At 73.2% G+C, this 56677-nt stretch carries 51 protein-coding genes (2 of these 51 cut by a window edge); 24 read left to right on the top strand and 27 right to left on the bottom strand.

Features of this window, described 5'->3' with window-relative positions:
- The 6 genes from ACX9I7_RS04450 to pssA all read left to right on the top strand — a co-directional run.
- A protein-coding gene (locus tag ACX9I7_RS04450) for a protein meaA (RefSeq protein ID WP_459386541.1) crosses the window boundary here: on the top strand, positions 1 to 849 show its final stretch. 1164 nt of this gene lie to the left of the window's left edge; only the last 849 of its 2013 coding nucleotides appear in the window; the start codon falls outside the window, past its left edge; its stop codon occupies positions 847 to 849.
- Positions 846 to 1823: an HpcH/HpaI aldolase/citrate lyase family protein gene (locus ACX9I7_RS04445; protein WP_387567348.1), complete on the top strand. Its 978-nt coding sequence runs from the start codon at positions 846 to 848 to the stop codon at positions 1821 to 1823. The genes ACX9I7_RS04450 and ACX9I7_RS04445 overlap by 4 nt, the downstream gene beginning before the upstream one ends.
- A 3-nt stretch (positions 1824 to 1826) precedes the next feature.
- Positions 1827 to 2339, top strand: a complete 513-nt coding sequence (locus ACX9I7_RS04440; protein ID WP_387567346.1) for a MaoC family dehydratase — start codon at positions 1827 to 1829, stop codon at positions 2337 to 2339.
- 1 nt (position 2340) lies between these two features.
- Positions 2341 to 3546, top strand: coding sequence for an acyl-CoA dehydrogenase family protein (locus ACX9I7_RS04435; RefSeq protein ID WP_387567344.1), 1206 nt, complete (start codon positions 2341 to 2343; stop codon positions 3544 to 3546).
- A gap of 201 nt (positions 3547 to 3747) precedes the next feature.
- Positions 3748 to 4404 carry a phosphatidylserine decarboxylase gene (locus ACX9I7_RS04430; RefSeq protein ID WP_126916711.1) on the top strand — a complete coding sequence of 219 codons (657 nt, stop codon included), beginning with the start codon at positions 3748 to 3750 and terminating at the stop codon, positions 4402 to 4404.
- Positions 4391 to 5248, top strand: a complete 858-nt coding sequence (gene pssA, locus ACX9I7_RS04425) for a CDP-diacylglycerol--serine O-phosphatidyltransferase (protein ID WP_387567342.1) — start codon at positions 4391 to 4393, stop codon at positions 5246 to 5248. Before ACX9I7_RS04430 ends, pssA begins: the two co-directional genes overlap by 14 nt.
- A gap of 190 nt (positions 5249 to 5438) precedes the next feature.
- Here pssA and ACX9I7_RS04420 read toward each other — a convergent pair whose 3' ends face one another.
- From ACX9I7_RS04420 to uppS, 4 genes are all read right to left on the bottom strand, one after another.
- The gene (locus ACX9I7_RS04420) at positions 5439 to 6560 is read right to left on the bottom strand and encodes a glycerate kinase (protein WP_459386540.1); all 1122 of its coding nucleotides are present in this window, start codon (positions 6558 to 6560) and stop codon (positions 5439 to 5441) included.
- Positions 6561 to 6627: 67 nt separating this feature from the next.
- Positions 6628 to 7623: a Rieske 2Fe-2S domain-containing protein gene (locus ACX9I7_RS04415; protein ID WP_459386637.1), complete on the bottom strand. Its 996-nt coding sequence runs from the start codon at positions 7621 to 7623 to the stop codon at positions 6628 to 6630.
- 81 nt (positions 7624 to 7704) lie between these two features.
- Entirely contained in the window at positions 7705 to 8745 is a 1041-nt protein-coding gene (locus ACX9I7_RS04410) for a terpene synthase family protein (RefSeq protein ID WP_459386539.1), read from the bottom strand.
- 208 nt (positions 8746 to 8953) lie between these two features.
- Positions 8954 to 9688 (bottom strand): polyprenyl diphosphate synthase, encoded by a 735-nt coding sequence (uppS, locus tag ACX9I7_RS04405; RefSeq protein WP_387571253.1) that lies wholly within the window; start codon positions 9686 to 9688, stop codon positions 8954 to 8956.
- 255 nt (positions 9689 to 9943) lie between these two features.
- Between uppS and ACX9I7_RS04400 the strand changes: the two genes are divergently transcribed.
- Positions 9944 to 11626 (top strand): BCCT family transporter, encoded by a 1683-nt coding sequence (locus ACX9I7_RS04400; protein WP_459386538.1) that lies wholly within the window; start codon positions 9944 to 9946, stop codon positions 11624 to 11626.
- 119 nt (positions 11627 to 11745) lie between these two features.
- Positions 11746 to 12486, top strand: a complete 741-nt coding sequence (locus ACX9I7_RS04395) for an SIR2 family NAD-dependent protein deacylase (protein WP_387571257.1) — start codon at positions 11746 to 11748, stop codon at positions 12484 to 12486.
- 113 nt (positions 12487 to 12599) lie between these two features.
- On the opposite strand, the gene ACX9I7_RS04390 is transcribed toward ACX9I7_RS04395, so the two are convergent.
- Both ACX9I7_RS04390 and ACX9I7_RS04385 read right to left on the bottom strand, forming a co-directional pair.
- A complete protein-coding gene (locus tag ACX9I7_RS04390; RefSeq protein ID WP_387571260.1) occupies positions 12600 to 13112 on the bottom strand; it encodes a methylated-DNA--[protein]-cysteine S-methyltransferase in 513 nt (170 codons plus the stop codon).
- Between the two features lie 11 nt (positions 13113 to 13123).
- Entirely contained in the window at positions 13124 to 14707 is a 1584-nt protein-coding gene (locus ACX9I7_RS04385; protein WP_459386537.1) for a DNA-3-methyladenine glycosylase 2 family protein, read from the bottom strand.
- Between the two features lie 125 nt (positions 14708 to 14832).
- Between ACX9I7_RS04385 and ACX9I7_RS04380 the strand changes: the two genes are divergently transcribed.
- From ACX9I7_RS04380 to ACX9I7_RS04360, 5 genes are all read left to right on the top strand, one after another.
- Positions 14833 to 15066, top strand: coding sequence for a hypothetical protein (locus tag ACX9I7_RS04380; RefSeq protein WP_358625693.1), 234 nt, complete (start codon positions 14833 to 14835; stop codon positions 15064 to 15066).
- Between the two features lie 6 nt (positions 15067 to 15072).
- Positions 15073 to 15678, top strand: a complete 606-nt coding sequence (locus tag ACX9I7_RS04375; RefSeq protein WP_459386536.1) for a Clp protease N-terminal domain-containing protein — start codon at positions 15073 to 15075, stop codon at positions 15676 to 15678.
- A gap of 249 nt (positions 15679 to 15927) precedes the next feature.
- Complete coding sequence (locus ACX9I7_RS04370; RefSeq protein ID WP_459386535.1) at positions 15928 to 16353, top strand: hypothetical protein; 426 nt, start codon at positions 15928 to 15930, stop codon at positions 16351 to 16353.
- Between the two features lies 1 nt (position 16354).
- Positions 16355 to 17878, top strand: coding sequence for a class I adenylate-forming enzyme family protein (locus ACX9I7_RS04365; protein WP_459386534.1), 1524 nt, complete (start codon positions 16355 to 16357; stop codon positions 17876 to 17878).
- Positions 17865 to 18686, top strand: a complete 822-nt coding sequence (locus ACX9I7_RS04360) for an SDR family NAD(P)-dependent oxidoreductase (RefSeq protein WP_387571273.1) — start codon at positions 17865 to 17867, stop codon at positions 18684 to 18686. The genes ACX9I7_RS04365 and ACX9I7_RS04360 overlap by 14 nt, the downstream gene beginning before the upstream one ends.
- Positions 18687 to 18733: 47 nt before the next feature.
- Here the strand turns inward: ACX9I7_RS04360 and ACX9I7_RS04355 are convergent, their stop codons facing one another.
- The 3 genes from ACX9I7_RS04355 to ACX9I7_RS04345 form a co-directional block, all read right to left on the bottom strand.
- Positions 18734 to 20140, bottom strand: a complete 1407-nt coding sequence (locus ACX9I7_RS04355; protein ID WP_459386636.1) for a phytoene desaturase family protein — start codon at positions 20138 to 20140, stop codon at positions 18734 to 18736.
- A gap of 34 nt (positions 20141 to 20174) precedes the next feature.
- Entirely contained in the window at positions 20175 to 21023 is an 849-nt protein-coding gene (locus ACX9I7_RS04350) for an inositol monophosphatase family protein (protein ID WP_387571276.1), read from the bottom strand.
- Between the two features lie 77 nt (positions 21024 to 21100).
- Positions 21101 to 22849 carry a gamma-glutamyltransferase family protein gene (locus ACX9I7_RS04345; RefSeq protein WP_459386635.1) on the bottom strand — a complete coding sequence of 583 codons (1749 nt, stop codon included), beginning with the start codon at positions 22847 to 22849 and terminating at the stop codon, positions 21101 to 21103.
- Between the two features lie 159 nt (positions 22850 to 23008).
- On the opposite strand from ACX9I7_RS04345, the gene ACX9I7_RS04340 reads away from it, so the two are divergent.
- On the top strand, positions 23009 to 24064 hold the full coding sequence (locus ACX9I7_RS04340; RefSeq protein WP_459386634.1) for a lipoate--protein ligase family protein: 1056 nt from the start codon (positions 23009 to 23011) through the stop codon (positions 24062 to 24064).
- 42 nt (positions 24065 to 24106) lie between these two features.
- Here the strand turns inward: ACX9I7_RS04340 and ACX9I7_RS04335 are convergent, their stop codons facing one another.
- The 5 genes from ACX9I7_RS04335 to ACX9I7_RS04315 form a co-directional block, all read right to left on the bottom strand.
- Positions 24107 to 25663, bottom strand: a complete 1557-nt coding sequence (locus tag ACX9I7_RS04335) for an RICIN domain-containing protein (protein ID WP_459386533.1) — start codon at positions 25661 to 25663, stop codon at positions 24107 to 24109.
- 175 nt (positions 25664 to 25838) lie between these two features.
- Positions 25839 to 26840 (bottom strand): TIGR03842 family LLM class F420-dependent oxidoreductase, encoded by a 1002-nt coding sequence (locus ACX9I7_RS04330; protein WP_459386532.1) that lies wholly within the window; start codon positions 26838 to 26840, stop codon positions 25839 to 25841.
- 21 nt (positions 26841 to 26861) lie between these two features.
- The gene (gene hydA, locus ACX9I7_RS04325; RefSeq protein ID WP_459386531.1) at positions 26862 to 28262 is read right to left on the bottom strand and encodes a dihydropyrimidinase; all 1401 of its coding nucleotides are present in this window, start codon (positions 28260 to 28262) and stop codon (positions 26862 to 26864) included.
- Positions 28259 to 29575 carry an aspartate aminotransferase family protein gene (locus tag ACX9I7_RS04320; protein WP_459386530.1) on the bottom strand — a complete coding sequence of 439 codons (1317 nt, stop codon included), beginning with the start codon at positions 29573 to 29575 and terminating at the stop codon, positions 28259 to 28261. Before ACX9I7_RS04320 ends, hydA begins: the two co-directional genes overlap by 4 nt.
- Positions 29572 to 30414 (bottom strand): nitrilase-related carbon-nitrogen hydrolase, encoded by an 843-nt coding sequence (locus ACX9I7_RS04315; protein WP_459386529.1) that lies wholly within the window; start codon positions 30412 to 30414, stop codon positions 29572 to 29574. The genes ACX9I7_RS04320 and ACX9I7_RS04315 overlap by 4 nt, the downstream gene beginning before the upstream one ends.
- A 173-nt stretch (positions 30415 to 30587) precedes the next feature.
- Here ACX9I7_RS04315 and ACX9I7_RS04310 point away from each other — a divergent pair, with 173 nt between their 5' ends.
- Entirely contained in the window at positions 30588 to 31151 is a 564-nt protein-coding gene (locus ACX9I7_RS04310) for an isochorismatase family protein (RefSeq protein WP_387571291.1), read from the top strand.
- Positions 31152 to 31172: 21 nt separating this feature from the next.
- Here ACX9I7_RS04310 and ACX9I7_RS04305 read toward each other — a convergent pair whose 3' ends face one another.
- From ACX9I7_RS04305 to ACX9I7_RS04275, 7 genes are all read right to left on the bottom strand, one after another.
- Positions 31173 to 32231: a ligand-gated ion channel gene (locus ACX9I7_RS04305; protein ID WP_459386528.1), complete on the bottom strand. Its 1059-nt coding sequence runs from the start codon at positions 32229 to 32231 to the stop codon at positions 31173 to 31175.
- A gap of 78 nt (positions 32232 to 32309) precedes the next feature.
- Entirely contained in the window at positions 32310 to 34205 is a 1896-nt protein-coding gene (gene ggt, locus ACX9I7_RS04300; RefSeq protein WP_459386527.1) for a gamma-glutamyltransferase, read from the bottom strand.
- Positions 34206 to 34430: 225 nt separating this feature from the next.
- A complete protein-coding gene (locus ACX9I7_RS04295) occupies positions 34431 to 35345 on the bottom strand; it encodes an SGNH/GDSL hydrolase family protein (protein WP_459386526.1) in 915 nt (304 codons plus the stop codon).
- 88 nt (positions 35346 to 35433) lie between these two features.
- Positions 35434 to 36963, bottom strand: coding sequence for an ABC transporter ATP-binding protein (locus ACX9I7_RS04290; protein WP_459386525.1), 1530 nt, complete (start codon positions 36961 to 36963; stop codon positions 35434 to 35436).
- 77 nt (positions 36964 to 37040) lie between these two features.
- On the bottom strand, positions 37041 to 37838 hold the full coding sequence (locus ACX9I7_RS04285; protein ID WP_459386524.1) for an ABC transporter permease subunit: 798 nt from the start codon (positions 37836 to 37838) through the stop codon (positions 37041 to 37043).
- Positions 37835 to 38776, bottom strand: a complete 942-nt coding sequence (locus ACX9I7_RS04280) for an ABC transporter permease (RefSeq protein WP_387571306.1) — start codon at positions 38774 to 38776, stop codon at positions 37835 to 37837. The genes ACX9I7_RS04285 and ACX9I7_RS04280 overlap by 4 nt, the downstream gene beginning before the upstream one ends.
- Complete coding sequence (locus tag ACX9I7_RS04275) at positions 38773 to 40299, bottom strand: ABC transporter substrate-binding protein (RefSeq protein ID WP_387572141.1); 1527 nt, start codon at positions 40297 to 40299, stop codon at positions 38773 to 38775. Before ACX9I7_RS04275 ends, ACX9I7_RS04280 begins: the two co-directional genes overlap by 4 nt.
- A gap of 381 nt (positions 40300 to 40680) precedes the next feature.
- Between ACX9I7_RS04275 and ACX9I7_RS04270 the strand changes: the two genes are divergently transcribed.
- From ACX9I7_RS04270 to ACX9I7_RS04250, 5 genes are read left to right on the top strand one after another with little or no spacing between them, the layout of a single operon-like run.
- Positions 40681 to 41712 (top strand): TauD/TfdA family dioxygenase, encoded by a 1032-nt coding sequence (locus ACX9I7_RS04270; protein WP_387571309.1) that lies wholly within the window; start codon positions 40681 to 40683, stop codon positions 41710 to 41712.
- Between the two features lie 35 nt (positions 41713 to 41747).
- Positions 41748 to 42788 carry an ornithine cyclodeaminase family protein gene (locus tag ACX9I7_RS04265; protein ID WP_459386523.1) on the top strand — a complete coding sequence of 347 codons (1041 nt, stop codon included), beginning with the start codon at positions 41748 to 41750 and terminating at the stop codon, positions 42786 to 42788.
- Between the two features lie 11 nt (positions 42789 to 42799).
- On the top strand, positions 42800 to 44167 hold the full coding sequence (locus tag ACX9I7_RS04260; RefSeq protein WP_459386522.1) for a type III PLP-dependent enzyme domain-containing protein: 1368 nt from the start codon (positions 42800 to 42802) through the stop codon (positions 44165 to 44167).
- Between the two features lie 47 nt (positions 44168 to 44214).
- On the top strand, positions 44215 to 45279 hold the full coding sequence (locus tag ACX9I7_RS04255; protein ID WP_459386521.1) for a cysteine synthase family protein: 1065 nt from the start codon (positions 44215 to 44217) through the stop codon (positions 45277 to 45279).
- A complete protein-coding gene (locus tag ACX9I7_RS04250) occupies positions 45279 to 46706 on the top strand; it encodes an MATE family efflux transporter (protein ID WP_459386520.1) in 1428 nt (475 codons plus the stop codon). Before ACX9I7_RS04255 ends, ACX9I7_RS04250 begins: the two co-directional genes overlap by 1 nt.
- Positions 46707 to 46759: 53 nt before the next feature.
- Here the strand turns inward: ACX9I7_RS04250 and ACX9I7_RS04245 are convergent, their stop codons facing one another.
- The gene (locus ACX9I7_RS04245) at positions 46760 to 47689 is read right to left on the bottom strand and encodes a ScbA/BarX family gamma-butyrolactone biosynthesis protein (protein WP_459386519.1); all 930 of its coding nucleotides are present in this window, start codon (positions 47687 to 47689) and stop codon (positions 46760 to 46762) included.
- Between the two features lie 139 nt (positions 47690 to 47828).
- Between ACX9I7_RS04245 and ACX9I7_RS04240 the strand changes: the two genes are divergently transcribed.
- Both ACX9I7_RS04240 and ACX9I7_RS04235 read left to right on the top strand, forming a co-directional pair.
- Positions 47829 to 48458: a ScbR family autoregulator-binding transcription factor gene (locus tag ACX9I7_RS04240; RefSeq protein WP_387571325.1), complete on the top strand. Its 630-nt coding sequence runs from the start codon at positions 47829 to 47831 to the stop codon at positions 48456 to 48458.
- Complete coding sequence (locus ACX9I7_RS04235; RefSeq protein ID WP_387571328.1) at positions 48455 to 49387, top strand: NAD-dependent epimerase/dehydratase family protein; 933 nt, start codon at positions 48455 to 48457, stop codon at positions 49385 to 49387. Before ACX9I7_RS04240 ends, ACX9I7_RS04235 begins: the two co-directional genes overlap by 4 nt.
- Positions 49388 to 49485: 98 nt before the next feature.
- Here ACX9I7_RS04235 and ACX9I7_RS04230 read toward each other — a convergent pair whose 3' ends face one another.
- The gene (locus tag ACX9I7_RS04230; RefSeq protein WP_387571330.1) at positions 49486 to 50067 is read right to left on the bottom strand and encodes a TetR family transcriptional regulator; all 582 of its coding nucleotides are present in this window, start codon (positions 50065 to 50067) and stop codon (positions 49486 to 49488) included.
- Between the two features lie 240 nt (positions 50068 to 50307).
- Between ACX9I7_RS04230 and ACX9I7_RS04225 the strand changes: the two genes are divergently transcribed.
- A complete protein-coding gene (locus ACX9I7_RS04225) occupies positions 50308 to 51525 on the top strand; it encodes an IS701 family transposase (RefSeq protein WP_387571333.1) in 1218 nt (405 codons plus the stop codon).
- A 121-nt stretch (positions 51526 to 51646) separates the two neighbouring features.
- Here the strand turns inward: ACX9I7_RS04225 and ACX9I7_RS04220 are convergent, their stop codons facing one another.
- The 4 genes from ACX9I7_RS04220 to ACX9I7_RS04205 are packed head-to-tail and all read right to left on the bottom strand — an operon-like array spanning position 51647 to position 55885.
- Positions 51647 to 52879 (bottom strand): NikS protein, encoded by a 1233-nt coding sequence (locus tag ACX9I7_RS04220; RefSeq protein ID WP_387571335.1) that lies wholly within the window; start codon positions 52877 to 52879, stop codon positions 51647 to 51649.
- Between the two features lie 33 nt (positions 52880 to 52912).
- The gene (locus ACX9I7_RS04215; RefSeq protein WP_387571337.1) at positions 52913 to 53881 is read right to left on the bottom strand and encodes a PLP-dependent cysteine synthase family protein; all 969 of its coding nucleotides are present in this window, start codon (positions 53879 to 53881) and stop codon (positions 52913 to 52915) included.
- Positions 53882 to 53930: 49 nt separating this feature from the next.
- Positions 53931 to 54539: a serine O-acetyltransferase EpsC gene (gene epsC / locus ACX9I7_RS04210; protein WP_126916676.1), complete on the bottom strand. Its 609-nt coding sequence runs from the start codon at positions 54537 to 54539 to the stop codon at positions 53931 to 53933.
- 5 nt (positions 54540 to 54544) lie between these two features.
- Positions 54545 to 55885: an MFS transporter gene (locus tag ACX9I7_RS04205; protein ID WP_459386518.1), complete on the bottom strand. Its 1341-nt coding sequence runs from the start codon at positions 55883 to 55885 to the stop codon at positions 54545 to 54547.
- A gap of 452 nt (positions 55886 to 56337) precedes the next feature.
- Here ACX9I7_RS04205 and ACX9I7_RS04200 point away from each other — a divergent pair, with 452 nt between their 5' ends.
- A protein-coding gene (locus ACX9I7_RS04200; protein WP_459386517.1) for a TauD/TfdA dioxygenase family protein crosses the window boundary here: on the top strand, positions 56338 to 56677 show its 5' portion. The gene runs 539 nt beyond the window's last position; only the first 340 of its 879 coding nucleotides appear in the window; it begins with the start codon at positions 56338 to 56340; its stop codon lies off the right edge, out of view.

The raw sequence follows: 56677 nt of genomic DNA, 5'->3' as shown, positions 1-56677 counted from the left end.
GCCCGCATCGAGTCCGGCGAGGAGAAGATCGTCGGGGTCAACTGCTACGAGGCGACCGAGCCCAGCCCGCTGACCGCCGATCTCGACACCGCCATCATGACCGTCGACCCGGCCAACGAGGCCCGCGTGGTCGCCGCCCTCCACGCCTGGCGCGACGACCGCGACGAGGGCCGCGCCCAGGAGGCCCTCTCCGCGCTGAAGAAGGCCGCCGCCGGCACGGAGAACCTGATGACCGCCACCCTGGAGTGCGTCCGGGCCGGCGTCACCACCGGCGAGTGGTCCTGGGCCCTGCGGGACGTCTTCGGCGAGTTCCGCGCCCCCACCGGCGTCGGCGGCGCCCCCCTGGCCGTGGCCGCCGAGGCCGGCAGCCCGCTCGCGGCCGTCCGCGAGAAGGCCCGGCGCACGGCCGAGGACCTGGGCGTCGGCAAGCTGCGGCTGCTGGTCGGCAAGCCCGGCCTCGACGGCCACTCCAACGGCGCCGAACAGATCGCCGTACGGGCCCGCGACGCGGGCTTCGAGGTGGTCTACCAGGGCATCCGGCTCACCCCGGAACAGATCGTCTCGGCGGCCGTCGCCGAGGACGTCCACTGCGTGGGTCTGTCGATCCTCTCCGGCTCGCACACCGAGCTCGTCCCCGACGTGCTGGCCCGGCTGCGCGAGGCGGGGTCGGACGACATACCCGTGATCGTCGGTGGCATCATCCCGTCCGCGGACGCCACCGCCCTCAAGGCGGCCGGTGTCGCGGCCGTCTTCACCCCGAAGGACTTCGGCATCACGGAGATCATCGGCCGTATCGTCGACGAGATCCGCACAGCGAACAGCCTCGACCCCCTGGAGGTCACCGCATGACCGGCACCACCCCCGCCCCCGGCAACCGTCTCCGCCCGCGCCGCTCCTGCCTCGCCGTCCCCGGCAGCAACCCGCGCTTCCTGGAGAAGGCCCAGGGCCTCCCCGTCGACCAGGTCTTCCTGGACCTGGAGGACGCCTGCGCCCCGCTGGCCAAGGAGGGCGCCCGGCACACGGTCGTCGACGCGCTGAACAAGGGCGACTGGACGGGCAAGACCCGGGTCGTGCGGGTCAACGACTGGACCACCCACTGGACGTACCGCGACGTGATCACGGTCGTCGAGGGGGCCGGGCCCAACCTCGACTGCATCATGCTGCCCAAGGTGCAGGACGCCCAGCAGATCGTCGCGCTGGACCTGCTGCTCACCCAGATCGAGAAGACGATGGGCTTCGAGGTGGGGCGCATCGGCATCGAGGCGCAGATCGAGAACGCCAGGGGCCTGGTGAACGTGGACGCGATCGCGGCCGCCTCGCCCCGGCTGGAGACGATCGTCTTCGGGCCGGCGGACTTCATGGCGTCCATCAACATGAAGTCGCTCGTGGTCGGCGAGCAGCCGCCCGGCTACCCGGCGGACGCCTACCACTACATCCTCATGCGCATCCTGATGGCCGCCCGCGCCAACGACCTCCAGGCGATCGACGGCCCCTACCTCCAGATCAAGAACGTGGACGGCTTCCGCGAGGTGGCCGGCCGCGCGGCCGCCCTGGGCTTCGACGGCAAGTGGGTGCTCCACCCCGGCCAGGTGGACGCCGCCAACGAGGTCTTCTCCCCCTCCCAGGAGGACTACGACCACGCCGAGCTGATCCTGGACGCCTACGACTGGTGCACCTCCGAGGCCGGCGGCAAGAAGGGCTCGGCGATGCTCGGCGACGAGATGATCGACGAGGCGAGCCGGAAGATGGCGCTCGTCGTCGCCGGCAAGGGCCGCGCCGCCGGAATGGTCCGCACCTCCGTGTTCGAGATCCCGGAGGCGTGAGCGATGCAGTTCGGCCGCACCTATGAGGAATTCACGGTCGGTGACGTCTACAAGCACTGGCCCGGGAAAACGGTCACGGAATACGACGACCACCTGTTCTGCCTGCTGACCATGAACCACCACCCGCTGCACCTGGACGCCCACTACGCCGGGGGGACCACGGATTTCGGGAAGAACGTGGTGGTGGGGAATTACGTCTACTCCCTGCTGCTGGGCATGTCGGTGCCCGATGTCTCGGGAAAGGCGATCGCCAATCTGGAGATCGAGTCGCTCCGGCACATAGCGCCGACCTTCCACGGCGACACCCTCTACGGCGAGACCAGGGTGCTCGACAAGACCCCGTCGAAGTCGAAGAGCGACCGCGGGATCGTCCACGTCGAGACGATCGGCTACAAGCAGGACGGCACCGTGGTCTGCGTCTTCCGGCGCAAGGTGATGGTGCCCACCGCCGAGTACATCGAGAAGCGCGGCGGGGAGCAGCCCGGCCGCCCCGAGCCGATCATCCGGGAGAAGTGAGATGGGCCGCCTGGCGCGCACCGAAGGGCTGACGGACGTCCAGCGGGAGATTCTCGCCACGGTCCGGGAATTCGTCGACAAAGAGATCATCCCGGTCGCGACCGAGCTGGAGCACCGCGACGAGTACCCCACCCGCATCGTGGAGGGCCTCAAGGAACTCGGGCTCTTCGGGCTGATGATCCCGGAGGAGTACGGGGGCCTGGGTGAGTCCCTTCTCACATACGCCCTGTGCGTCGAGGAGATCGCCCGGGGCTGGATGAGCGTCTCGGGGATCATCAATACGCATTTCATCGTCGCCTACATGATCAAGCAGCACGGCACCCAGGAGCAGAAGGACCACTTCCTGCCGCGCATGGCGACGGGCGAGGTGCGGGGCGCGTTCTCGATGTCGGAGCCCGGACTGGGCTCGGATGTGTCGGCGATCACATCCAAGGGGGTGCGCGACGGCGACGACTACGTCCTGACCGGCCAGAAGATGTGGCTGACCAACGGCGGCTCCTCGACGCTGGTGGCGGTGCTCTGCCGGACGGACGAGGGGCACCCCGAGGGCACGGCCCCGCACCGGTCGATGACCACCTTCCTGATCGAGAAGGAGCCCGGTTTCGGCCAGGTCAAGCCAGGGCTGACCATCCCCGGCAAGATCGAGAAGATGGGCTACAAGGGGGTCGACACCACCGAGCTGATCATGGACGGGCTGCGCGTCCCGGCGGACCGGGTGCTGGGCGGCGCCACCGGCCGCGGCTTCTACCAGATGATGGACGGCGTCGAGGTCGGCCGGGTGAATGTGGCGGCGCGTGGCTGCGGCGTCGCACAGCGCGCCTTCGAGCTGGGCGTTTCCTACGCACAGCAACGTCACACCTTTGGAAAACCCATCGCGCAGCATCAGGCGATTCAGTTCAAGCTTGCCGAAATGGGGACAAAGGTCGAAGCGGCCCATGCGATGATGGTCAATGCCGCCCGGAAGAAGGACTCGGGGCAGCGCAACGATCTCGAGGCCGGCATGGCGAAGTATCTGGCCTCCGAGTACTGCAAGGAGGTCGTCGAGGACGCGTTCCGCATCCACGGCGGTTACGGATTCTCCAAGGAGTACGAGATCGAGCGGCTCTACCGGGAGGCCCCGATGCTCCTGATCGGCGAGGGCACGGCCGAGATCCAGAAAATGATCATCGGCCGCCGGCTGCTGGAGGAGTACCGGATTCAGGGCTGAGACGGGGGTTGACCGGGGATTAAGTCCCATTTACGGTGAGATGGCGGTGATGGTGGAGAGAAGAAGATCACACCCTGTAGTCGCGGTTCGGCCATCGACTGGCCCTGGCGCTTAGCCAGTTGCCGCCCGCAACCGATAGCATCCCCGGAAAGCCGCCGTCCCCCGATCGTTATGCGGCACCCTCCGCTACGAAGGTCACCCATGCCCCACAGCTCTTCCTCTGCACCTCGCGACAGCCTCCGCGGTGTTCGCCTCGCGCGCGGAGCATCGCCGTGGCTCCTGCCGACCGTCGCCACGGCGGCCGTCAGCCTCACCAAGGCCCGCCGCTCCGGACGCTGGGCTGCGCTGGCCGTACCCACCACCGCTCTCGCGGCCGGCATGCTGTGGTTCTTCCGCGACCCCGATCGTGAGATCGGCCAGGGCCGGGTGATCTCCCCGGCCGACGGCGTGGTGCAGAGCATCATGCCCTGGAAGGACGGACGAACCCGCGTCGCGATCTTCATGAGCCCGCTCAACGTCCACGTCAACCGCGCGCCGCTGGCCGGCACGGTGACGTCGGTCGAGCACATCCCGGGTGGATTCGTGCCGGCCTTCAACAAGGAGAGCGAGAACAACGAGCGTGTCGTCTGGCACTTCGACACGGAGCTCGGTGACATCGAGATGGTCCAGATCGCCGGTGCCGTGGCCCGCCGCATCGTCCCCTACGTGGGGGCGGACACCAAGGTGGAGCAGGGCGATCGGATCGGCCTGATCCGCTTCGGTTCGCGCGTCGACGTCTACCTCCCCGAGGGCGTCGAGGTCGCGGTCGAGGTCGGCCAGGCGACCACGGCAGGGGTGACACGTCTTGACCGTGATTGATCCGGACACACAGGCCGCCTGGGTTCCCGAGGCGGAGGCCGAGGACGCGGACCCCATGCCGCTGTCCACCCGGCTGTCGATAGCGGACACCCTCACCCTGGGCAACGCGATCTGCGGCTTCATGGCGGTGTACTTCACCACCACCGGCGTCCTTATCCCCCACCTCACGGGGAACGAGGACGGCGGCATGGCCCGCCACAGCGCGGCCACGGCCGTGATACTGATGCTGCTGGCGTCCGTCTTCGACCTCTTCGACGGGCTCGTGGCACGCAAGCTGCGCAGCTCGGCGATGGGCGCGGAGCTGGACAACCTGTCCGACCTGATCAGCTTCGGCCTGGCGCCCGCGTACTTCGTGGTCGTCTGGGGCATGGTCGCCGACGACGCCCACCAGAAGGTCTCGGCGGTGGCCGCGGTCGTGGTGCTGCTGGCTGTGGTGCTGCGCCTGGCGCGCTTCTCGTGCGTGCCGATGCGGGACGGCATCTTCCAGGGCATGCCGAGCCCCTTCGGGGCGCTCACGGTCGTCTCGATCGTGCTGCTGGAGCTGCCCTTCGTGCCGACGCTGCTCGCGATCATGGGTGTGGCGTGGCTGATGGTCAGCCGGGTCGAGTACCCCAAGCCGCGCGGGCCGCTGGCGGTGGCCATGCTCAGCTGGATCGTGCTCAGCATGGGCCTGCTGGCCGCGTGGGCGTTCGACGCGCCCGGCGGTGAGCTCCTCCTCCAGACGGGCTGCGCGCTCCAGGTGGTCCTGGGTGCGGTGATCCCGCTGTTCGCGACGGCGCGGCGGGTGAACACGTTCCGCGACAACCGGCGCGAGGCGCGCGAGGCGGAGACCGCCGCGCGGTAGCGCGTTTCCTCGTACGACGGCGGTGGGGCCGGGCGATCTGCCCGGCCCCACCGCCGTTTCGGCGTTCCGGGCCCCGCTGCGCGGGGCCATCTCCCACCCGCCCACCCGATTGCCCGGCAATGGCGGGGCGCCCGACCCACCGCCCCCTGGATACCGGGTGCCGGGTGGGCGGGTGGGAAGGGCTCTGGCCTCAGCCGAGGTAGTCGCGGGCGACGCGCTCGGCGAGGCGCTCCAGCAACGGCCCGGCATGGGCCACGCACCGCGCGAGGTCCGGCTCCAGCTCGGTGAGGGCATACGCCCGCTGGATGCCCACGCCAGCGAGCGCGGCGGCATCCAAAGAGAGCCGCCCGCACACGGCCACCACGGCCGTCCCGGCCGCCGCCCGCGCCACCCCCACCGGCGCCTTCCCGTGCAGCGTCTGCTCGTCGAGCGAGCCCTCCCCCGTGATGACGAGGTCCGCTCCCGCCACCGCCGCGCGGAACCCCAGCACGTCGAGCATCACCTCGATGCCGGGCCGGAAGGCCGCCCCCAGCCCGGCCAGGGCGCCGTAGCCGAGCCCGCCGGCCGCCCCGGCGCCCGGCGCGGCCGCGTGGCGGCCGCCGTCCAGCAGCCGCGCGTAACGGGCTAGGGCCGCGTCCAGCGCGGCGACGTCCGCCGCGCTCGCCCCCTTCTGGGGCCCGTACACCGCCGCCGCCCCGCGCGGGCCGGTGAGCGGGTTGTCGACGTCGCTCGCCAGCACGATCCGGGTCGCGGCCAGGCGGGGGTCCAGCCCGGACAGGTCGGCGCGGTCGAGCGCGGCGAGGGCGCCGCCCCCGGGACCGAGGGGGCGCCCGTCCGCGTCGAGGAAGCGCGCCCCGAGCGCGGCGAGCATGCCCGCCCCGCCGTCGGTGGTGGCGCTGCCGCCGACCCCGAGCACGACGGTGCGGGCGCCCGCGTCGAGGGCGGCACGGACGAGCTCGCCCGTGCCGTACGTGGTCGCGGTGAGCGGCGCGAGGCGCCCGGGCGGCAGCAGCCGCAGCCCGGACGCCTCGGCCATCTCGACCACGGCGGTGCCGCCGTCGCCGCTGACGGCGTACGCGGCCGTGACCGGCCGCCCCGAGGGCCCGGTCACCGTCGCCTCACGGCGCCCGTAGCCGGCCGCCAGGGCGGCGGCGACCGTCCCGTCGCCGCCGTCCGCGACCGGCAGCGCCACGGGCACCACCCCCGGCGCCGCCCGCCGCAGCCCGGCGGCCACGTGCCGGGCCACCTCCACGGCGGTCAGCGATCCCTTGAACTTGTCCGCGGCGATCAGTACACGTGTCGGTTCCGCCACCGTGCCGTCCTCGCTTCCCCGGCCCGGAGGCCGTACGGGTCGTCGCGCCGCGGCGACCCTACCGGGGTCAGGAGGTGGCGGGAATCTCCTGGGGGTAGAACTGGCGCGCCCAGTGGCGGAAGTGGCCTATGGGGCCGTCTCCGTCATTGAGCCCGGGATGGCGCACATATTTCTTGTGGTGCCAGATGGGCAGATCGACTTCTATGTCGTGCACGGTCCACCAGTTCATGCCCACGCTCAGAGCCCGCTCGAACGCCCGTTGCAGCGACATGGGGAGGTGGGGGACGCGGTCGGTGGCGACACGCGCCGCTGACCAGAAGCGCATACGCGCCGGGGCGACGGGAGTGGCGAGCACCCAGGCCGTCGCCCGCGTCCTCAGCTGTGCCAGCTCGATGGTGAGGACCGCGGCGCCCACACCCACGAATCGGCACGTGACCTCCTGGTCCATGGGAAAGCGGAGCAGGTCGCGACCGATGCGCAACCCGATGGAGTAGAAGGGACCGTCACCCTTGGGCTCGGACACCACGTCGACGAAACGAAGCCCGTGGAGTTCGCGGAGATGCCCGTAGTCGACGACGTTCTCCAGGACGTCCTGGGGCTGGCCCGCCAAGTCGATCGCCCGGAACGTGGAGGGGGTCGAGGAGGCGGGGAAGTCGGGAAGCCGCCAGGCCGGCGGCGTTCCGTCAGGGGAGTGCCAGAGCCAGACGATGCCCTGCTTCTCGCACACCGGCAGAAGCCCGAGGGACAACTTCGGCGGCTTCCCGTAGGGCGTACGAGCGCAGGCTCCGTCCGGCGCGAAGGCGAACCGGTGGAACGGGCACACCAGGAGTTCGCCCTCGACGGTGCCTCCGGCCCCCAGGTGGGCACCGAGGTGCGGGCAATAGGGCTGGCTGGCTCGCAGGACCCCGGAGAGGGTCCGGTACACGACCGTATCGGTACCCATGAAGCGGCGGGTACGGACATCACCCGGCCGCCATTCCTTCGAGAATCCCACGCAGAACCATCCGCTGGGATATGGGAGCGCGGCCGGAGAGTGCTGGTCCGCGGAGTCTGCCGGGTACATCGACTTGTAGTTGCGTACAGCCACTCCACTCTCCATCCACTCGCCGTTCGGGGCTTGCCAACCGGGGACTCCGTCCGGACCTCAAGGCACCAGAAAACCGGAGGTACGCCGGTACCGCAGAGCGTTCTCCTGCCAGCGATAGAATCCGGAAATCGAATCCTCGAGCATCTGGACCCCGCGCAATACGGCTTCTTTGGCCATTGAATGGGGGTCGGCCGGCATGTCCACCAGACTCCGCAGCCGCTCCGCGACCTGAATGAAATCCCACATTCGCTGCTCGACCATGAGGCGGACCTGGTCGGCGGCCTCCTGCAACGACAGGCCACGGGCCTCTCGGAGTACCAGAACCAGGTTGTGGGGGTTGCGGTAGTGCAGGTCCTTGCGGAGGGAGTAGGCGTCATTGGTCCACACCCAGAGCTCGCTGGCGAAGGCCCGCAGTTCGCCGTAGAGGCCGTGCCGCAAGGCATCGGGCATGTCCACTCCCTGAAGCCCCTCGATCAGGTCGAGAGAGGAGCGCGTGGCCGCGTTCACCCGGCGCAGCCGCAAATACGTGTCAAGATCCGGAACCACTTCCGCAGCCCGGTTGTTCGTTTCGTCGACCATGGCCCGCAGATACATGCGGAACGAGGCCGGAAATCTCTTGCGCACCGTCTCGGGAGCGCGCGCGTGGAGGGCTCGCCAGATATCCGCCAGCGCTCTGGCGAGCGGGAACGTGAGGGTGTCGTCCGGCTGCCCCGGAGGTTCGGCCAAGGCGCGGTCGATCTGGAGCAGAGCGTCCTGGAGTGCCGTGGGGTCACGGCCGAGGGGGCCGTCGTCGAAAATGTCGTCCCACAGGAAGAGCCAGATGATCCACTCGGCCATGATGACCGCGCCCTCGCGGTCCGTGCGCGGGCACCACAGGCCCGAGAACATGCCGCACGCCATGTCGGTCAGCCGCTGAGCGGCCGCCGGGGTTTCGTCCAGGCGGAAGGAATGCGCCCAGCGAAGAGCGGCCTCTTCCGCGAAATCGTGATGAGGATTCAGCACCACCGGGAACGGGGCCTTGAATTCGGGCACCCGGTAACCAGCCAGGGAGAGCTGATCATGTTCGAAGGATTCAGAGAAAAGCAGAGGCTTGCCCACGCCCTTCCTCTCCGCCGTGAAGCGGCTTCTTGATCGGCCGGATGGGTGATTCGTTACTACCCTCCCCACACGCACCGCACACGATGCGTGTCCGGGTTCGGCTGCGCACTGGCGCACGGGGCGCATCCGCGACGAGTCATCCGTATCGACGACCCGTCACGCGCTACCACGCGACGTTCGAGCCGTCCCGCCGCGCGCCCGCGATCCCTCACACACCAAAACGCCGGTCCCGGTCGGCATAGGCCTCAAGGGCCTTGATGAAGTGCCGACAGTCGAAATCCGGCCAATAAGTCGGGGTGAAGTGGAACTCGGCATATGCCGTCTGCCAAGGCATGAATCCGGACAGCCGGCTCTCCCCCGAAGTCCGGATCAAGAGATCGACGTCCGGCTGCCCCGCCGTCGACAGAAAGCCCGCCAGCCGCTGCTCGGTGAGCTCCCCGACGGCCGAGCCGGCGGCGTACGCCCCGACGAGCTCCCGTACGGCAGCGATGATTTCCTGCCGCCCGTCGTACGCGACCGCCACCGTCAGCCGCGTCCCCGGAGTGGTGGCGGATTCCCGCTCCACCGCCCGGAGCGCGGCGGCCTGGCCCTGGTGCGGAAGGCATTCGAGGGATCCGACCACCTTGATCGGCCAGCGTCCCTCCGCGGCCACCCGCCGCAGCCCCTCCGTGATCGCCTCCACGATCTGGTCTACCACCTTGGGCTCCCGGCAGAGGTTGTCCCGGGACAGCGCCCAGACCGTCACGAAGGGAATGCCCAGATCGTCGCACCAGCACAGCAGCTCGCGCACCCGGTCGGCCCCGGCCCGGTAGGCGTCGGCCAGGGAGAGACCGTGCTGTTCCGCCCAACGGCGGTTGCCGTCGAGGATGACCGCCAGATGCCGGGGCACCTTGCCCACGTGGCCGTGCGGACGGGAAGACCAAGGATGCGTTTCGGGCAGCATGACCGCTCCCCCAGCTCGAACATCGGATGGCTTATTTCTCTTTTCATCCTGACATCGCACGAACAGGGCGCCAGGGCGCGGCAGCAGGGCGCATGGACGCAGGCCCGGCGTACCGCACGCCCCGCCGGGCACCCGAAGGGGTCGGGGGGCTCACGAGCGTCGCACACGCTCTTGGGGTAACCGCCGCACTCCCCCCGGGCCCGGGCGGCGTGCCAGCGTCACCTACCGGGGCGTTCCCGGCCATAGTGGGGCGTCATGAGCACCGAGCACACGGAGCGCGCGGAGGCCCCGGACGCGCCCCTCGTCGCCATCGGCATGGCCGCGGTCCTGGCCGTCGTGGCCTGGGCCGCGCTGGCCGGGAAGTCCTTCGACCGGGTCTCGACCTCGGCCCTGGGCTGGGTGCTGTCCAATTTCGCCTGGCTGTTCGTGATCGCGGCCGATGTGTTCCTCGCGCTGTGCGTGGTGATCGCCTTCAGCCGGTACGGCCGGATCCGGCTGGGCGCGGACGACTCGACGCCCGAGTTCGGCAATCTGGCGTGGATCGCGATGATGTTCAGCGCCGGCATGGGCATCGGGCTGATGTTCTACGGCGTCGGCGAGCCGCTCCAGCACTTCGTCTCCCCGCCCCCGGGCAGCGGGGTGACCACGGACTCCCCCGCCGCCGCGCGCACGGCCCTGGAGTACTCGTTCTTCCACTGGACGCTCCACCCGTGGGCCATCTACGGCACGGCCGGGCTCGCGCTCGCCTACGCCGGCTTCCGCAAAGGGCGGGGGAACCGGCTCAGTTCGGTGTTCGTCCCCCTGCTCGGCAAGGAGCGGGCGGACGGCTGGCCGGGGCGGGTCGTCGACCTCCTCGCGGTCTTCGCGACCGTCTTCGGCACCGCGACCAGCCTGGGCCTGGGCGCCCTCCAGGTGTCCAAGGGGCTGAACATCACGGCCGGGGTGAAGGACACCACGGGCCTCGAACTCGTCATCATCGCGGTGCTGTCGGCCGCCTTCGTCCTCTCCGCCTTCTCCGGGCTCCACAAGGGCGTCAAATGGCTCAGCACGCTCAACATCGTGCTCGCCGCCGTCCTGATGCTCTTCGTCTTCCTGCTCGGGCCGACCGTGTTCGTCCTCAACACGGTCCCGGCCGCCACGGGCGGCTATCTCCACGACCTGCTCACGCTCGCCACCCGTACCGGCGCCTTCACCGACTCCCAGTGGCTGGGCGCGTGGACGATCTTCTACTGGGCGTGGTGGCTGTCGTGGGCACCGTTCGTCGGCACGTTCATCGCCCGGATCTCCCACGGCCGGACGGTCCGCCAGTTCCTCATCGGGGTACTGCTGGTGCCCAGCGGAGCGACGGTGGTGTGGTTCTGCGTCATGGGCGGCAGCGCGCTGCGCCTGGACCTGACCGGTGCCGCCGACATGGCGGGCACGGTCAAGGAGGGCGCGGAGGCCTCCCTGTTCGCCCTGCTGGACACCCTGCCGCTGGCCACGCTCACCTCGTGGATCGCGATGGCGCTGGTCATGACGTACTTCATCACCAGCGCGGACTCCGCGTCCCTGGTGATGGGCTCGCTCTCCAGCCGGGGCGCCCTCCATCCGCGCACCTGGCTGGTGGTGGTGTGGGGTGTGCTGATGGCCGCGGTGGCGGCGGTGCTGCTGGTGGCGGGCGGGCTGAAGTCGCTCCAGTCGGCGACGATCCTGGTGGCGCTGCCCTTCGTGCTGGTGATGCTGGCAGTGTGCTGGGCGCTGCTGTCCGAACTGCGGACGGACCCGGGCGCCGGCCCCGCGCCGCACCACGCCCTCCACGGGCTGCGGGACGCCCTGCGGACGATGGTCGGCGAGGCCGTCACCGAACAGGGCCCGGTGCGCCACCACCGGCTGCGCCGGCTCGCGGAGAGCACGCGGGACCGGGACGAGGAGGGACCGGGCGGAACCGGGCCGTCCTGACCGGGGCGTCCCGACACGATGCCTTCCTGACCACGGGGCCTTCCTGACCACGGGGCCTTCCTGACGCGGCGCCGAAAAACGCGCGTGCCGCCGCGCCCCGGCGCACGTACGCTCACGCCATGACAGACGCACGGCCTCTCGTGGCGATCCTCAGCGGCGCCGGCATCTCCACCGACTCCGGCATCCCCGACTACCGGGGCCCCAGCGGCCTGTGGCGGCGGGACCCGGAGGCCGAGAAGCTCGTCACGTACGAGTACTACATGGCGGACCCCGAGATCCGCCGCCGGTCCTGGCAGATGCGGCGGGACGCCCCGACGCTGACCGCCCGGCCGAACGCCGCGCATGAGGCGGTGGTCCGCCTGGAGCGGTCCGGCACCCCCGTGCGCGTCATCACCCAGAACGTCGACGGACTGCACCAGATGGCGGGCATGCCGGAGCGCAAGGTCCTCGAACTCCACGGCACGGCGCGGGCGGTGGTGTGCACCCGGTGCCACGCGCGGTCCGGCATGACGGAGGCGCTGGAACGGGTCGCGGCCGGCGACTCCGACCCGGCGTGCGAGGCGTGCGGCGGCATCCTGAAGTCGGCGACGGTCATGTTCGGCGAGGCCCTCGACCCGGAGGTGCTGAGCCAGGCGGTGGCCGTCACCAAGGCCTGCGAGGTGTTCATCGCGGTCGGTACGACCCTCAAGGTGCACCCCGCCGCCTCCCTCGCCGGCCTCGCGGCCGACCACGGCGCCCGGCTGATCATCGTCAACGCCGAGCCCACGCCGTACGACGACCGCGCCGACGAGATCGTGCGCGAGCCGATCGGCACCGCGTTGCCGGCGGTACTGGCCCGGCTGGGCGGTACCGCCCCGTAAGCCGAGCGCCCCGTAAGGGGCGCGGGGCCGGGCTGATATGCGGCTACCGCCGCGCGGGCGCGACAAGCCCCCACCGGCCCGCGGGTAACCGGACCGCGATTCCGGCGGACCGCTCAGAACAGCCGCTCCGGACCGCTCTCGTGCGCCAGCAGCAGCCGCTTGCGCTCCAGCCCACCGCCATACCCCGTCAGGTCTCCGTTCGCGCCGAGGACGCGATGGCAGGGGACGATGATGCCCACGGGGTTCTTCCCGTTGGCGAGGCCGACGGCCCGGGCGGCGCCCGGGGCGCCGAGACGCTCGGCGAGCTCGCCGTAGGAGACGGTCCGCCCGTAGGGGATGCGCCGTAGCTCCTCCCACACGCGGCGCTGGAAGGGGGTGCCCTCCAGGCGCAGGGGGAGGTCGAATCCAGTGCGTTCGCCCGCGAAGTACGCGGTCAGCTGGCGGATCGCCTCGGGGAACGGCCCGTCGGCGTCGAGGGGTTCGTCCGCCCGATGGCCGAAGCTCTCCTGGGGAGGGCGGTGGCGCTGGCCGGTCATATAGAGGCCGGAGAGGACGCCGTCGGTGGCGACGAGTGTCAGGGGGCCGTAGGGGCTGTCGATGACGGTGTGAACGCGGACGCGGGTCATGGGAGGTCTCCTCACGGGTTGTCCGGTGCGGTACCGCGCCCCGAAGGGACGCGATCTGCGCGACCGGCCGCCGACGGCCCGCGGTCGGACCACCGCGCTTCCAGCGGAGCGGCTTGGGCGGGCATGCGGGTGGTGGCATGGTCGTCGGCCGACCACAGGTACTGGACGGCGTAAGCACGCCAGGGCCGCCAGGCCGCGGCGTGCCGGGTCAGCGCGGCCGGGGTCGCGGGCAGTCCGGTCCGGGCGGCAGCGCGGCGTACGCCGAGGTCGGTGGCGGGGAAGGCGTCGGGGTCGCCGAGGGCGCGCATCGCGATGATCTCCGCCGTCCAGGGCCCGATGCCCGGCAGCGCGGCGAGCCGCGCGCGGGCGCGTGAGCGGTCGCCGCCGACGCCGAGGGCGAGTTCGCCGCCGGCGAGCTCCCGGACGAGGCGGACGAGGCCGGCCCGGCGGCCGGCGGGCATGGCCAGGGCGGCGGGGTCGAGGGCGGCGAGCGCCTCGGTGGACGGGAAGAGGTGGGTGAGCCCGGCGCCGGGGCCGCCCTCGGGCGGGGTGACGGGTTCGCCGTGCGCGGCGACGAGCCGTGCGGCGAGGGTGCGCGCGGCGGCCGTCGACACCTGCTGGCCCAGCACGGCCCGTACGGCGAACTCCTCGCCGTCCACCGTGCGCGGGACGCGCCGGCCGGGGGCGGCGTCGACGAGGGGCGCGAGCGCGGGGTCGGCGCGCAGCCGTTCGTCGACGGCCTCGGGGTCGGCGTCGAGGTCGAGCAGTCCCCGGCAGCGGCTGATGGCGCCTGCCAGGTCGCGCAGGTCGGTGAGGGCGAGCCGGCAGTCGATGTGGCCGGGCCGGGGGGCGAGCGCGACCGTGCCCTGCCCGTGGGGGAGGCGCAGGGTGCGGTGGTACGCGCCGTCGCGCCACTCCTCCACGCCGGGGACGGCGGTGGCGGCGAGCATCCCGAAGAGGTTGTCGGGGCACAGGGGCGCCCGGAAGGGCAGGCGCAGCGCCAGGGTGCCGGGGGTGGTGGGGCCCCGGCCGCGCGCGGCGCGGGCGCGCAGGTCGGTGGGGGTGAGCGCGAAGACCTCGCGGACGGTCTCGTTGAAGGTGCGCAGGGCGGAGAACCCGGCGGCGAAGGCGACGTCGGCCATGGGCAGGTCGCTGGTCTCGATCAGGATCCGGGCGGTCTGGGCGCGCTGGGCCCGGGCGAGGGCGAGGGGTCCGGCGCCGAGCTCGGCGAGCAGCCGTCGTTCCATCTGGCGGGTGCTGTAGCCGAGGCGGGCGGCGAGGCCGCCGACGCCTTCGCGGTCGACCGTGCCGTCGGCGATGAGGCGCATGGCGCGGGCGACGAGGTCGGCGCGTTCGTTCCACTGCGGCGAGCCGGGGGCGGCATCGGGCCGGCAGCGTTTGCAGGCGCGGAAGCCGGCCTGCTGGGCGGCGGCCGCGCTGGGGTAGAAGGTCATGTTCCGTTCCTTCGGCGGCACTACGGGGCAGCTGGGGCGGCAGTAGACGCGTGTGGTGAGGACGGCGGTGAAGAACCAGCCGTCGAAGCGCGCGTCCTTGGAGTGGACGGCCCGTACGCAGCGGTCGAAGTCGGTGTGCATGCCTCCAGGGTCGATCTTCCAAGGACCCCGGTGCTCGCGGAAATCCGACATCGAGGTCGCGGGGCCGCCGAGCCCTTCTGTCAATACTGGTTGACAGTCACCTCTTGTCATCCTAGGTTGACAGCATGGCCGGAACCGAAGCGACGGAATCCAACGACGCGGTGGGCACCACCGAAGCCGCGATGAGCCCGGACCCCCGGGTGGGGCTGCGTGCCGTCGCCGCACTGCGGCGGCTGGTGGAGCGGCTGGAGGCCCTGCAGGTCGACAGCGCGCGGCGGCAGGGCTGGTCCTGGGAGGAGATCGGGAGCGCCCTCGGGGTCAGCAGGCAGGCGGTCCACAAGAAGCACGCCAGGAGGTAGACAGACATGTTCGAACGATTCACCAAGGACGCGCGCACCGTGGTCGTCGACGCCCAGGAGGAGGCGCGCGCGCTGGGGCACACGCGGATCGGCACGGAACATCTGCTGCTGGCGATCGCCTGCAGCACGGGGGCGCCGGTCGGTACCACGCTGACCCGCTTCGGCGTCACCGCCGAGAGCTGCCGCGCCGCCTTCGACCCGGCACCGGGCGCCTCGGACGGCCACTTCGACGAGGACGACGCGGAGGCGCTGCGCGCCTTCGGCATCGACCTCGACGCGGTGCGCGACCAGGCGGAGCGGGCGTTCGGCCCCGGCGCGCTGGACGCGCCGCCGCCGGCACTCGAACCGGCGGGACGGCGGCTGCTCGGGCTGGGCCGCAACCCCGGCGGACTCGTGGGCCACATCCCCTTCGAGCCCCGCGCCAAGAAGGTACTGGAGAGGTCGCTGCGCGAGGCACGGGCACTGAGGAGCGATCACATCGGCCTGGAACACGTCCTGCTGGGCGTGCTCGGCTGCGACGACGGGGCGACGGCGGACTACTTCCGTCGCCTCGGCGTGGACCCCGCGGCGCTGCGCGCCGGGGTGCTGGCCGACCTGGGGCAAGCGGCGTAGGCCGGGCGGAGTCGCCGGGTCACGGCTTTTACGGTTCCCGGTAGTTGCCAATTGGATCAATCAGTCGTTGGGCCGGTCGTGCCGATGACTGACGCGCGGTGGGCCGCGCGGACCGAGCCGTTGCTCCCGGACCGTACTTCACACGCGACCTCGGATTTCCGGTCGCCCGTCACCCGCATACTGCTGGCCAGCGACGGCCTGACCACCGTCCTGCTCCAGGCACTCACACAAGCGGCCCTCACACCGCGGGTGGACGGTGTCGAGACGACGCCGGGAAGGCAGGTGGAGGCGGCCGCGCGCGGGCTGTTGGCCCTGGCGGCGGACGACGAGTGCCTGGTGCGCCGCACCTGCCTGGTCAGCCGTGACGGGGAGGTGGTGTCGGTCAACATCGTGGTGGCGCGGGCCGGTAAGGACCAACGGGTCGACGCGGCGATGCGGGATCGGACCCGGCCCATCGGGTTCGCGTTCGCCGCGGCGGGCCTGCCGATGAGCCGCCGGATCAACCGGACCGGCCTGACGCGATGGCCGCAGACGCCGGCCACGCACTGCGCTTTCAAGGACTACACCCTGAACGCCGCCGACAAGCCGTGGGCCTATATCCGCGAGCTGTTCAACCCCCGTGTCATTCCGCCCGGGACACGGACCGAGGCGGCGACAGCCGGACGGCGTGCCTGACATGTTCCGTGACGCCCTGATCGACGCGCTCTCCGCGAACGACGCCGGCATCGCCGTCCTCGACGGGACCGCGGCCCATTCCTATGCCGAGTTGGACGACTGGTCCTCCTCACTGGCCGCCATGCTGCGCCCGCTGGCGGACACCCCGGAGGACTGCGCCGCGGTGCTCCTGCCCAACGGCGGTTCCTGGATCGCCGCGTATCTCGCCGTCCACAAGGCGGGCATGGCGGTGGCACCGGTGAACGCCGTGCTCACCGCGCACGAGATCGCCCGCGTGCTGGAGCACGTCCGCCCCCGGGCGGTGCTGACCGGCCCGGAACAGGCGGACGGCGTCGAGGAACTGTGCACCGGGCGGGGGCTGCGCGTGCACGTGATCACGGTGCCGCCGGAACGACCGGTCGCACGCGGTCCACGCGGAGCGGCAGGAGACGTGAGGCAACGCTCCGAGGCGGACACCCCTTGCATGGTCATGCACACATCGGGATCGACGGGTGCCTGCCGTCCCCTGGTCCAGACAGGACGGGCGCTCCACCTCGCGACCGGCTTCTGGCACCGCCGGCACCGCGCCCCCGATGACGTGGTGGCCGTCCCCATCCCCCTCGCGCACGCCTACGGCCATCTCGCGGCGGTCTCGACCCTGCTGGCGGGGGCGACGCTGCTGGTCTCCTCCCGTGCCTTCGAGCCGGCCCGGTGGCTGGAGGAGCTGGCCGCCCGCGACGTCACCGTCGTCGAAGCGGTGCCGACCGTCTACCGCGGGCTGCTGGAGGCCGCCGACGGGCGGTGGCGGCCGGCCGCTCTGCGGCGCTGCCTGAGCGCGGGGCAGCAGACGCCCGCCGACCTGCGCGAGGACTGGCACCGGCGCACCGGCGTCGAGTTGCTGCAGAGCTGGGGGATGACCGAACTCGGCGGCCCGGGACTGAGCCCCACCACGGATTCCTGCCGGGACAGTGCCGGCGTCCCCGTCCCGGGCCTGGAAGTCCGCGTCGTCGACCACCGCGCATCCGGCCGGCCGGCGCCGGCCGGCACGGTCGGCGAGCTGTGGGTGCGAGGCGCCCAGGTCACCCCCGGCCGCCGGGCCGGCTCCCGGCAGGTGACCCCCGTCACCGACGACGACGGCTGGCTGCGCACCGGCGACTTGGTGCTCCGCGACGAACACGGCTGCGTCCGCGTCGTCGGACGCTCCAAGGACACCATCATGACCGGCGGGTACAGCGTGGAGCCCGCCGAGGTCGAGGACGTCCTGCGTACTCACCCCCGGGTCGAGGACGCCGCCGTGATCGCCCGTGCGGATCACCGGCGCGGCGAGGTCCCTCATGCCGTGGTCGTTCCCGGGCTCGGCGGCCGGCCGGACGCCGAGGAACTGCTCGTGCACTGCCGCAGTCTGCTCGCCCGGTACAAGGTGCCCCGCTCCGTCGACTTCGCCGAGCGGCTGCCCCTTTCGGCCACCGGCAAACTTGACCGTGCCGCGTTGCGCGAGCGCTACGGCGTACCCGAGCAGGAGGACATGTCCCATGCCGCCGTATGACGGGACCAGCACACGCGTTGCCGATGGTGACCCGCCCGTCGTCGTCATCACCGGTGCCACCGGCGGGCTCGGAGCGGCCATCGCCACCGCCTGTGCCGAACGGGGTTTCCGGCTGGCCGTCGTCGCGCGCACCCGCCCGGCGCTGGAGCGCCTCGCCGCCGCGCTGCCCACGCGACCGGGCCGTCCGGTCACACCGGTGTGCGCCGATGTCAGCGACATGGCGGCGGCCGCCGCCGCCATACGGCGGATCCATTCCGACCTCGGCCGCGTCGACGTCCTCATCGACAACGCCGGCGTGGAAGGCCCCATCGGCCTCACCTGGGAGATCCCGGTCGAACAGTGGTGGGAGGCGGTGCGCGTCAACACACTGAGCACCTTCGCCACCGTGCACGCCGTGCTTCCGCTGATGATCCGTCACGGTGGCGGCCGTGTCATCAGCATCAGCAGCGCGGCGGGACGGCACCGCTGGCCCACGCTGTCGTCCTACTCCGTCGCCAAGGCCGCCGGCATCACGTTCATCGAGAACATCGCCAGCGAGGCCCGCCCTCACAACGTCCTGGCCTTCAGCCTCCACCCGGGGCTCGTGGCGACCGGACTCACCACGAGCGCGCTCACCGAGATCGACTCGGCCGACCCCTGGCGCCGCCGCCGCGCCCGCTGGATCCGTGCGGAGATCGAGGCCGGGCGGTCCGTTCCGCTCCCCCGGGCGGTCGGCGCCGTCCTCGAACTGGCCACGGGCCCGGCCGCGGCGCTGTCGGGCCGCTACCTGACGGTCGAGGACGTCCACGGCGCGGTCCGGCAGGGGTGAACCGACAGGGGGAACCCTCACCCCTGTCGGTCACGCGAAGAGCCCGCTCACGCGAAAAGCCTGCGCCAGACCGCCCGCGCCGCGTGGTGGCCGGACATGCCATGGACGCCCGGGCCCGGCGGGGTGGCCGAGGAGCACAGGAAGACGGCCGGGTGCGCGGTGGCGTAGGGGACGCGCGCGAGCCTGGGGCGCAGCAGTAGCCGCAGGCCCGCCACCGAGCCCGTGGCGATGTCGCCGCCGACGTAGTTGGCGTTGCGCGCCGCGAGCTCGGGCGGCCCGGCCGTGGCGCGGGCGAGGACGCGGTCGCGGAAACCGGGGGCGAAGCGCTCGATCTGTCGCTCTATCACCTCCGTCGCGTCGCCCTCCCAGCCGTTGGGCACGTGCCCGTACGCCCAGAACGTGTGCTTGCCCTCGGGCGCGCGCGTGGGGTCGATGATGCTGGGCTGGGCGGTGATGAGGAAGGGGACGGACGGGTCGTCGCCCTCGACGGCGGCCCGCAGCGCCTCCCCGATCTCGCCGAACGTGGGGCCGACATGGACGGTGCCGGCCCGCCGGGCGGGCTCGGCCGTCCAGGGCACGGGCCCGTCCAGCGCGTAGTCGATCTTGAAGACGCTGGGTCCGTAGCGGAACTTCCGGTAGGCGTCGCCGAGTCCCGCGATCCGGGCGAGCGCGGTGGGCGAGGTGTCGAAAATGAACGCCCGGGCGGGCGGCAGGTCGTCGAGGTGCTTGACCTCGAAGCCCGTGTGGATGACGCCGCCCAGCTCGCGCAGGTACGAGCCGAGGGCGTCGGCGATGGACTGCGAGCCGCCGCGCGGCACGGGCCAGCCGCCCTCGTGGGCGGCGAGCGCGAAGATCAGGGCCATGCCGCCGGTGCCGAAGCCGCTGAGCGGGGCGATGCCGTGGGCGGCGAGCCCGGCGAGGAGGCCCCGGGCCTTCTCGTCGTGGAAGCGGGTCCTGGCCAGCAGCCCGGCGGACTGCCCGGCGACCAGCCCGAAGCGGGCGTAGGTGACCGGGTCGCGGGGCAGCCCGTCCCACTGGGTGCGCAGGAAGTCGGCGGCCACCGTGTCCCAGCGGCCGCGGAAGGGGGCCATGAGCCGGCGGTAGCGGCCCGCGTCGCGCGGGCCGAGCGAGGCGGCGGTCTCCCCGACGCTCCGGGAGAGCACGGCGGCCGTCCCGTCGGGGAAGGGGTGCGCCAGCGGCAGCTCGGGGTGGATCCACTCCAGGCCGTGGAGGTCCAGCGGCATGCCGGCGAAGGCCGGCGAGCGGACCGCGAGGGGGTGGACGGCCGAGCACGGGTCGTGCCGGAAGCCCGGCAAGGTCAGCTCCTCGGTGCTGGCACCGCCCCCGATGGCGTCGGCGGCCTCGAAGACCTCGACGGCGAGGCCCCGCCGGGCGAGTTCGACGGCGGCGGTCAGCCCATTGGGCCCCGCCCCCACGACGACGGCGTCGAGCATGGTGGCCACCGGAATCCCCTCGTCTCCTTGGGTATCAGCCGGCGGACGCCAGCAGCCCCAGGATATGCCGCAGCGTCTTCTCGTCCCGCGCGGCGCTGAGGGGAAGCGCGTTGCCGCCGGTGATCCGGAACGGCTCGCCCGCGACCGTGGCGCTCGCCCCGCCCGCCTCGGCGACCAGCAGCAGTCCGGCCGCGTGGTCCCAGGCGTTCTCCCATGTGAAGGCCAGCGCGTCCAGGGTGCCGCGGGCCACCGCCAGGTACTCCAGGCCCGCCGAGCCACAGGGTCGGGGGGCGACGCCGTCGGTGAGCAGCGTCGCGAGGACGCGCTTCTCCTCGTCGGTGGTGAAGTCGTAGTGCGAGATCGCCACGGTCAGCTCGCGGCCCGGTTCGGGGGAACCGGAGCGCAGCGGTACGCCGTTGAGGACCGCTCCCCCGCCGCGCCGGGCGACGGCCAGCTCGTCGAGCGCGGGGGCGTACGTCCAGGAGGCCAGCAGCTCGCCGCGGTGGGCGAGGCAGACGAGGGTGGCGAAGCCGGGGTCGCCGTGGACGAACTGGCGGGTGCCGTCGACCGGGTCGACGATCCACACCGGGGCGTCCCCGCCGAGGGCGCCGAGCACGGACGGGTCGGCGTGCACGGCCTCCTCGCCGACCACCACCGAGCCGGGAAGGAGGGCGGTGAGGGCGTGGGTGAGCTGTTCCTCGGCGAGCCGGTCGGCGACGGTGACGAGGTCGTGCGGGCCGTTCTTCTCCACGATCTCGTCCGCGGCGAGCTGCCGGAAGCGCGGCAGGATCTCGGTGGCGGCCGCCTCGCGGACCGCCTCCTCGACCTCTCCGAGACCGCCTTCGAGGAACGTGGCGAGGGACTTTTCGATCGTCTGAACCATATGAACATCGAACCACGCGGCACCGACGACCGGTGGTGTGGCGATGGCCTCACCGTGACGTTCGCGTGAACGCCTGGTCAGCGTCCCACCGCGTACCCCTGCATCCCGCGCGGGTTGGCGGCCGCCGACAGCACGCCCGTCTCCGGGTCGCGGGCGACCGCGCACAGCCGGCCCTCCGACCACGGCCCGCCGACCGTGACCGCGTGCCCCCGGCGGCGCAGCTCTGTGACGAGGCTCTCCCCGAGCCGCGATTCGACGGTGACGGCGCCGGGGCGGGTCGTCCGGGGGTGGAAGGAGCCGGGGAAGCTCTCCTGGTGCCAGTTGGGGGCGTCGATGGCGCCCTGGAGGTCCGGCCCGCCGCGCACCTCGGGGCGCAGGGCGAGGGCGAGGAAGAAGTGCAGCTGCCACTGGTCCTGCTGGTCGCCGCCGGGGGTGCCGAAGGCCAGGACGGGTTCGCCGCCGCGCAGGGCCAGCGAGGGGGTGAGCGTGGTGCGCGGCCGGCGGCCGGGCGTGAGGCTGTTGGGCAGGCCCTCCTCCAGCCAGGTCATCTGGAGCCGGGTGCCGAGGGGGAAGCCGAGCTCGGGCACGACGGGGTTGGACTGGAGCCAGCCGCCGCTGGGCGTCGCGGAGATCATGTTGCCCCAGCGGTCGACGACGTCGAGGTGGCAGGTGTCCCCGGAGGTGGCGCCGTCGGCGCCGACGGTGGGCTCCCCGCCGCCCGCGTGGACGGGCGGCGGGGCCCCGCCCTCGGGGAGCCGGGCGAGCCGTGGCACGCGTCCGCCGGGGCTGCCGGGGCGCAGCTCGTACGAGGCGGTGGCGCCGATGAGCTTGCGGCGCTCGGCGTTGTAGGCGTCCGACAGCAGCGCGTCCAGCGGTACGTCGCCGGTGGCGTCGCCGTACCAGGCCTCGCGGTCGGCCATGGCGAGCTTGCCGCCCTCGATGAGGGTGTGGACGTGGTCGGGCGTGCCGGGGGCGGGGAGGTCCTCGGGGAGGAGGGCCAGTTGCTGGAGGAGGACGGGGCCCTGTGACCAGGGGCCGGCCTTGCAGACGGTCCAGCCCCGCCAGTCGTGGGTGACGGGGTCCTCGTAGGTGGCGTGGTGGCGGGCGAGGTCGTCGCCGGTGAGGGTGCCCGCGTGGCGTTCCCCGGAGGTGTCCAGGGTGGGGCGGGCGGCGGCCCGGACGAGCGCCTCGGCGATGAAGCCCTCGCGCCAGATCCGGCGGGCGGCGTCGATCCGTGTCTCGCGGCCGGGCCCGGCCGCCTCCGCCTCGGCGAGGAGCCGGCGCCAGGTGGCGGCGAGGGCGGGGTTGTGGAAGAGGACGCCGGGGGCCGGGGGTCTGCCGCCGGGCAGGTAGAGGGCGGCGGAGGGCGCCCACTCCGGTTCGGTCTCGAACAGCTTCCGGACGGTGGCCACGGTCGCCCCGACCCGTTCCACGGGCGCGTGGCCGTGCTCGGCGTAGCCGATCGCGTAGCCGAGCACCTCGCGGAGGGACTTGGTGCCGTGGTCGCGCAGGAGCAGCATCCAGGCGTCGAAGGCGCCGGGCACGGCCGCCGCGAGGGGGCCGGTGCCGGGGACGAGCTCCAGGCCGAGCGAGGTGTAGTGCGCCACGCTCGCCCCGGCGGGGGCCGGCCCCTGGCCGCACAGCACCCGCACCGGTCCCCCGGCGGGGGCGAGCAGCGCGGGCACTTCACCGGCCGGCCCGTTGAGGTGCGGCTCCACGACGTGGAGGACGAACCCGGCGGCCACGGCGGCGTCGAAGGCGTTGCCGCCGCCCTCCAGGACGGCCATCGCGCACTGGGAGGCCAGCCAGTGGGTGGAGGACACCATGCCGAAGGTGCCCTGGAGGGTGGGCCGGGTGGTGAACGTGGGGAACGTCGGAGTCACGGCCCCCAGCTAGGCAGACGGCGGACGGGCGCACAAGAGTTACGGTGGATTCCGCCGTCGGCCGGGTGGCCGATGGCCGGGAACGAGCGGGAGGACGCGGCCGTGCACGGCGAATACAAGGTTCCGGGCGGAAAACTCGTCGTCGTGGACCTGGCGGTCGAGGACGGCTCGCTGCGCGACGTCCGGGTGGCCGGGGACTTCTTCCTCGAGCCGGACGAGGCGCTGCTCGACATCAACCGCGCCCTGGAGGGCACGCCGGCCGACACCCCCGCCCCGGAGCTCGCCGCCCGCATCGACGCGGCGCTGCCCGAGGGCACGGTGATGTTCGGCTTCTCCTCCGAGGCCGTGGGCGTGGCGGTGCGGCGGGCGCTGGCACAGGCCACCGACTGGCATCACTACGACTGGCAGCTCATCCACGACGGCCCCCAGTCCCCCGCCCTGCACATGGCGCTGGACGAGGTCCTGACCGCCGAGGTCGCGGCGGGCCGGCGGCCGCCGACGCTGCGGGTGTGGGAGTGGGCGTCCCCGGCCGTGATCATCGGCAGCTTCCAGTCGCTGCGGAACGAGGTGGACCCGGAGGGGGCGGAGCGCCACGGGATGACGGTGGTGCGCCGGATCAGCGGCGGCGGCGCCATGTTCGTCGAGCCCGGCAACACGATCACGTACTCGCTGTGCGTGCCGGACGCGCTCGTGCAGGGCCTGTCCTTCGCCGACAGCTACGCCTACCTCGACGACTGGGTCCTCGCCGCGCTGGAGGGCATGGGCGTCAAGGCCTGGTACCAGCCCCTCAACGACATCGCCACCGAGGCGGGCAAGATCGCGGGGGCCGCGCAGAAGCGGGTGGTGTCCGGCGACGGCGCGGTGCTCCACCACGTGACGATGGCGTACGACATCGACGCGGACAAGATGCTCGACGTGCTGCGCATCGGCAAGGAGAAGCTCTCCGACAAGGGGACGAAGTCCGCGAAGAAGCGGGTGGATCCGCTGCGGCGGCAGACGGGTCTGGCGCGGGACGCCGTGATCGAGCGCATGGTGGCGTCGTTCCGGGGGCGGTACGGGCTCACCGACGGGGCCGTCACGCCGGAGGAGATGGCGCGGGCGGAGGAGCTGGCCGCGACGAAGTTCTCCTCGGAGGAGTGGACGGCTCGCGTGCCGTAGGGGTGGTGCGGGCCCCCGCCGGTGACGGCGGGGGCCCCACGGTCAGCACTCTATGACGCCCTTGGCGATGCCCTTGAACGCGCCGGTGAGCATGCCGATGGCGACTCCTTCGGGGCCGGTCAGGGCACCCGTGACACCTCCGACGACGATGCTGGTGCCGATCTTCTTGGCCATGCACTTGTCGTGCTCGTCGCTGTTCTTGGCGGCGGGGGCGGCCATGAGGGACTTCACCGTCGCGGTCACCTCGGGAGTGGCGGAGGTGCCGCCGCCCAGGGAGAAGGTCGGGGGCGAGATCGTGCCGGTTACGGTGTCGCCGGTGACGCCTTCGATGGTCTGGGTGACGGTGTTGCCGTTCACCGCGAGACCGACCTTGTGGGTCGTGCCGTCGGTGTCCGTGACGGTGCCGGGCTGCACCGTCGCGATCGTGCCGCCGTTGGCGTCACTGACCCGGACACCGCCGTTGTAGGCGGTCAGCTTGGCGCCTTCGGGCACGTCCACGGTGGCCGTCGCGGTCCTCGCGAGGGCGGCGGGCTTGACGTCGGTGCCCCCGGTGCCGCTGCCGGGCGCGTCCGTGCTGGTGCGGGCGACGTACATCGTGGAGCCGGCCGCCGAGTTGACGACGGGGACGGTCACCGTCGCGTCGGCGGTCCACGGCTGGTTGTCGGTGTCGAAGGTCCACGTGCCGGTGACCTTCTTGCCGACGGCGGCGAAGTCGACCCAGCCGTAGTTCTTGGCCGGGACGTCGATCGCGATGCCGTTCACGGTCGTCTCGTCGGACTGGTACGTCTGCGTCGCGGTGAGCTGGTTGCTGATCAGCGCCTGGACGGGGACGGAGACACCACCGGAGACGCCGACGGAGGTCGATACGCCGGCGGAGAACGACTGCGCCCAGCCGGAGTGGTAGATCGTGGTGAAGACCTGCTTCATGGTGCCGCCGGTGTCGTTGTACCAGACCGACGAGGCGGGCTGACGGGGCAGGACCTCGGGCTTGCCTTCGGACTTCTGCGTCCACGAACAGGTGGAGGTCTTCTTGGAGCACAGGTCGGTGTAGTAGTCGAGGGCGAGCTGCCTCGCCTCGGCCGCCTTCGCCGCCGGCACCGTCCACTCCTGGCTCGCGCCGCCGTTGCAGATGTTGGGCTGGGCGAGGATGCCCCACAGGTGGAGGCCGCCCCGGTTGTCCATGCACCACTCGGTGCCGCTCTTGTCGTCGCGGCGGACGATGCCGAACGCGTTGGGCTTCCCGTCGACGGGGCGGAAGTGCCACTGCTCGCCGTCCTTGCCACAGGACTGCTGGACGGCGGGCTGGGTGGAGTGGACGCACTTCCCGGAGGAGGTGCTGGCGATGTTGAACGTGCCGGGGTCGCCGAGCTTGATCAGCCGCCAGTTCGTGTAGTTGGTGCCGCCGGGGGTGACGGATATCTGGTTTCCGTCGTTGTTGCCCGTCGCGTTGAGGGTGCCGTCGGTGTTGGTGAAGGTGTAGGCGTCGGTCGCGGCGGCGGCCGCGGGAGTCGCGGTCACGGCGAGGACGGGCACGAGGAGGGTCAGGGCGGCGGCCGGCGCGGTGAGAAGTCTCGCGGCTCTCTTCAGGGCTCGGTTCATGATCGCTTTCTGTGGTGAATTCGTGTCGTTTCTGTGGCGCTCCTGTCGCGTTCGGTGAGCGTAGGGGGAAACAGGCCGGAATGACGGATTCCGTCAGGAACTCGGCTCAGTGATCTAGGACACCTCCCTCACCAGCGAGAGAGGTGTCCGTCGGGGCGGGCGGGGCCGGGGCCGGCTACCCCAGCGCCGGGATCAGATGCTCCCCGTACGCGTCGATCGTCGCCTCCTTCGCGTCGTGCATCGCGTAGAGGGCGAACTGGTCGACGCCCAGCTCCCTGAGCCGCTCCAGGCGTTCGCGGTGGGCGGCCACCGGGCCGAGGACGCAGAAGCGGTCGACGATCTCGTCGGGGACGAAGTCCGTCGAGGGGTTGCCGGCGCGGCCGTGGTGGCTGTAGTCGTAGCCGGAGCGGCGCTCGATGTAGTCGGTGAGGGCGTCGGGGACGGCGCCGGAGTGGGTGCCGTAGCGGGAGACGAGGTCGGCGACGTGGTTGCCGACCATGCCGCCGAACCAGCGGCACTGTTCGCGGGCGTGGGCGAGGTCGTCGCCGACGTAGGCGGGGGCGGCGACGCAGACGGTGACGGAGGACGGGTCGCGGCCCGCGTCGGCGGCCGCGGCGCGCACGGCCTTGACCATCCATTCGGTGAGGAAGGGATCGGCGAGCTGGAGGATGAAGCCGTCGGCCTCGCGCCCCGCCAGGGCGAGGGCCTTGGGCCCGTAGGCGGCCATCCACACGGGCAGCCGGCCGTCGCGGACCCAGGGGATCCGCAGCGTCTTCCCGTCGCCGACGTCGGCCTCGCGCCCCTCCGCGAGGTCGCGGATGACGCGGATCGACTCGCCGAGCGTGGCGAGGGTGTTGGGCTTGCGCCCGGCCACCCGCATCGCGGAGTCGCCCCGGCCGATGCCGCAGACGGTGCGGTTGCCGTACATGTCGTTGAGGGTGGCGAAGGTGGAGGCGGTCACCTCGGGGGTGCGGGTGGAGGGGTTGGTGACCATGGGACCGACGACGAGGCTGTCGGTGTGTTCCAGGATCCGGCTGTAGATGACGAAGGGCTCCTGCCAGAGCACGGCGGAGTCGAACGTCCAGCCGTAGCGGAAGCCCGCGCCCTCGGCGCGTCTCATGAGGTCGACGACGGCGGTGGCGGGCGGGTCGGTCTGGAGGACGAGGCCGAAGTCCACGTGCGGGGTGCTCCTTACGCGTTACGGGAGGTACTGGCAGGTGGTGCGGGGCACGTAGCGGCCGTGGCCCGCCCGGCCGGTGAACTTCCTTTTGTCGATGACGGTTTCGCCGCGCGAGAGGACGGTCTCCACCTGCCCGGTGATCTGTTTGCCCTCGTAGGCCGAGTAGTCGACGTTCATGTGGTGGGTGGACGCGGAGAGCGTCTGCCGCGCGTGGGGGTCGTAGACGACGATGTCGGCGTCGGCGCCGGGGGCGATGGTGCCCTTGTGCGGGGCGAGGCCGAACATCCGGGCGGGCGCGGCGCAGGCGATCTCGATCCAGCGGCGGCGGGAGATGTGGCCGTCGACGACGGCCTGGTGGAGGAGGTCCATGCGGTTCTCCACGCCGGGCAGCCCGTTGGGGATCTTCGAGAAGTCGCCCCGGCCCAGCTCCTTCTGGCCGGAAAAGCAGAAGGGGCAGTGGTCGGTGGAGACGACCTGGAGGTCGTCGGTGCGCAGACCGCGCCAGAGCGCGGCCTGGTGCTCGCGCGGCCGCAGGGGCGTGGAGCAGACGTACTTGGCGCCCTCGAAGCCCGGTTCGGCGAGGTTGTCGGTGGAGAGGAAGAGGTACTGCGGGCAGGTCTCGCCGAAGACCGGGAGGCCCTTGTCACGGGCCTGGGCGAGCTCGGCGACGGCCTCCTCGGCCGAGACGTGCACGACGTACAAGGGGCTGCCGGCGACGCGGGCGAGCTGGATCGCCCGGTGGGTGGCCTCGGCCTCCAGCAGGGCCCTGCGGACCTCGCCGTGGTAGCGCGGATCGGTCTTCCCCGCCGCCAGGGCCTGTTCGACGAGGACGTCGATGGCGATGCCGTTCTCGGCGTGCATCATGATCAGCCCGCCGTTGCCGGCGGCCCGCTGCATCGCGCGCAGGATCTGCCCGTCGTCGCTGTAGAAGACGCCCGGGTAGGCCATGAACAGCTTGAAGGACGTCACGCCTTCCCCCACCAGCAGGTCCATCTCCTTGAGGGAGCTCTCGTGCACATCGGAGAGGATCATGTGGAAGGCGTAGTCGACGGCGCACCGGCCCTCCGCCTTGGCGTGCCAGGCGTCCAGTCCGGCCCGCAGGGCCTGGCCCTTCGACTGGACGGCGAAGTCGACGACCGTCGTCGTGCCGCCCCAGGCGGCGGCGCGGGTGCCGGTCTCGAAGGTGTCCGAGGAGGAGGTGCCGCCGAAGGGGAGCTCGAAGTGGGTGTGGGCGTCGACGCCGCCGGGGATGACGTACTTCCCCGTGGCGTCGACGACCCGGTCGGCCCTCCAGCTCCGGGCGTACGCGCTGTCGGGGGCGGCCAGCGCGGCGACCTTGCCGTCCTCGATCAGGACGTCCGCGGTGATCTCGTCGGCGGCGGTGATCACGAGTCCGCCGCTGACGATCGTGGTGGTCATGGCGCCTCCCCGGCGGCGAGGTCCTGTTGCGCGCGTCGGAGCGCCTCCTCGAGGATCGCGGCGCCCTCCTCGGCCTCCGCGACGGTGAGCGTCATGGGCGGGGCGATGCGCAGGGTGTTGCCCTCGCGGCCGCCCTTGCCGATCAACAGGCCGAGCTCCCGGGCGTGTTCGAGGGTGCGGGCGGCGGCGCGGGGGGACGGCGAGCCGTCGCGCCCGACGAGTTCGACGCCGGCCATCAGCCCCCGGCCGCGCACCTCGTGGACGACCGTCAGGCCGGCGCCGATGGCGCGCAGCCGCTCCAGGAGGAGGCCGCCGACGCGGCGGGCGTTGCCCTGGAGGTCGTGCTCGATCAGATAGGTGAGGTTGGCGAGGCCGGCGGCCATGGTGACGGGGCTGCCGCCGAAGGTGGAGATGGAGTTGGCCTCCAGGCAGTTCATGACGTCGGCGCGGGCGACGACGCCGCCGATGGACATGCCGTTGCCGATGCCCTTGGCGAAGGTCAGGAGGTCGGGCGGGCCGCTCGCGGCGTGCGCCTGCCAGCCCCAGAAGTGGTCGCCGGTGCGGCCCCAGCCGGTCTGCACCTCGTCGGTGATCCACAGGATGCCGTGGCGCCCCAGGACCTCGCGGAAGGCCGCGTAGAGCCCGTCGGGCGGCGCGGTGAAGCCGCCGACGCCCTGGACGGGCTCGGCGATCAGCGCGGCGACGGTGCCGTGCGCCTGGCCGAGCACGTCCTCCAGGTCCGCGACGCACGCCTCGATGAACTGCCCGTCGTTCAGGTGGGCGTAGGGGCCGCGGCCGCGGACGCCGCCGTGGACGTAGAGCGTCTGGAGGGGCGAGAGGCTGGTGGGCGACCAGCTGGTGTTGCCGGTGACGCCGACCGTCGAGAAGGAACGGCCGTGGTAGCTGTTGCGCATCGCCAGGATCTGGTTGGAGCCCCGGTACGTGGTGGCCAGCAGCAGCGCCGCGTCGTTCGCCTCGGTGCCGGAGGTGGTGAAGAAGACGCGGGCGTCGGGGATGCCGGACAGGCTCGCGACGCGCTCGGCGAGCTCGACCATGTGCCGGTCGAGGTAGAGGGTGGAGGTGTGGAGGATGCGGCCGGCCTGCTCGCTGACGGCCTTGGTGACCTCGGGGAGGGCGTGGGCGGTCATCGTGGTGAGGATGCCGCCGAAGAAGTCGAGGTAGCGCTTTCCGGAGGCGTCCCAGACGTGCCGGCCCTCGCCGTGGGTGAGCTCCAGCGGCTCGTCGTAGTAGAGGGCGAGCCAGGAGGGCATCACGGCGCGGTGCCGGTCGTGGAGCGGGGTGGCGGGGCTCATGGGCGCACCAGCCCGTCGTAGGCGTCGGGTCGGCGGTCCCGGTAGAACGCCCACTGCCGGCGCACCTGGTCGATCACGTCGAAGTCCAGGTCGCGGACGAGCAGTTCCTCCTTGGTGTCGCTGGCCGGCTCGCCGACGAACTGCCCGCGCGGGTCGACGAAGTAGGAGGTGCCGTAGAAGTCGTTGTCCCCGTACTCCTCCTGGCCCACGCGGTTGATGGCGGCGACGAAGTACTCGTTGGCGACGGCCGCCGCGGGCTGTTCGAGCCGCCACAGGTGGCCGGAGAGGCCCCGGGAGGTGGCGGAGGGGTTGTAGACGAGCTGCGCGCCGGCGAGGCCGAGGGCGCGCCAGCCCTCGGGGAAGTGCCGGTCGTAGCAGATGTAGACGCCGATCCGGCCGACGGCCGTGTCGAAGACGGGCCAGCCGAGGTTGCCGGGCCGGAAGTAGTACTTCTCCCAGAAGCCCTTGATCTGGGGGATGTGGTGCTTGCGGTACTTGCCGAGACAGGTGCCGTCGGCGTCGATGACGGCTGCGGTGTTGTAGTAGAAGCCGGAATCCTCGACCTCGAAGACCGGCACGACGATCACCATGCCGGTCTCGCGGGCGAGGTCGCTCATCCGGCGGACGGTGGGGCCGTCCGGGACGGGCTCGGCCCAGCGGTAGTGCTCGCTCTCCTGCACCTGGCAGAAGTAGGGGGCGTTGAAGACTTCCTGGAAACCGATCACCTTGGCGCCCTGCGCGGCGGCGGCGCGGGCGTGCTCCTCGTGCTTGGCGATCATCGACTCGGTATCGCCGGTCCAGGTCGCCTGGACCAGTGCCGCACGGACAACGTTGGCCATGAGCTGCTCCTCAGCCGGGGCTTCGAACAGGCTGCGTACGCGGAAGATCCGCGTGTGCATGCGACCGTAGGTGCCGTCACTCCCCGTGGCAAGACCATCGCGCATGTCCCGCGCTCGCGGCAGATTAGACAGGAATCCTTGCAAGCCTTCCTGTCTTTCTTTAGGATGGCCGCATGACAGCCACCACGCTCGACCCCACGACCGCCCTCGTCCTCATCGACCTCCAGAAGGGCATCGTCGCCCTGCCCACCACCGACCCCGCCCCCACCGCCGACGCCGTCGTCGAGCGCGCCGCGCGCCTCGCCGCCGCCTTCCGCGAGCGCGGACTGCCGGTCGTCCTCGTGCGGGTCGCCGGCGCCGCGCCCGGCCGCTCCGAGGCCCCGCTGCGCTCCGGCCGGCCCCCGGCCGACTTCGCCGAGCTCGTGCCCGGGATCGGCCGCCAGGAGACCGACATCGTCGTCACCAAGCACACCTGGGGCGCCTTCCACGCCACCGACCTGGACCTCCAGCTGCGCCGCAGGGGCGTCACCCAGGTCGTGCTCGCGGGCATCGCCACGGGCGCCGGCATCGAGTCCACCGCCCGCGCGGCCCACGAGCACGGCTACCACGTGACCGTCGCGACGGACGCCGTCACCGACCCGGACCCCGAGGTCCACCGCTTCTCCGTGACGAAGGTCCTCCCGCGCCTGGCCGAGACGGACACCACGGACAACATCCTCGCCCTGCTGGGTGGTTGACCGCGGGCCGCCGCCGGCGCGTCACCCCACGCGCGCGGCGTACAGCACCAGCGCGACGGTGATGAGGGCGTACCCCGCCAGCCCGATCCAGGCACCGCGGTGGTGGATCCGCTCGGCCCGCACCGGATCGCCGCCCCGGACCGTCCACCGCCAGGACAGCACCGTGGCCACCACCGCCAGCAGTACGTAGACGAGCGTCAGCAGGTGCAGCGCGTCGATGAGCGTCAGCCCGACCGTGCTCGTGACGACCGTGCTGACCTGCTGGAGGTTCAGCATCACCACGAAGAGACCGCCGCCCAGCAGCGCCAGCCTGCTCTGCATCGAATCCAGCCGCTCGGCCATGCCCAGCTCCTTGCCGTGCGTGGGCAGCAGGAACGCGGCGGTCGCGAGGAGCACCATGAGGTAGAGCGGCCCGGTCAGCCGCCAGAAGGCCGTGGGGTCGTCACGCAGCAGATCCATCTCGACGACCAGCCTGCTGCGGGTGCTGCCCTGGCCCCGGGGAAGCGTGGTGTCACCGAAGTTCGTGGGGAAGTGCTGCTCGACGGAGGCCAGATGGAGGCCGGTGAGCTTCCATCCGTCGGGGGCGATCCCCTCGTTCGCGCCCGAGTCCGCGTTGTCGGGGGTGAAACGGAACTTGTCGATCGTCTTGCGGGACGTGATGTTGATCGTGATCCGGTGCCGGTCGAAAGGGAAGGCGCGCAGGTCCCAGTCCTGCCGGAAGACGCCCTGGATCCGCACCAGGTCCCGGAACATGCCGCCCTCCTCCGTCACCGCGGGATCGCTCTTCTCGGCGTTGGTGGAGTTGGTGAACGCCACATCGGGCAGCGGGTCCAGCTCGCGCTTGGGACAGACGCTCCACACCGTCAGCCGCGCCGAGAAGGCGTTCTTGGCCGGATCGAGATCGTAGAGGTCGCTGAGATAGGCGCCGACCCGGCAGGTCGGGGCCTCCTTCGCCGAAGCCGCTTTCGCCGAAGCCGTGCGCTCCGGGGCCGCGTCCGCGGTGCCGGCTGCCGACAGCCACACCGCGAACGCGCCGATCAGTACCGCCAGGACCCGTGTCAACCGCCGTCGCCCACTCATGACATCAGTGATCGTGGCCCGGCGGAGGCGGCCCCAATCCGGCGCGGGAACGCACGGCTCCCGCGCGCGGACGGTGCGTCAGCGCACCGGCGGATTCCCCGCCGGCCTCACCACCAGCGCCGAGCCACCGCCGCGCCGGGTCTTCTCGGCCGCGGCCAGCCAGCGCCCGTCAGGCAGCCGTTGGACGCCGGTGGCGGCGCCGATCTCCGGATTGAGCTTGAACACATGGCCCTTGGCCTCCAGCCGGCCCCGCAGCGGGCTGTCCCACAGCCCCGGCTCCAGCTCGGTGGCCGCCGCGTTGCGCTGGCTGGCGCGGGGCGCGGCGATGGCGTCGCCGAGCGGCATGCCGCGGTCCACGTGGTTGAGGAGCGTCTGGAGGACGGTCGTGATGATGGTGGCGCCGCCGGGCGAACCGAGGGCGAAGGCGGGCCTGCCGTGCTCCAGGACGATCGTGGGCGACAGGGACGAGCGCGGGCGCTTGCCCGGACCGGGCAGGTTGGGGTCGTGGACGCCGGGGCTGACGGGGGCGAAGGAGAAGTCGGTCAGCTCGTTGTTCAGCAGGAAGCCGCGCCCCGGCACGGTGATGCCGCTGCCGCCCGTCTGCTCCAGCGTCAGGGTGTAGGCGACGACGTTGCCCCACTTGTCGGCGACCGTCAGATGGGAGGTGTTCTCCCCCTCGTACGGTGTGGGGGCGGCCCGGCCGCCCGTCGCACAGGCCCGGCCCGGGCGGCGCGGGTCACCGGGCGCCAAGGGGCTGGTCAGCACGGCGCCGTCCTTGATCAGGCAGGCGCGCGAGTCGGCGAAGCGCTGGGAGAGCAGGCCCTGGACGGGCACCGACTCGAAGGCGGGGTCGCCGACCCAGCGGTTGCGGTCGGCGAAGGCGATCCGGCTCGCCTCGATGTAGCGGTGGAGGTACGTCTGCTGGTCGAGCCGCTTCAGCTCGGAGTTCTCCAGGATGTTGAGGGCCTCGCCGACCGTCGTCCCGCCGGAGGAGGAGGGGGCGATGCTGTACACGTCCAGGCCCCGGTAGGAGACCCGGGTGGGCTCCTGCTTGCGCGCGCCGTACGCGCGGAGGTCCCGCTCCGTCAGGTCGCCGGGCCGGGCGACGCGTCCGGAGGCCGGGTCGACGGGCGGCTTGCGCACGGTCCGCACCAGGTCGCGCCCCAGCGCGCCCCGGTAGAGGGCGGCCACGCCCTGATCGGCCAGCAGGCCGTAGGTGCGGGCGAGGTCGGGATTGCGCAGCGTCGAGCCGACGGCCGGGGGCTTGCCGCCGGGCAGGAAGATCTTGGCGGTGGCGGGGAAGTCCTTGAAGCGGTCGTAGTTGTCGGCGGTCTGCTTGCGGAACGTCTCGTCGACGGTGAAACCGTCCCGGGCCAGCCGCCGGGCGGGCTCGAGGACCTGCCCGAGGCTCCGGCTGCCCCAGGAGCGCAGGGCCGTGTCCCAGGTGGCGGGGGTGCCGGGGGTGCCGACGCTCAGGCCGCTGGTGACGGCGTCGGCGAAGGGCAGCGGGTGGCCCTTCTCGAGGAACAGGTCCTTGGTCGCGCTGAGCGGGGCGCGCTCACGGCCGTCGATGGTGCGGACCTGGCGGGACTTGGCGTCGTAGTAGACGAAGTAGCCGCCTCCGCCGATGCCGGCGGAGTAGGGCTCGGTGACGCCGAGGGCGGCGGCGGTGGCCACCGCCGCGTCGACGGCGTTGCCGCCCTTGCGCAGCACCTCGACGCCGGCGGCGGAGGCGTCGGCGTCGACGCTGGCCACGGCGCCGCCGTAGCCGACAGCGACGGGGGTCTTGGCGGGTGTGCGGGGTGCCTCGCCGGCGGGGGCGGGGGATGTGGCGGACGCGGCGGATGCGGCTGGCATGCCGGATGCGGCGGACGCGGCGGGCGCCGCCAGGGCCCCGGCGACGAGCGCGGCGGTGGCGGCCAGAACGGGCAGGACGGGCAGGCTCCGGCGGGGGTTCGGTCTGGCGAGGGCCATATGTGCCTCCGTGACGGACGAACGGGCCCCGGAGCCTACTCGCGGAGCGCGGCCGCCGACAGGGCACTTGGCCCTGGCGGGGCCGGCCCCGAAGCGGCTCAGCGCTCCGCTGGGAGGGCGGTACGTCACGCGCGGGTGCGTCGTAGCCGGTCGCGCCCACGCGGCGGTAGCCGCATATCGACGCTGCCCCGCGCCCCTTCGGGGCGCCCCGCCGTGCAGCGGCGGCTAGCCGCGTACGGTCCCGTACACGGCACCCGCCATGGCCGCCTCGCCCTTGGCGTTGGGGTGGAACGGCGCGGCCGGGCTCTCGGGCGTGGCGCCCTCGATCCAGCGGTCCGCCGCCGGGACGCACACATCGTGGCCGACGGTCGGGCCGTAGGTGTCGACGTAGCGGACGTGCGCCGCGCGCGCCTGCTGCTGGAGCATCGTGTTCAGGCGCTTCTCGGTGTCCCGCAGGTAGGGCGCGTCACCGGCGGCGATCGGCACGGACGGGAAGCAGCTCGTGCCGTTGTCCGGCATGATCGACGGGTAGCCGACGAGCGCGACCTTGGCGTAGGGGGCGCGCTCGTGAACGGCCTTCAGCACCTTGGCGATCTTCGGCGCGGCGTCGTTGATCCGCTGGGCGAGCAGGTCGGAGCCGTCGGCGGCGGTGTACTGCTTCTTGCAGGGGGCGCCGGCGGGGTCGGTCGGGGACAGGGCGGCGCAGCTGCCGATGATGGTGCCGAAGCCGATGTCGTTGCCGCCGATGCCGACCGTCACGAGGCGGGTCTGCTTGCCGAGGGCGTCCAGCTGGGGCCCGGCCGCCCCCGCCTGGGTGTTCCACATGTCGTCGGTCGTCGCGCCGCTGCAGCTGACGTCCCGGAAGGACTTCTGGCCCAGCTTGGCGGCGGTCAGCGCGGGGTAGTTGACGCTGGAGCGCGCGCAGTCCCCGCCGGTCTGCTCGGGGATGCCGGGGCCGGAGGTGTACGAGTCACCGAGCGCGACGTAGCGCGCGCCGTCGGTCTGGGCGGCCGGGGTGGCCGGGGTGGCCGCCGCCGCGGGGCCGGCCGCCACGGCCGCTCCGGCCGTCAGCACCGAGGCCGCGCCGAGCGCCGCGAGCGCCTTTCCGTACCGCGCGCCTCGTTCTCGCACCTGTGCCACGAGTACTCCAAAAAGGGTGTGAAGGGGCCGATTTCCTACTGACCAACCAGTCAGTAACTGATCAGTGCGAGCAAGATTCCCGATCCGGTTACCGTCTGTCAATCCGGCGGGACGCCCGGCCCGGGCCCGCGGGTTCCACGCGGTCGACGCGTCCGTCCTCGAGGAAGTGGACGGTGTCGGCGTACGCGGCGACGAGGTGCGGTTCGTGGCTGACCAGGGCGAGGGCCAGCCCGCGCTCGGCTCTGAGCCGGGCGAGCAGATCCATGACCGCGACGGCCGTGGCGGGGTCCAGGGCGGAGGTGACCTCGTCGCAAAGGAGCACGTCGGGGCGTGCGGCCAGGGCGCGCGCGATGGACGCGCGCTGGCGCTGCCCGCCGGAGAGCTCGTGGGGGTGGCGCCGCGCGTACTCGGGCGGCAGGCCGACGTCCCGCAGGAGCTCGGCCACGCGCTCGGCGGTGTCCTTCCGGGGGACGATGCGGTGCAGCCGCAGCGGGCGGGCGAGCGACGCGCCGATGGTCCGGGCGGGGTTGAGGGCGCCGAGCGGGTTCTGCGGCACGAGCTGGATCCGGCGGCGCTGGTCGCGTCCGCGCGCGCGGACGCCGGTGGGCAGGGGCGCGCCGTCGAGGGTGAGCTCCCCGGCGTCGGCGGGCCGCAGGCCCGCGAGGACGCGCAGCAGGGTGGTCTTGCCGGACCCGGAGGGGCCGACGATGGCGGCGGCGGTGCCGGGTGCGACAGCGAAATCCACGCTGTCGAGGGCGTGTCGGTGCGGGGTTGCGCTGTCGCGCGCGGCGAAGGTCACCCGGACGCCCCGAGCCGCGAGCCCGCGCCCGGGCCCCGGCGCCGATGAGTGCACGGCCGTATGCGCGGGCTTACGCGCGGGCGCGGGCGGGGCGGTGAGGGTGTCCGTGCCGAGGTCGACGACGTCGTCGGCGCAGCGCGCGACGAGTTCGGGGTCGTGGCAGGCGAGGGCGACGGCGATGCGGCGGTGGGTGGCGACGTGCCGCAGGAGGTCGGCGATCTCGTCGCGGAGCGCGGGGTCGAGCCCGGCGGTGGGTTCGTCCAGGAGCAGGACGTCGGGGGTGCGGGCGAGGGCACGGGCGAGGGCGACGCGGCGTTGCTGGCCGCCGGAGAGGGCGGTGGGACGGCGGTCGGGCAGCCCGTCGTCGAGGGGCAGCCGGCATTCCGCCAGCAGTCCCCTCACATCGGCGGGGCGCGCGCCGGTGGCGAGCTCGGCGACGAGATCGCGGACCCGCATCCGGGGGTTGAGCCCGGAGCCGGGGTCCTGACCGACGAACGCGAGGCGATGCCGCCGCAGTTCGCGCAGCCGGGCGGGTGGCAGGGCGAACACGTCCTCCCCCAGGACGCGCACGTCCCCGCGCGCCACGCGCGCCCCCGACGGCAGGTCCCCGAGGACGGCCCGGAGCAGGGTCGTCTTACCGGACCCGGAAGGCCCGGTCAGCACGGTGATCCGCCCCCGGCGCAGAGTGAGCCCGGCGGAAGCCAGCAACAAGGGGCCGCCGGGAACGCCGACTTCGAGCCCGGTGACGGTGACGAGCGGGGCTTCACCGCCCTCCGCGCCCATGGGCTCCGGGGCAGGGCCGGCGACAGCCGACGTCAACCCGTCGGCACCCCGGACCGCAGCCGTACCCCCGCCCGTGCCCGGCCCACCGGGCTCCGTCCCCCGTGGGTGCGTCGTCATCGCGCCGCCACCTCCACGCCGCGCCGCGGGGCAAGGGCCTCCGTGGCGAGGCTCGTGGCTGTCGCCACCGCCGCGATCGCGATCGCCGGGGCGATCGTGGCCCAAGGGTTGAGGAGGATCCCCGGCGCGTTCTCGCGGATCATCAGGGCCCAGTCGGCTTCCGGTGGTTGTGGGCCGAGCTGGAGGAAGCCGGCCATGGAGATGACGTAGACCGCTTCGACGAAGCGCAGGCCGAACAGGGCCAGGATCGTGGCGCGCAGGTTGGGCAGGATCTCGTGGAGCGCGACGCGCCACAGGCGTTCGCCGCTCGCGACGGACGCCTCGACGAATCCCGCGCCGGCCAGCGGCGCGGCCGCCGCGGCGACGACCCGCACGGCGTAGGGGGTGCCCAGTACGACGGCGGCGGTCGTGACGGCCAGGCGCCGGCCGCCGGGCCAGGCGAGGGCGAGGAGCATGAGGCCGAGGACCGGGGGCACGAGGATGACCAGGTCGGCGGTGCGTTCGACGACCGCGCCCAGGCGGGGGCTGAGCACCGCGAGGCAGCCCAGCGCGGCCGCGAGGAAGGTGACGGTCACGGCCACGGCCAGCGCGCCGGCGATGAGGGCGTCACCGCCGTGGAGGAGTCGGCTCAGGACGTCCCGGCCCAGTTGGTCGCCGCCGAGGGCCGCGCCGTCGCCGGGCCGGGCGTAGGGGGCGGTGACGGGGGTGTCCAGGGAGTGCGGGGCCAGGAGCGGGCCGCTCAGGGCCAGGAGGGCCAGGGCGGCGGGCAGGGCGCGGAGTGCGGGGGCACTCATGGGCGGGCTCCTACGGTGCGGGCGCGGACGAGGTCGGCGAGGAGGAGCACGCCGGTGATGACGGCGGCGGCGCAGGCGACGACCCCGGCGATGACGGGCGTGTCGCGGTCGGCGACGGCTCCGGCCAGGACGGTGCCGATGCCCGGGTAGTTGAAGAGGGTCTCGACGACGACGGCCCCGCCGAGCAGCATGCCGGTGGACGTGGCGAAGCCGGTGGCGACGGCGGGCAGGGCGCCGGGCAGCGCGTGGCGCAGCAGTACGCGGTGGGTGGGCAGCCCGTCGAGGACGGCGGCCTCGACGTGGGGGGTGGCGGCCTGGTCGGCGAGGGCCGCGCGGACGACGCGGGTGTTCCAGCCGGTCTGGGGCAGGGTGAGGGCGAGGACGGGCATGACGAGCATCGTCCAGTCGGCGGGGCCGCCGTCCGCGCCCGTGAGGGTGGCGGCGGGGAGCCAGCCCGTCCACAGCGAGAACACGAGCAACAGGCCGACGGAGACGACGAATTCGGGGAGGGCGAAGGCGGCGGTGGCGGTGACGTCGACGATCCGGTCGACGGGTCCGCCGGGCCGGGCGGCGGCCAGGCAGCCGAGGGCCAGCGACAGCAGGACCGTGAGGACGAGCGCGGTGCCGCCCAGCAGGAGGGTGTTGGGGAAGGGCGCGGACAGCAGGTCGGTGACGTGCTGTCCGCGCGCGGAGGTGCCGAGGTCGCCGGTGGGCAGGGCGGTGATCCAGTGCCAGAAGCGTTCGGGGAGGGGCCGGTCCAGGCCGAGCAGGTGCCGACGTGCGGCGAGCCCGGCGGCGGTCTCGCCGCGGTCGGAGGTGGCCGAGGCGGCGTCGCCCGGCAGCAGTTCGGTCGCGGCGAAGACGGCGGCGAGGAGGGCGACGAGCAGGAGGAGCCGACGTCCCAGAAGGGCCGCCGCCCGGGGTATGCCGGAGGTCACCGGGCGAGCCAGGCGTTCTCGAGCTGGACGCGCCCGTAGCCCGGAAGCGTGGGCAGGCCGCGTACCTTCGCGGCGGCCAGGTCGATGCCGTCGGCCATGCCCCACAGCAGGTAGCCGGAGCGGTCGTGCTCGATCCGCTGGAGCTCGCGCAGCTTCCGCCCGCGCTCGGCCGCGTCCTTGGTGGCGAGGACCTCGCGGTAGGCGGCGTCGAAGTCCTTGTCGGAGAAGTTCGCCTCGTTCTGTCCGGCGCCGGTGACGAGGGTCTTGGAGGCGAAGAAGACGACGGAGTCGTTGGTGCCCCAGTAGTTGGTGTAGAAGTCGCCCTTGAGCCAGGTCCGGTCGTAGAAGGTGCCGGACTCCTGCTTGACGACCTCGACCTTGATCCCGGCCTCGCGGGCCTGGGCGGCGAAGAGGGTGGCGGACTCGGCGAGGCCGGCGACGTCCTCGGTGGTGACGAGCTCGTAGGTCCTGCCGAGGTCGAAGTCCGCCTCCTTCAGCAGGCGTTTCGCCTTGTCCAGGTCGCGGGCGCGCCGGGGGAGGTCCTTGGCGTAGGCGGGGTCGGCGGTGCCGAGGACGTCGTTGGCGACGGTGCCGTAGCCGGAGAGCGTCTGCTTGACCATGGCCGGGCGGTCCACGACGAGCTTGAACGCCTCGCGGACCCTGGGGTCGGCGAAGGGGCTGCCCTCGGAGGTGCGCATGACGATGGGCAGGGCCATGTCGTCGGGGCGGCGGACGACCTGGATGTCCTTGCGTGCGGCGGCCGTGCGGCCGGCCACGGCACCGGCGTTGGAGGCGAGGTCGATCTGGCCCGCCAGCACGGCGTTGGCCATGGCCTGGGGGTTCTCGAACATGGTCACCTCGATGGCGTCGAGGAGGACCGTGCCGCCGTGCCAGTGCTCGTTGCGCACGAGGCGGGCGTTGCCGTTTCGGTACCAGTCGAGGGCGAACGGGCCGGTGCCGGGCGCCTTGGCCAGGTCTTCGCCGGCGGTGTCCTTCTTCAGGACGAAGGTGGAGAGCCGGGTGAGCAGGGGGAGTTCGGCGTTGGCGTAGTCGGAGACGAGGACGACGGTGTCCTTGCCGTCGGCCGTGATGTTCTCCGCCTTGATGCCGGGCAGCCGGGCGGCGCCGGCGGGGGTGCCCCGCAGCCTGCGCAGGGACCAGACGACGTCGTCGGCGGTGACGGGGGTGCCGTCGTGGAAGACGGCGCCCTTGGCGAGGGTGAAGCGCCAGGTCCGCAGATCGTCGGACGGGGTCCAGGAGGCGGCGAGGCGGCCGACCGTGTTGCTCTTCGCGCCGGGGGCGGTGAGCGTGTCGTACACGAGGGCGATGACGAGATAGTCGCTCTCGTTGCCCTGATTTCCGTGCGGGTCGCGGGTGATGGCGGACGCCCGGCCCAGCGCGCCGACGCGCAGGGTGCCGCCGGGGCGCGGCTGGTTTCCGGCGCCGGCGGAGGCCGTACCGCCGCCGTCCCGGCAGGCGGTGAGCAGTGCGGCCGAGCCCAGGGCCGCTCCGGCCAGCAGCATCTGGCGCCTGGTGAAGTCCACGTCGTCCTCGATCCGGCAGATGGGAGGTCAGTTCCGAGCTACTTAGGTTTGCCTACCCTAACCAAACCTGCCACCGCAAACCCGGCTGGTCGATGCATGGATTTCGGCCAGGGCGTCAACCCCCTTGATTCCAGGGCTCATCACCCGGAAGGCGGACCAAACGGATAACCCGCGAGTTAGGTTTGCCTTACCTAACTTCTAACGGTACGTTCTGGCCAGTCCCCGACGCCACGGGCCGGCGGCCACACCCCCTGGGCCCCTCCTCTCCCCTGCCCGCGGCGCTCCGCCGCACCCTGCCCACCAGGCCCCGCGTCGCCCCTTCGGACTCGCACACCCCGCTACGGAACGGAAGATCGCGCCATGAGCACGGGAACCGCACCCGTCCCCGCCCCCACTCCCGCCCCCGTCCGCCTGCTCGACGACGCCTCGGCCGACGAACTGCACCGCGCCGCCGACGAGATCCTCACCGCCTTCGGCACCTCCGCCACCTCCCCCGCGCTCCTGCGGCGCGTCCGGGAGTCCGCCGCCGCCCTCGGCCCCGCGATCCGGCACCAGTGCCGGCCCGTGGACACCGACGCCGGCCTGTTCGTCCTGCGCGGCCTGCGCGTGGACGACGCCCGGATCGGTGACACGCCCGAGAGCTGGCGCACCGCCGGCGACGCCGGCGCCCACCATGACATCGCCCTCCTCCTGCTCGCCACCGTCATGGGCGACCCCATCGCCTGGGACGGCCAGCAGGAGGGCCGCTTCGTCCACAACATCGTCCCGGCCCCCGGGCACGAGCGGGAGCAGACCGGCGCCAGCAGCAGCGTGCTCCTCAGCCCCCACACCGAGGACGCCTTCCACCCCGGCCGCGCCCATCTGCTGATGCTCACCTGCATGCGCAACCACGACGCCATCGCCACCACCGCCGCCAGCGTCCGCCGGACGCGCCTGGACGACGCCACCGTCGAGGAGCTCACCCGGCCGGTGCTGCCGATCCTGCCCGACGACGCCTACGCCGAGGCCCAGGGCTTCGCCGGGGAGCCACCGCGCGTCCCCGCCCTGTGGCGCGCCCCGGACGGCCTCACCCTGCGCTTCGACCCGGCCTACACCCCGCTGGCCGAGGCCACCGTCGAGTACCGGGCCGCCTACCGGCGGCTGGAGGACGAACTCGCCCGCGTCTCCGTGGCCGTGAGCCTCTCCCCCGGCGAGGTCCTCGTCGTCGACAACGACCTCGTCGTCCACGGCCGGGTGCCCTTCACCGCCCGCTACGACGGGACCGACCGCTGGCTCAAGCGCGCCTCGGTCCGCGTTCCCGGCCGCCGCACCCGCCCGGCCGCCGAGGCCGGCGAGCACGGCTACGGACAGGCCGCGATCGAAGCGCACGCCGCCGAGGCCCCCGCCGCCTGACCTTCGCCCCCACCCGGAACCGAAAGGAACCGCCCATGACGGACCCCGCCCCGGCCCACGACTCCGCCTCGGCCCACGACTCCGCCCGAATACGCGACGACAGGACCCTGACCGTCCTGTCCACCAGCGACGTCGCGGGCATCGACATCACCCCCGCCGACGTCCTCGCCACCGTGGAGAACGCCTACCGCACCCTCGCCGCCGGCCGCTCCGACAACCCGCGCAAGCTCACCGTCAAGCCCGGCGACGGCCACTCCGTCGCCTACGCGATGCTCGGCCGCGACGGCTCCCGCGACGTCGTCGCCGTCAAGACCTCCTACAAGCACGGCCTCCACAGCCCCCGCGACGCGCAGCACTACTACACCGCCCTCACCCTCTACGACGACGTCACCGGGCTGCCCCTGGCCATGATGGACTGCGGCCGCGTCGGCGCCCTGCGCACCCCCGCCGTCTCCGCGCTGCTGGCCCGCGAGTGCGCGCCGCCCGGGGCGCGCGCCGCGCTGGTGATCGGCACCGGCACCCAGGGCCGGCTGGCCCTGCCGTTCCTGCTGACGGCGCTGCCGGGCCTGGAGCGGCTGATGCTCCACGGCACCCACCCCGACGGCATCACCGCCGTGCGCCGTCAGTTGCGCGCCCACTTCCCCGGCCGGGACGTGGAGATCGTCACCGATCTGCGGGAGGCCGCCGGGGCCGCCGACGTCGTCGTCGCCACCGCGGGCCCCCACACCCCCGCCGCCGTGGAGGCGTCCTGGCTGCGGCCCGGCGCCCTGACCGTCCTCGTCGGCCACGGCCTGGCCCCCTCCACCCTCCACGAGGCCGACCGCGTGGTGGCCACCAGCGAGGCCCAGATGCGCGTCACCGGCACCGACATGGCCGACGCCGACGGCGGACTCCCGTCCGTCGACGCCGAGTTCCCGGCCGTCCTCGCCGGGGACGTCCCCGGGCGCACCTCCCCCGACCAGCGGATCTTCGCCTACAACAGCGGCCTCGTCGTCACCGACATCGCGCTCGGCCACCGGTTCGCCCAACTCGCCCTCACCCAGGGCCTGGGAACGCGGGTGCCGCTGTGGCAGTGACAACCACCGCAGTGACGACGACCCGGGCGGCGGCCGCCCCGCCGCTGCCCGCCCACCCTGACCCCCAGGCGGCGGCGGTCCTCGCGAGCGGGCTGCTCCAGGAGCTCTCCTACGCCTTCGACGGACCGTTCCACTTCCTCCTCCCGGACCGCTTCGACACCAACCTCGCCGCCTTCCGCGCCGTCCTCGCCGAGGCCGGCGTGGCGGGCCGGGTGTACTACGCGAAGAAGGCCAACAAGGCGGCCGTGTGGGTCGAGCGCTGCGCGGCGACGGGCGCGGGCGTGGACGTCGCCTCGGCCGGGGAGCTGCGCGAGGCCCTCGCCCACGGGGTGCGCGGCGAGGACATCACGGTCACCGGCCCCGCCAAGCACGAGCAGTTGCTGCGCGTGGCCGTGCTCCAGGGCGCCCTCGTCGCCGTGGACTCCCCCGGCGAGCTGGAGCGCGTCCTGGCCCTGACCGGCGGCACGGCCCGCCCGGCCCGGGTGCTGCTGCGCCGGCTGCCGCCGGACCAGCCGCACAGCCGCTTCGGGCTCGACGAGGAGGAGACGGCCGCCGCCCTGCGCCGCTGCGCGGCGGCCGGCCCGGCCGTGAGCATGGAGGGCTTCAGCTTCCATCTGTCCGGGTACGCCCTGCGGCCCCGCGCCGACCTGGCCGGCCGGCTCGTCGACGAGTGCCGGGCGGCGCGGGCCCTGGGCCTGCGCGCCGACCGGATCAGCGTCGGCGGCGGCTTCGCCGTCGACTACGCCGCCGCCGACGACTGGCACGGCTTCCTCGCCGAGCAGCGGCCCGAGCACTACCACGCGGGCAAGGCGTTCACGGCGGGCGACTTCTACCCGTACCACTCCCCCCTCGCCGGGGCGGACGTCCTGCGGGCCGTCCTGGCCACCACCCCCGAGGGGCACTCCGCGAGCCTCGCCCGGCTGCTCCGCGACGCGGGCGTGACCCTGATGCTGGAGCCGGGCCGCGCCCTGCTGGACCGGGCGGGCGCGACCGTCTTCCGGGTGCGGGGCGTCAAGGAGCGGGACGGCTACGCCGTCCTCACCGTGGACGGCAGCAGCCTCAGCCTCTCGGAACAGTGGTTCAACAGCGAGTACCTGCCGGATCCCGTGCTGCTCACCGAGACCGGCCCGGCCCGGGGCTCCGCCGTCGTCGCGGCGTGCGTGGGCGGGGCGACGTGCCTGGAGTCCGACATGGTCACCTGGCGCAAGGTGCCCTTGCCCGCCCGGCCCCGGGAGGGCGATCTGCTGGTCTACCCGAACACGGCCGGCTACCAGATGGACTCCAACGAGTCGCCCTTCCACGACCTTCCGCTGCCCCCCAAGGTCGTCGTCGACCGTACGGCGGGACGGCCGCGCTGGCGCCTCGACCGCCACGCCTGACCCCGCCCCCCTCGTCACGCCCAAGCCCGACAGGAGCCCCCGATCCCATGAACGCGGCACTCACCGCCCGCCCCGCGCCGGCCCCCCCGTCCGCCGCGCCCGCCCGGCCCGCCGTGGTCACCCGTGTCTCCGAACTCATCGGCCACACCCCGCTCCTGGAGCTCTGCCGCACCCGAGGCGGCAGCCGGCTGCTGCTGAAGCTGGAGATGTTCAACCCCATGGGCACCGCCAAGATCCGGATGGCCCGGCAGATGGTGCTGGACGCCGAGGCCCGGGGCGAACTGCGCCCGGGCGGCCGGATCGTCGAGTCCACCTCCGGCAACACCGGGCTCGGCCTGGCCGTCATGGCCGCCGAGCGCGGCTACGCCTTCACCGCCGTCGTCGACCACCACGCCTGCGCCGACAAGCTCCGCGCGATGCGCGCGCTGGGCACCGAGCTCGTGTACGTCACCGACGACGGCACGGACGAGCTGGCCACCGCCGCCCGGGAGGAGCTCGCCGAGAGCCTCGCCCGTGGACGCGACAACACGATCTTCACGGAGCAGCACAACAATCCCAGCAACGGCGTCGGTTACGCGGCCGTCGCCCATGAGCTCCACGACGCCCTGGACGGCCGCGTGGACGTGCTCGTCGCCGCCGTAGGCACCGGCGGGGCCCTGTGCGGCACCGCCCGTGAGCTGCGCCGGCTCGTCCCGGACGTGCGGACGGTCGGGGTGGAGCCCAAGGGGTCCATCGCCTTCGGCGGGCCCGCGCACGACTACCACCAGTCGGGCACCGGCACGCCCGAGGGCGCCGAGATCGGCGCGCTCGTCGACTTCTCGCTCATCGACGAGGGCGTCAAGGTCGGTGACGTCGAGGCGTTCGCCACCTGCCGCGCGGTGGCCCGCACCGGACTGCTCATCGGCGGCTCCGCCGGCGGCGTCGTCCACGAGGCGCTGCGGCGGCTGCCCTCGCTGCCGCCGGGCAGCACGATGGTCGCGCTGGTCAACGACGGTGGCGAGAAGTACCTCGACACCGTCTTCGACGACGGCTGGATGGCCGCCCGCGACCTCCTCGACCCGGTCGTGGAACGCGAGGTCGGCGACCTCCTCGGCACCCTGCGCGGCCGCTGATGCCCTCGGTGCCCGCCGCCCTGCCCCGGCTGCTGCGCGACAGCCGGGCCCTGGCCGTGCTCGCCGTCCCGCTCGTCCTCACCCAGCTCGCGCAGGTCGCGCTCACCACGACCGACACCGTGATGATGGGCCTGCTCGGCACCGGCGAGCTGGCGGCGGGCGGCCTCGCGATCGTCGTCTTCAACCAGGTGCGCACCATGGGTGTCGGCCTGGTGACCTCCGTCGGCAACCGCGTCGCGGCGGCGGCCGCGCGCGCCGGGACGTCCCCCGAGCGGGCCGCCGCCCCGGAGCCGGACGACGAGGTCGCCGCCGTCGCCCGGGCCGGTCTGGCGGTGGCGACGCTCGCCGGTGCCGCCGGGGCCGTCCTGATGGTCGCCATCGGCCAGTGCCTGTCCCTGCTGGGCCAGGACGCGGACGTCGCCCACCGGGCCCGTGCGATGCTGGTGGCCCTCGCGCCGGGGCTGCTGCCGTGCCTGTGGTTCCAGGCGGTGCGCCAGTTCACGGTCGGCATGCGGCGGCCGCAGGCGCTGCTGCGGATCACGCTGGCGTCCGTGGCCGTCAACGCGGGGCTCGACTGGGTGTTGATCCACGGCACCTGGGGCCTGCCCCGGCTGGGGCTGACCGGCATCGGCGTGGCGACGTCGCTGGTGCACCTGCTGTCCTTCCTCGCCCTGTACGCCTCGACGCGCCGGGACCCGGTGCTCGGCCCGCGCCTGAGCGCCCGGGTCCTGGGCGCGGACCGCGCCACCGTGCGGCGGCTGATCGGGCTGGGCGTGCCGATCGCGGCCACCTACGGCTCGGAGGCGGGGTTCTTCTCGCTGACGGCGCTGATGGCCGGTTCCTTCGGCAGCGCGGCGCTCGCCGCCCACACGGCCGTCAACCAGCTCGTCTCCATCGTCTTCCAGGTCGCCGTGGGGCTCTCCCACGCCGCCTCGATCAACGTCAGCCGCGAGCTGGCCCTGGGGGACGTCGCGGCGGCGCGGCGCCTCCGGACCACCGCGCTGGCCTGCGCCGCAGCCGTCATGGCGGTGGTCGGCGGCTGCTATCTGGCCTTCCCCGAGGCGGTGTTGCGGCCGTTCCTCGACTCCGGCGCGGCGGGCGACGGCGACGCGCTGTCCATCGCGACCGGGCTGCTCGCGGTCGTCGCCGTCCTGCAGTTCTTCGACTGCGCGCAGAACATCGGCGTCGGCCTGCTGCGCGGCCTGGACGACACCAAGGGCGGCTTCCGGGCCACGCTCGTCGGCTACTGGCTCGTGGGGCTGCCCGCCTCGCTCCTCCTCGGGTACGCGGCGGACCTGCGCACCCTCGGTCTGTGGCTCGGGCTGCTGGCGGGCCTCGCCACGACCGCGGCGCTGCTGCTGCGCCGCTACGCGGCGGGCCTGCGCGCCCGGAGCGGGGCGGTCGCGGAGGCGGTGCCCACGGGCTGACCACACGCCGGTCCCGGTAGGGCGGTTCGCGTCCGCCCTACCGGGACCGTGCTTCAGGCGCCGGCCCGGCCGGCCGTGCAGGTGACGACCGCGGAGAACGCCTCGCGGTCGTTCTGGCGTGCCGTGACCCGGGTGCGGGTGAGGGCGCCGTCGTCCTGCGGGAGGACGGTGGCCTCGATCCAGCAGGGGCTGTCGAACTCCACGTACTGGCTGAAGACGGTCTCCAGGCCCAGGACGGCGCCGTGGTCCGGGCCCGTGGCGGCGAGCGCGGCCTGGCGGGCGGCCTCCAACAGCAGCATGCCGGGGGCGTGGTCGACGGGGTGGTCGAAGAGCACCGGGTGGCTGGGGTCCACGCGCAGCTGCCAGACGCCGTCGGCGTCGGTGGGCGAGAGGACCACGTCGTGGAAGCGGTCACGGCCGACGCGCACCGGCGCCAGGGGCGGGGCCAGCGGCACGGCCCGGGAGACGACGGACGGGTCGCCGTACTCGCCGCGCAGCCGCCGGTAGACGGCCGGGGCGTGGCTGGTGAAACGGGCCCGGGCGACGCCCAGGGGCGCACCGTCGCGGAGCGCGGTGACGTCCATCACCAGGGCGGAGAAGCGGCCCTGACGGCGTTTGACGTCGCTGCACACGATCCGCAGTTCTATCTCGGCCGGGGTGGCGGACACGGCCGTCGCGGCGGGGTCGAGCTCGTAGCGGAAGTGGTCCCAGATCAGGTGGTGGCCGAACGGTGTGTCGTAGGCCAGGTGGGACAGCAGGGGGATGGTCTGCCGCACGGTCTCCGCGAAGAGGAGCGGGTCGTAGCGGCCGTCGACCGGGGTGTAGAAGCTGTGGGTCCGGGGCCACTGGGCGCCGATCGTGAAGGTGTCCTCGGCGACGCGCTCCCATCCGGTGAGGAGGACCTCGGCCATGGCCGCCTTGTGGACGTACTGCCGGGGCACACAGGTGGTCAGGCCGTGCGACGCGGAGGGGATGGAGCTCAAAACAGGGGCTTGCTGAACCAGATCGTGCATAACCGACTTCCCGGACGCTCTAACGCTGCTGCTGCTCTGTCTCTGACGCTGGAGCCGTAAGATAAAGGGTGTTCGTTTTGTTTGTCGAGAGATCACAGGGAGTCACCTCATGGCGAGGCCCAGACAGGACCGCGCGGTGAGGACCCGCGCGGCCATCCTTCACGCGGCCGCGGAGGTCTTCGACGAGCTCGGGTTCAGCGGCGCCAGCGTCAGCAAGATCATCGCCCGGGCGGACGCCACCCAGGGCGCGATGTACTTCCACTTCAAGTCCAAGGAAGACCTCGCCCGGGCGGTCATGAACGAGCAGGGCGAGGGCATCGTGATGCCCGAGGGCGAGGCCGGCCTCCAGCACCTGATCGACATCACCCTCCACCTGGCGACCGAGCTCCAGAGCAATGTGCTGCTGCGCGCCGGCGTCCGCCTCGCCGTCGAGCAGGGCGAGTTCGGCGTCCAGGACGACACCGCCTACCAGGAATGGGCCGCCCGCTTCCACGAGCAGCTGGTCGCCGCCCGGGGCCGCGGCGAGCTCCTGCCCGAGGTGGACGAACGGGAGCTGGCCTGGGTCCTGGTGAGCTGCTACACCGGCACCCAGCTCTTCTCCCAGGTCTCCACCAACCGGGCCGATCTGCCCGAGCGCGTGGCCCTGTTGTGGCGCTACCTGCTGCCCGGCGTCGCCACGCCGGAGGCCCGCGCGCGGCTCGTCACCACCCCCGGCGCGGCCGGGGCGGCCCGCCGGTGAGCGGGCCGCTGGTCGCGCTGACCGGCGCCACGGGGTTCATCGGCTCCGCCGCGCTGCGCGAACTCGGCTTGCGGGGCGTGCGCGTGCGCGCGCTCACCCGCCGGCCCGGCCCGGACGCGGACCCGCTCGTCGAGTGGTTCCCCGGCGACCTGACCGACCCCGGCTCGCTGCGGGGGCTGTGCGAGGGGGCCGACGCCCTGCTCCACCTGGCCTCCTGCGTCTCCCCGGACGAGGGCCTGTGCGAGGCGGTCAACCACCGGGGCGCCGTCGCGCTGGCCGCCGAGGCCCGCCGGGCGGCGGTGCCCCGTGTCGTCGCCCTGTCGACCGCGGCCGTCTACGGCCCGGGTCCGCACGACGGGCCGGACGTCGACGCGATCCGGCCCGCGCCCACGTCGCCCGCGAGCCGCACCCGGCTGGCGGGCGAGGCGCCGATGCTGGAGAGCGGGGCGGTCGTCCTGCGCCCGGGGCTGGTGCTGGGCGCGGGCGACCGCTGGGTGGTGCCGGCCCTGGCCGAGCTGCTGCGCCGGGTGCCCGCGCGCTGGGACGGCGGGCGCGGGCTGCTGTCGGCCGTGGACGTCACCGATCTGGCGCGGCTCGTCGCGGAGCTGGCGTGCGGGCCGAACGCCGTGCCGGCGGGCGTCCACCACGCCAGCCACCCCGTCCCGGTGCGCAACGGCGACCTGATGGACGCGCTCGCCGAGCACGCCGTCCTGCCGCGCGCCGAGGCCGACTGGCCGTGGCGACGCTGCCTGGAGAGCCTGCGGGAGAACCCCGGGCGCATGAGCGAGCGTCAGTTCGCGCTGCTCGCCCGCGACCACTGGTACGCGAGTACGGAGGTGTGGCGGGCGGCGGCCTGCCCGCCGGGGCCGGGCGTCCTGGCCCGCCTGGCGGAGGCGGCACCCTGGTACCGACGGCACGTGACGCCCTGAGCGGGCTCGGCAGCGCCCCGAAGGGGCGCGGGGAACTGCGCGACCAGCCACAACGCACCCGCAGATGACGCGGAGCGCACCCGCGCCGAGCGCACCCCTCAGCCGCGGACCGGGAGGAGGACCAGGTCCCAGATCCGGGCGAGCTGCCCGCCGACGTCCACCGCCGGGCGCCCGGCGTCCGCGGCGGAGGCGCGGATCTGCGCCTCCGCGCCGACGATCAGATGGCTGACCAGGTCCGCGACCACCTCGGGCCGCGCCACCGGCGGCAGCACGCCGGACGACCGGGCGCGCTCGATCAGCGCGTGCGCGGCCGGCCGCCACGCGGAGGTCCAGGCCCGGCCCCCGGCGCGCTCACGGGTGAGCCGGGCCGCCGAGCGGACCATCGGCTCCTCCTCCATCAGCGCGGCCAGCGCCAGGGTGAGCGCCACCAGGCCGTCCACCGGGTCGCCGGCCGGCGTCAGCGCGTCGCGCACCCGGGCCTCCGTCAGGATCCAGCCCTCGTCCTGCACGGCGTCGGCGAGTTCGCCCTTGGTGGCGAAGTGGAAGGTCAGCGCCCCCATGGACATCTCGGCCGCCGCGCGGATCTGGGACAGGGACGTGCCCTCGTAGCCGTTGCGGTCGAAGGCGCGGGCCGCGGCCCGGACGAGCGCCGAACGGGTCCGTACGGCGCGCTCCTGCATGACCATGCTCCCTCCAGACATTCACCGCCATGCGCCATGCGACCGCGCCATTGCGGAACGACGGCTTCAACTTGCCGGTGGAAGACCGGCGTTCAACCACCTTACGGCCATGATCGTCGGGCTCGGCACTGCCTCCCGGTTCCGAACGTCACACCGCCGGGGTTTTGAAAACAAAGCGATCGTTCTCTATTCTTTCGCTCGCGGCGGGGATCTGCCGTCCGCGTCAGAAGGGACCGTGCGATGGCTGTGCACCATTCGACCCGCCCGTTCACCCCGGGCACCGCTCCACTCGTCTCCTTCGCCGAAGAGGTCTTCGGCTACCTGCCCCGCGCCGACCAGCGGCGCTGGGCCCACGCCTATCTGGAGGGGCTGCTCGCCACCCCGGGCAAGAAGACGGTCCGCCGCCTGGCGGCCGCCGTCTCCGCCTCGCCCACCGCCTCGCAGTCGCTGCACCAGTTCGTCAACGCCAGCCCGTGGGACTGGGGCCCGGCCCTGCGCTCGCTCGCCCACTGGACCCTGCGGCGAACCGTCCCCCGCGCCTGGACGATCGGCACGGTGGTCGTCCCCAAGCGGGGCGAGAGCTCGGTGGGCGTCCACCGCCGCTTCGACCCCGCCTCGGGCCGCACCGTCAACTGCCAGTTCGGCGTGGGGATCTTCCTGTCCACCGACACCGAGCCGGTGCCGCTCGGCTGGCGGATCCTGCTGCCCTCCCGCTGGACCGACGACGACACCCTGCGCGAGCGGGCCCGCATACCGGAGTCCAGCGTGGGCGACCGGCCCGCCTCGGCGCAGGTGCTCGACCTGGTCCACACGCTCCACTCCCGGACCGCCGCCACCCCGCTGCCCGTCGTCGCCGACATGAGCTCCTGCACGGAGGCGGCCTCGCTGATCCGCGGACTCGACCGCGCCGGCTGCGACTTCGTCGTCGCCGTGCCCCCCGCCCTGGCCGTGCTGCCCGGCGGACGCCCGCGCGGCGACGGCCAGGACGCGCCCGTCCCCGTGCGGCGGCCGGTCTACCAGGGCGACGGCTTCGGCGAGGTCCCCGCTCCCCTGGGCATCCCCGGCGCGACCCCGGCCGGGCAGCCGCGACGGCTGCTCAACACCCTGGTCCGGCTGCCGGAGCGACCCGGCGTCCGGACGGGTACGACGACACCCCCGGCGTACCGGGCGTTCGCCCGCCGGGTCCCCGGCCGGCAGGCCGACGAGCCCGTGTGGATCACCAACCTCACCCGGCACTCCGCCGAGGAGCTCGTGGCCCTCACCGGGCACCACGCCCGGACGACCGGCGCCCTGCGGACCCTGGAGGACGACTTCGGGCTGCGGGACTTCGAGGGCCGGTCCTTCCCCGGCTGGCACCACCACATGACGCTGGTCTCCGCCGCCTTCGCCTACAGCCGGCTGGCCGGGGCGGCCGCCCCGCGCGAGGACCGGCCGCTGGCCGCCGTCCGGTCGGCCTGACGACCCCGCCTCGCGGCCCCGGCGGACCACCGCCCGGGCCCGGCCGCCGGTCCCGAGTGCGACCGACAGCGCCCCGACCGACAGCGCCATGCCCGTGCGCGCCACGCCCCTGCGCGTCCGCTCAGCGGACGTCGAGCCCCGCGAGGAACCACTCCTCCAGCGCCCGTATCCGCGCTTCGCACTCCGCGCGGTCCGCGCCCGCCACCACGAAGGCGGCCAGGAAGTCCCCGGAGTGCCAGGCCTCCTCCATCCGGTCCCCCGGCGCCGCGAAGTACTGGTGCTTCACCACCCCTTCGGGCATCCCCGCCGGGTCGGGCAACCCGTGGACCGTGCCGGGCCGCCGCGTGAACAACAGCTGACCACCGACGCGCTCCGGCTTCCCGCCCCCCTCGTACGGGAAGTCCAGCCCCAGCTGACGGCGGACCGGCGGCTCGGCCGGGTCGAAGCCGAACATCGCCCGGTGGACGTCCCGGACGCCCGCGCCACCGGCGCGGCAGGCCGCCTCGCACAGCACCAGCTCGTCGTCCGGGGTGTGGAACACCTCGATGTGGAAGGCGAAGTGCTCGCTGCCGCCGAACTCCGCCAGCAGCCGCTCGCCGAAGGCCGTCAGCCGGTGGCGCAGCGGGTCGTCGGCGTCCAGGGCGATGTCCATGCGCCCTTCGCGCTGGGTGTAGTCGGCCAGGACGTAGGTGTAGCGCGAGGGCCACATGGTGACGACGCGTCCGTCGAGGACCACGCCGTCGATGTGGCACATGCCGCCCTCGACGAACGCCTCGACCAGCCAGGTGGGTTCCTCGCCCGGCGCGGCGAGGTGGTCGCCCGCGAGCCAGCCGGCGACCTCGTCGGCGGTGCGCAGCACGGCCAGGTCGATGGAGCCGGCGCCGCGCCGGGGCTTGACGACCACGGGCAGGCCGTGGGCGGCGACGAAGTCGGTGAGGTCCTGGGGGGCGGCCAGGAGCGCGTGGTCGGCGACGGGGATGCCGGCGCGGACGGCGGCGCGCTTCATCTCCCACTTGTCGCGGTAGGGCACGACGTCCTCGGGGCGCGGGCCGGGCAGGCCGTAGCGCACCCGCAGGTGGGCGGCGCGCTCCAGGTCGTTCTCCTGGCAGGCGACGATGTCGGTCACGCCGTAGCGCTCGACGAGCTCGGCGGCCCGCTCGGCGACGCGGGGGCTGGTGTCGTAGCCGGGCAGCGCCTCGGCGTGGGTGAAGGGCGCGGCGGTGGGCAGTTCCTCGCCGTGCACGGCCAGTTGTTCGCTGGAGGCGAGGACGACGACGTCGGCGTCGTAGCCCTCCAGCCACTGCTCGTAGGGGTTGGCGCGGAACGATCCGCGGTGGAGGACCAGGGCGGTCATACGGTCACCTCGTGACGGTCGGTACGGGGGCTTTCAGGACTCGTTCCAGAGGCTGACGTAGCGCTCGCCGGTGTCGGGCAGCACGGTGACGATGGTCTTCCCCGCGTACTGGGGGAGCCGGGCCAGGTGGGCGGCGGCGTGGACGGCGGCGCCGGAGGAGACGCCGACGAAGAGGCCCTGCCGGGTGGCCAGGGCCTTCGCCGCGGCCAGGGCGTCGTCGTCGCCGCAGGTCAGCACGTGGTCGATGAGCGATTCGTCGGTGGTGGGCGCGACGAAGCCGCCGTTGAGGCCGGGGATGCGGTGCTGGCCGCCGAAGCCCCGGGAGAGGACGGGCGAGCCCTCCGGCTCCACGGCGACGACCTCGATCGAGGGGTCGCGCTCCTTGAGGTAGCGGGCGCAGCCGGTGATGGTGCCGCCGGTGCCGACGCCGGCGACGAGCACGTCCACCGTGCCGGCGGTGTCGGCCCAGATCTCCGGGCCGGTGGTCTCGTAGTGAGCCAGGACGTTGTCGTCGTTCTCGTGCTGGCGGGAGTACCAGCAGCCGGGCGTCTCCGCGTGGATCTCCTCGGCCTTGGCGATGGCGCCGGCGAAGCCGTCCTCGCTGGGCGTCTGCACGACCTCGGCGCCCAGCGCCTTCAGCAGGCCCACGCGTTCGGGGGTGGCGCTGTCGGGCAGGACGACGACGCAGCGGTAGCCGCGGGCGGCGGCGAGGGCGGCCAGGGCGATGCCGGTGTTGCCGGAGGTGGACTCCAGGACCGTGCCGCCCGGGACGAGCTCGCCGCGCTCCTCGGCGCCGAGGATCATGCGCAGCGCGGGCCGGTCCTTGCTGCTGGAGAAGGGGTTGACGGACTCCAGCTTGGCGAGGACCTCGACGGACGGGTCCGCGCCCTCCGGGTACAGCCGGACGAGGGGGGTGCCCCCGATGAGGTCCTCCAGGCCGTCGGCGACGCGGCGGGTGCCGGTCGTCGTGGGGCCGGGCTGGGTGGTGGCGGCAGCGGCCATGGGTGAATCTCCTACGGGAGGCGTGGTGGGTGGGGGTCGGCGGCGCGGTTCACCAGGAGCCGGCCGAGGCGAGCAGGCGTACGGGGTCGGTGGCCGGGGTGACGTCGCCGCCCGGGGTGCGGATCACGGACGGGGGCGCGTAGACGCGGGCGTCGGCCGGGATGTCCTTGGTGACCGTGGCCATCGCGCCGATCAGCGCGCCGTCGCCGACGGTCACCGGGCCGAGCACGGTGGCGTTGGCGCCGAGGATGACGCCGTCGCCGACGACGGGGTGCCGGCGCTCGCCGTCGGGGCGGGCGTTGTCGTTCCACCAGCCGACGGCCCCCAGGGTGACCTGGTGGAAGATGGTCACGTCGTCGCCGATGACGGCGGTCTCGCCGATGACGACGCCGCAGCCGTGGTCGATGAAGACCCGGCGGCCGAGGACGGCACCGGGGTGGATCTCCACCCCGGTGTGCCGGCGGGCGCCGTGGGCGACGAGCCGGGCGGCCAGGCGCAGGCCGCGCCGGTGGAGCCGGTGGGCGACCCGGTGGGCCCACAGCGCGGGCAGCGCCGCGTGCAGTACGCCCTCCCGGCGGTTGCGGATGGACGGATCGCGCTCGACGACGACGTCGAGGTCCTCGCGCAGCGTCCGCAGCAGTCCGGGCTCGGTGGGCATGGGACTCAACTCCTCCTGGTACGACGGGTGGGCGATGCGGCCGCGCCGGGCACCGTCCCCGCGGTCTCCGCGGCCGGCTCCGCGCTCCCCGGCTCGGCGCTCCCCGGTTCGGGGGCGGGCCGGACGGCGTGGGCGGGCAGGCGCGGCTCCAGCCGCAGCATGGCGAGGCTGCCGAGCAGCACCCCGCCGGCCAGCAGCAGCCAGGTCAGGTTCGCGGAGACGGCCAGCAGGGTGGTGAACAGGGCCGGGGCGGCCGCCTTGGCGACCGACCAGGACAGGTAGTAGACGGCCAGGTAGCGGCCCCGCAGGGCGTCCGGCGCGGCATCGGTGGACAGGGCGCCGGAGGACGGGCTGTGCAGCAGCTCGCCTCCGGTGTAGAGGACGGTGGTCAGCAGCAGCCCGGACACCAGGACGACGCCGCCGTCCAGGGCGGACAGCATCGCGAAGCCCAGGAAGGACGCGGCGAAGACCACGCCGCCCATCGCGGAGACGCGGGTGCGCCGCCACTTGGACGTCCAGGAGTTGACCGGGACCTGCGCCAGCGCCACCAGCACGGTGTTCACGGTGAACAGCAGGCCGGGCAGGGACGCCGAGGCGTGGAGCGTCTGGGTGGTGTAGACGGGCAGGATGACGCTGAGCGAGGAGTAGCAGAAGGCCAGCGGCACGGTCGCCAGCGTCAGCCCCAGGTAGGGCCGGTCGCGCAGGACGGCACCGTACCCGCCGGCGGCCTTCCCGTCCGCCTTCGTGGTGGTGGCGGTGGCCGGGACGCGCCCGGAGGGCAGGCCGGCGATCAGCACGGCCGCCAGCGCGAGTCCCGCGCCGCTGCCCAGGACGACCGCGTGGTACGCCCAGTCGGCGTCGGCGGCCAGAGCGAGGCTGGCCAGCAGGCCGCCCACGCCGAAGCCGGCGTTGCGCAGGCTCGACTGGGTGGCGATCATGCGCTGCCGCTCGGCGCCCTGGGCGAGTTCGGATATCAGGGCCTGGATGGACGCCTGGAACGAACGGTCCCCGACGGCGACGAGGGTGGCGGCGGCCAGCAGTTGCCACCACTGGTGGACGAACGGATAGCAGACGAACCCCACGGCGCGCACGGCGAATCCGACCGCCACCACGGTACGGGCCCCCAGCCGGTCGACCAGCGCTCCGAAGAACGGGCTCACGGCCAGCCCCACCAGGGCGGCGACGGTCAGGGCGCCGCCCACCTGGCCCAGCGGCAGCCCCGCGACCCGGTGGAAGTACAGCAGGGACACCGGGACGTACATGCCGCCGCCGACGGCCTCGGCCGACACGGCGGCCAGATAACGGTAGCGGGGGAACGTGCCCTTGCCTGGGCGTGTGGGGCTCACGGGAACTCCTTGGTTGCCGGCGGAGTTCACCGACTCCGCGCGCTGCTGCCGAACAGAGGGCAATTCTCGCTTGGGCGAATGGAGCCAACCACGCGGGGCCGGGAGCGGCAACATCCGGATAGCGGCCCATGACGACTTCAGCGACTTGCCGAAGTCGTGGACTTGCCCAAGTCGCGGCCCCACTTCGGCAAGTCGCTGAAGTCGTAGGCGAGAACGCACCGAGCCCTTGCCGCCCCTCTGACCGGCATGGTTGGCTCCAACTCGCCAGGGACGGCCCGCATTGCGAGCGGAGCCGCTTTCGCCGCGGAAGGTGGCGGTCCCGGTATTTCGTGAAGCCACGGGCCGCTGTTGGGATCCGAATTCCCCGGAAGGTGCCCGGCGGTGACAGTCGAATTCCTGCCTCCCAGTGGTGCCGGCCGGCAGTGCCGTCGCGCCCCCGAAAGGAATGAATGGTGTCCAGCTTTGAAATCCGCAAGGTCGGCGGCCGGATCGGTGCCGAGATCCTCGGCGTCGACCTCGGCACCGGCCTGACGGACTCGGTGTTCGACCGGATCCACGAGGCCTTCCTGGAGCACAAGGTCCTCTTCTTCCGGGACCAGGACATCACCGACGAGGCGCAGCTGGAGTTCGCGGGCCGCTTCGGCCCGCTCACCCAGAAGCACCCCATGATGCGGACGGTCGACGGCGCCCCCCAGGTCATCCCGATCGACGGCGAGGACCAGCGCGCCAACCACTGGCACACGGACATCAGCTTCACGCAGGCCCCGTCGCTGGGCACCACCCTGCGCGCCA

The sequence above is a fragment of the Streptomyces sp. L500 genome (assembly GCF_054551825.1).
The sequence above is the reverse complement of the archived record's forward strand: the minus strand, read 5'-3'. Positions and strand labels throughout refer to the sequence as shown.

Coding starts and splice junctions, on each gene's coding strand:
- ACX9I7_RS04445 (WP_387567348.1), top strand. CDS start 846: ATGACCGGCACCACCCCCGCCCCCGGCAACCGTCTCCGCCCGCGCCGC.
- ACX9I7_RS04440 (WP_387567346.1), top strand. CDS start 1,827: ATGCAGTTCGGCCGCACCTATGAGGAATTCACGGTCGGTGACGTCTAC.
- ACX9I7_RS04435 (WP_387567344.1), top strand. CDS start 2,341: ATGGGCCGCCTGGCGCGCACCGAAGGGCTGACGGACGTCCAGCGGGAG.
- ACX9I7_RS04430 (WP_126916711.1), top strand. CDS start 3,748: ATGCCCCACAGCTCTTCCTCTGCACCTCGCGACAGCCTCCGCGGTGTT.
- ACX9I7_RS04415 (WP_459386637.1), bottom strand. CDS start 7,623: ATGTACCCGGCAGACTCCGCGGACCAGCACTCTCCGGCCGCGCTCCCA.
- uppS (WP_387571253.1), bottom strand. CDS start 9,688: ATGCTGCCCGAAACGCATCCTTGGTCTTCCCGTCCGCACGGCCACGTG.
- ACX9I7_RS04400 (WP_459386538.1), top strand. CDS start 9,944: ATGAGCACCGAGCACACGGAGCGCGCGGAGGCCCCGGACGCGCCCCTC.
- ACX9I7_RS04395 (WP_387571257.1), top strand. CDS start 11,746: ATGACAGACGCACGGCCTCTCGTGGCGATCCTCAGCGGCGCCGGCATC.
- ACX9I7_RS04390 (WP_387571260.1), bottom strand. CDS start 13,112: ATGACCCGCGTCCGCGTTCACACCGTCATCGACAGCCCCTACGGCCCC.
- ACX9I7_RS04385 (WP_459386537.1), bottom strand. CDS start 14,707: ATGCACACCGACTTCGACCGCTGCGTACGGGCCGTCCACTCCAAGGAC.
- ACX9I7_RS04380 (WP_358625693.1), top strand. CDS start 14,833: ATGGCCGGAACCGAAGCGACGGAATCCAACGACGCGGTGGGCACCACC.
- ACX9I7_RS04375 (WP_459386536.1), top strand. CDS start 15,073: ATGTTCGAACGATTCACCAAGGACGCGCGCACCGTGGTCGTCGACGCC.
- ACX9I7_RS04365 (WP_459386534.1), top strand. CDS start 16,355: ATGTTCCGTGACGCCCTGATCGACGCGCTCTCCGCGAACGACGCCGGC.
- ACX9I7_RS04360 (WP_387571273.1), top strand. CDS start 17,865: ATGCCGCCGTATGACGGGACCAGCACACGCGTTGCCGATGGTGACCCG.
- ACX9I7_RS04355 (WP_459386636.1), bottom strand. CDS start 20,140: ATGCTCGACGCCGTCGTCGTGGGGGCGGGGCCCAATGGGCTGACCGCC.
- ACX9I7_RS04350 (WP_387571276.1), bottom strand. CDS start 21,023: ATGGTTCAGACGATCGAAAAGTCCCTCGCCACGTTCCTCGAAGGCGGT.
- ACX9I7_RS04345 (WP_459386635.1), bottom strand. CDS start 22,849: ATGGTGTCCTCCACCCACTGGCTGGCCTCCCAGTGCGCGATGGCCGTC.
- ACX9I7_RS04335 (WP_459386533.1), bottom strand. CDS start 25,663: ATGAACCGAGCCCTGAAGAGAGCCGCGAGACTTCTCACCGCGCCGGCC.
- hydA (WP_459386531.1), bottom strand. CDS start 28,262: ATGACCACCACGATCGTCAGCGGCGGACTCGTGATCACCGCCGCCGAC.
- ACX9I7_RS04320 (WP_459386530.1), bottom strand. CDS start 29,575: ATGAGCCCCGCCACCCCGCTCCACGACCGGCACCGCGCCGTGATGCCC.
- ACX9I7_RS04315 (WP_459386529.1), bottom strand. CDS start 30,414: ATGGCCAACGTTGTCCGTGCGGCACTGGTCCAGGCGACCTGGACCGGC.
- ACX9I7_RS04310 (WP_387571291.1), top strand. CDS start 30,588: ATGACAGCCACCACGCTCGACCCCACGACCGCCCTCGTCCTCATCGAC.
- ACX9I7_RS04305 (WP_459386528.1), bottom strand. CDS start 32,231: ATGAGTGGGCGACGGCGGTTGACACGGGTCCTGGCGGTACTGATCGGC.
- ggt (WP_459386527.1), bottom strand. CDS start 34,205: ATGGCCCTCGCCAGACCGAACCCCCGCCGGAGCCTGCCCGTCCTGCCC.
- ACX9I7_RS04285 (WP_459386524.1), bottom strand. CDS start 37,838: ATGAGTGCCCCCGCACTCCGCGCCCTGCCCGCCGCCCTGGCCCTCCTG.
- ACX9I7_RS04275 (WP_387572141.1), bottom strand. CDS start 40,299: ATGCTGCTGGCCGGAGCGGCCCTGGGCTCGGCCGCACTGCTCACCGCC.
- ACX9I7_RS04270 (WP_387571309.1), top strand. CDS start 40,681: ATGAGCACGGGAACCGCACCCGTCCCCGCCCCCACTCCCGCCCCCGTC.
- ACX9I7_RS04265 (WP_459386523.1), top strand. CDS start 41,748: ATGACGGACCCCGCCCCGGCCCACGACTCCGCCTCGGCCCACGACTCC.
- ACX9I7_RS04255 (WP_459386521.1), top strand. CDS start 44,215: ATGAACGCGGCACTCACCGCCCGCCCCGCGCCGGCCCCCCCGTCCGCC.
- ACX9I7_RS04250 (WP_459386520.1), top strand. CDS start 45,279: ATGCCCTCGGTGCCCGCCGCCCTGCCCCGGCTGCTGCGCGACAGCCGG.
- ACX9I7_RS04240 (WP_387571325.1), top strand. CDS start 47,829: ATGGCGAGGCCCAGACAGGACCGCGCGGTGAGGACCCGCGCGGCCATC.
- ACX9I7_RS04230 (WP_387571330.1), bottom strand. CDS start 50,067: ATGCAGGAGCGCGCCGTACGGACCCGTTCGGCGCTCGTCCGGGCCGCG.
- ACX9I7_RS04225 (WP_387571333.1), top strand. CDS start 50,308: ATGGCTGTGCACCATTCGACCCGCCCGTTCACCCCGGGCACCGCTCCA.
- ACX9I7_RS04220 (WP_387571335.1), bottom strand. CDS start 52,879: ATGACCGCCCTGGTCCTCCACCGCGGATCGTTCCGCGCCAACCCCTAC.
- ACX9I7_RS04215 (WP_387571337.1), bottom strand. CDS start 53,881: ATGGCCGCTGCCGCCACCACCCAGCCCGGCCCCACGACGACCGGCACC.
- epsC (WP_126916676.1), bottom strand. CDS start 54,539: ATGCCCACCGAGCCCGGACTGCTGCGGACGCTGCGCGAGGACCTCGAC.